Annotated in this window: 55 protein-coding genes and 5 pseudogenes (1 of these 60 cut by a window edge); 33 read left to right on the top strand and 27 right to left on the bottom strand. The window is 59.0% G+C overall.

Going from position 1 to position 57,313, the window contains the following annotated elements:
* The 4 genes from C6558_RS24505 to C6558_RS24490 form a co-directional block, all read right to left on the bottom strand.
* A protein-coding gene (locus C6558_RS24505; protein ID WP_057205944.1) for a PAS domain S-box protein crosses the window boundary here: on the bottom strand, positions 1-2,722 show its 5' portion. Its footprint begins 572 nt before the window's first position; only the first 2,722 of its 3,294 coding nucleotides appear in the window; the start codon lies at positions 2,720-2,722; the stop codon falls past the left edge of the window.
* Positions 2,723-2,840: 118 nt separating this feature from the next.
* The gene (locus C6558_RS24495) at positions 2,841-3,911 is read right to left on the bottom strand and encodes a putative zinc-binding metallopeptidase (RefSeq protein WP_057205946.1); all 1,071 of its coding nucleotides are present in this window, start codon (positions 3,909-3,911) and stop codon (positions 2,841-2,843) included.
* Positions 3,912-3,953: 42 nt separating this feature from the next.
* Positions 3,954-4,121, bottom strand: coding sequence for a hypothetical protein (locus C6558_RS40000; protein ID WP_158268958.1), 168 nt, complete (start codon positions 4,119-4,121; stop codon positions 3,954-3,956).
* Between the two features lie 172 nt (positions 4,122-4,293).
* A complete protein-coding gene (locus C6558_RS24490) occupies positions 4,294-4,494 on the bottom strand; it encodes a CsbD family protein (protein WP_107027860.1) in 201 nt (66 codons plus the stop codon).
* A 204-nt stretch (positions 4,495-4,698) separates the two neighbouring features.
* On the opposite strand from C6558_RS24490, the gene C6558_RS24485 reads away from it, so the two are divergent.
* Positions 4,699-5,406: a DUF421 domain-containing protein gene (locus C6558_RS24485; RefSeq protein ID WP_107027859.1), complete on the top strand. Its 708-nt coding sequence runs from the start codon at positions 4,699-4,701 to the stop codon at positions 5,404-5,406.
* An 86-nt stretch (positions 5,407-5,492) separates the two neighbouring features.
* A complete protein-coding gene (locus C6558_RS24480) occupies positions 5,493-6,185 on the top strand; it encodes an aspartate/glutamate racemase family protein (protein WP_199197054.1) in 693 nt (230 codons plus the stop codon).
* A 90-nt stretch (positions 6,186-6,275) separates the two neighbouring features.
* Here C6558_RS24480 and C6558_RS24475 read toward each other — a convergent pair whose 3' ends face one another.
* Positions 6,276-7,289, bottom strand: a complete 1,014-nt coding sequence (locus tag C6558_RS24475; RefSeq protein ID WP_107027857.1) for a 1-aminocyclopropane-1-carboxylate deaminase — start codon at positions 7,287-7,289, stop codon at positions 6,276-6,278.
* Positions 7,290-7,448: 159 nt separating this feature from the next.
* On the opposite strand from C6558_RS24475, the gene C6558_RS24470 reads away from it, so the two are divergent.
* Entirely contained in the window at positions 7,449-7,913 is a 465-nt protein-coding gene (locus tag C6558_RS24470; protein WP_025429738.1) for an Lrp/AsnC family transcriptional regulator, read from the top strand.
* Between the two features lie 73 nt (positions 7,914-7,986).
* Here C6558_RS24470 and C6558_RS24465 read toward each other — a convergent pair whose 3' ends face one another.
* Positions 7,987-8,373 (bottom strand): type II toxin-antitoxin system VapC family toxin, encoded by a 387-nt coding sequence (locus C6558_RS24465; RefSeq protein ID WP_107027856.1) that lies wholly within the window; start codon positions 8,371-8,373, stop codon positions 7,987-7,989.
* Positions 8,370-8,483, bottom strand: a complete 114-nt coding sequence (locus tag C6558_RS40970) for a type II toxin-antitoxin system VapB family antitoxin (protein WP_245449211.1) — start codon at positions 8,481-8,483, stop codon at positions 8,370-8,372. Before C6558_RS40970 ends, C6558_RS24465 begins: the two co-directional genes overlap by 4 nt.
* Positions 8,484-8,524: 41 nt before the next feature.
* Here C6558_RS40970 and repC point away from each other — a divergent pair.
* The 4 genes and pseudogenes from repC to C6558_RS24440 form a co-directional block, all read left to right on the top strand.
* Positions 8,525-8,689, top strand: a pseudogene (repC, locus tag C6558_RS24455) (replication initiation protein RepC); the annotation flags it as partial.
* 134 nt (positions 8,690-8,823) lie between these two features.
* A complete protein-coding gene (locus C6558_RS24450) occupies positions 8,824-9,213 on the top strand; it encodes an antitoxin Xre/MbcA/ParS toxin-binding domain-containing protein (protein WP_025429740.1) in 390 nt (129 codons plus the stop codon).
* On the top strand, positions 9,210-9,728 hold the full coding sequence (locus C6558_RS24445; RefSeq protein WP_107027854.1) for an RES family NAD+ phosphorylase: 519 nt from the start codon (positions 9,210-9,212) through the stop codon (positions 9,726-9,728). Before C6558_RS24450 ends, C6558_RS24445 begins: the two co-directional genes overlap by 4 nt.
* Positions 9,729-9,996: 268 nt before the next feature.
* Positions 9,997-10,203 (top strand): annotated as a pseudogene (locus tag C6558_RS24440) (cold-shock protein).
* A gap of 124 nt (positions 10,204-10,327) precedes the next feature.
* On the opposite strand, the pseudogene C6558_RS24435 reads toward C6558_RS24440, so the two are convergent.
* Both C6558_RS24435 and C6558_RS24430 read right to left on the bottom strand, forming a co-directional pair.
* Positions 10,328-10,714 (bottom strand): annotated as a pseudogene (locus tag C6558_RS24435) (integrase); the annotation flags it as partial.
* A gap of 11 nt (positions 10,715-10,725) precedes the next feature.
* Positions 10,726-11,151 carry a type II toxin-antitoxin system VapC family toxin gene (locus C6558_RS24430; protein WP_107027853.1) on the bottom strand — a complete coding sequence of 142 codons (426 nt, stop codon included), beginning with the start codon at positions 11,149-11,151 and terminating at the stop codon, positions 10,726-10,728.
* 260 nt (positions 11,152-11,411) lie between these two features.
* Here C6558_RS24430 and C6558_RS24425 point away from each other — a divergent pair, with 260 nt between their 5' ends.
* The 3 genes from C6558_RS24425 (at position 11,412) to C6558_RS24415 (ending at position 13,163) form a co-directional block, all read left to right on the top strand.
* On the top strand, positions 11,412-11,705 hold the full coding sequence (locus C6558_RS24425) for a hypothetical protein (RefSeq protein ID WP_199197052.1): 294 nt from the start codon (positions 11,412-11,414) through the stop codon (positions 11,703-11,705).
* 392 nt (positions 11,706-12,097) lie between these two features.
* Positions 12,098-12,562, top strand: coding sequence for a mobile mystery protein A (locus tag C6558_RS24420; protein WP_025429754.1), 465 nt, complete (start codon positions 12,098-12,100; stop codon positions 12,560-12,562).
* Between the two features lie 4 nt (positions 12,563-12,566).
* Positions 12,567-13,163, top strand: a complete 597-nt coding sequence (locus tag C6558_RS24415) for a mobile mystery protein B (RefSeq protein ID WP_107027851.1) — start codon at positions 12,567-12,569, stop codon at positions 13,161-13,163.
* Between the two features lie 531 nt (positions 13,164-13,694).
* On the opposite strand, the gene C6558_RS24410 is transcribed toward C6558_RS24415, so the two are convergent.
* The 11 genes from C6558_RS24410 to C6558_RS24360 form a co-directional block, all read right to left on the bottom strand.
* Positions 13,695-13,973, bottom strand: coding sequence for a type IV secretory system conjugative DNA transfer family protein (locus tag C6558_RS24410; RefSeq protein ID WP_107027850.1), 279 nt, complete (start codon positions 13,971-13,973; stop codon positions 13,695-13,697).
* 152 nt (positions 13,974-14,125) lie between these two features.
* Positions 14,126-15,283: an iron-containing alcohol dehydrogenase gene (locus C6558_RS24405; protein WP_057223680.1), complete on the bottom strand. Its 1,158-nt coding sequence runs from the start codon at positions 15,281-15,283 to the stop codon at positions 14,126-14,128.
* Positions 15,284-15,321: 38 nt separating this feature from the next.
* Positions 15,322-15,621, bottom strand: a complete 300-nt coding sequence (locus tag C6558_RS24400; RefSeq protein ID WP_057213325.1) for a putative quinol monooxygenase — start codon at positions 15,619-15,621, stop codon at positions 15,322-15,324.
* Positions 15,622-15,624: 3 nt separating this feature from the next.
* Positions 15,625-16,230 carry a glycerol-3-phosphate responsive antiterminator gene (locus tag C6558_RS24395; protein ID WP_198956874.1) on the bottom strand — a complete coding sequence of 202 codons (606 nt, stop codon included), beginning with the start codon at positions 16,228-16,230 and terminating at the stop codon, positions 15,625-15,627.
* 4 nt (positions 16,231-16,234) lie between these two features.
* Positions 16,235-17,785: an FAD-binding oxidoreductase gene (locus tag C6558_RS24390; protein ID WP_107027849.1), complete on the bottom strand. Its 1,551-nt coding sequence runs from the start codon at positions 17,783-17,785 to the stop codon at positions 16,235-16,237.
* Between the two features lie 2 nt (positions 17,786-17,787).
* Positions 17,788-19,467 carry a glycerol-3-phosphate dehydrogenase/oxidase gene (locus C6558_RS24385; protein WP_107027848.1) on the bottom strand — a complete coding sequence of 560 codons (1,680 nt, stop codon included), beginning with the start codon at positions 19,465-19,467 and terminating at the stop codon, positions 17,788-17,790.
* Between the two features lie 67 nt (positions 19,468-19,534).
* Positions 19,535-21,058, bottom strand: coding sequence for an FGGY family carbohydrate kinase (locus C6558_RS24380; protein ID WP_107027847.1), 1,524 nt, complete (start codon positions 21,056-21,058; stop codon positions 19,535-19,537).
* Positions 21,059-21,072: 14 nt separating this feature from the next.
* Positions 21,073-22,488: an MFS transporter gene (locus tag C6558_RS24375; protein ID WP_107027846.1), complete on the bottom strand. Its 1,416-nt coding sequence runs from the start codon at positions 22,486-22,488 to the stop codon at positions 21,073-21,075.
* 326 nt (positions 22,489-22,814) lie between these two features.
* On the bottom strand, positions 22,815-23,372 hold the full coding sequence (locus C6558_RS24370) for a PDDEXK nuclease domain-containing protein (RefSeq protein ID WP_245449210.1): 558 nt from the start codon (positions 23,370-23,372) through the stop codon (positions 22,815-22,817).
* 408 nt (positions 23,373-23,780) lie between these two features.
* A complete protein-coding gene (ribA, locus tag C6558_RS40960) occupies positions 23,781-24,659 on the bottom strand; it encodes a GTP cyclohydrolase II RibA (protein WP_256371981.1) in 879 nt (292 codons plus the stop codon).
* 344 nt (positions 24,660-25,003) lie between these two features.
* Positions 25,004-25,495 (bottom strand): winged helix DNA-binding protein, encoded by a 492-nt coding sequence (locus C6558_RS24360; RefSeq protein ID WP_158268957.1) that lies wholly within the window; start codon positions 25,493-25,495, stop codon positions 25,004-25,006.
* An 84-nt stretch (positions 25,496-25,579) separates the two neighbouring features.
* On the opposite strand from C6558_RS24360, the gene pyrC reads away from it, so the two are divergent.
* The 21 genes and pseudogenes from pyrC to C6558_RS24255 all read left to right on the top strand — a co-directional run bounded on the left by pyrC (position 25,580) and on the right by C6558_RS24255 (position 49,695).
* Positions 25,580-26,629 (top strand): dihydroorotase, encoded by a 1,050-nt coding sequence (gene pyrC / locus C6558_RS24355; protein ID WP_245449209.1) that lies wholly within the window; start codon positions 25,580-25,582, stop codon positions 26,627-26,629.
* Positions 26,630-27,035: 406 nt separating this feature from the next.
* Positions 27,036-27,908 (top strand): branched-chain amino acid ABC transporter permease, encoded by an 873-nt coding sequence (locus C6558_RS24350; RefSeq protein WP_107027845.1) that lies wholly within the window; start codon positions 27,036-27,038, stop codon positions 27,906-27,908.
* Entirely contained in the window at positions 27,905-28,939 is a 1,035-nt protein-coding gene (locus tag C6558_RS24345) for a branched-chain amino acid ABC transporter permease (protein ID WP_107027844.1), read from the top strand. Before C6558_RS24350 ends, C6558_RS24345 begins: the two co-directional genes overlap by 4 nt.
* A gap of 5 nt (positions 28,940-28,944) precedes the next feature.
* Complete coding sequence (locus C6558_RS24340; RefSeq protein WP_107027843.1) at positions 28,945-29,739, top strand: ABC transporter ATP-binding protein; 795 nt, start codon at positions 28,945-28,947, stop codon at positions 29,737-29,739.
* Positions 29,732-30,448, top strand: coding sequence for an ABC transporter ATP-binding protein (locus C6558_RS24335; protein ID WP_107027842.1), 717 nt, complete (start codon positions 29,732-29,734; stop codon positions 30,446-30,448). The genes C6558_RS24340 and C6558_RS24335 overlap by 8 nt, the downstream gene beginning before the upstream one ends.
* Before the next feature lie 154 nt (positions 30,449-30,602).
* Complete coding sequence (gene npdG / locus C6558_RS24330) at positions 30,603-31,268, top strand: NADPH-dependent F420 reductase (RefSeq protein WP_107027841.1); 666 nt, start codon at positions 30,603-30,605, stop codon at positions 31,266-31,268.
* Between the two features lie 5 nt (positions 31,269-31,273).
* Positions 31,274-32,047 carry a coenzyme F420-0:L-glutamate ligase gene (gene cofE, locus C6558_RS24325; protein WP_107027883.1) on the top strand — a complete coding sequence of 258 codons (774 nt, stop codon included), beginning with the start codon at positions 31,274-31,276 and terminating at the stop codon, positions 32,045-32,047.
* Positions 32,044-33,039: a 2-phospho-L-lactate transferase gene (cofD, locus tag C6558_RS24320; RefSeq protein ID WP_107027840.1), complete on the top strand. Its 996-nt coding sequence runs from the start codon at positions 32,044-32,046 to the stop codon at positions 33,037-33,039. Before cofE ends, cofD begins: the two co-directional genes overlap by 4 nt.
* Positions 33,036-33,740, top strand: coding sequence for a 2-phospho-L-lactate guanylyltransferase (gene cofC, locus C6558_RS24315; protein WP_107027839.1), 705 nt, complete (start codon positions 33,036-33,038; stop codon positions 33,738-33,740). Before cofD ends, cofC begins: the two co-directional genes overlap by 4 nt.
* A complete protein-coding gene (cofH, locus tag C6558_RS24310; RefSeq protein ID WP_107027838.1) occupies positions 33,737-36,163 on the top strand; it encodes a 5-amino-6-(D-ribitylamino)uracil--L-tyrosine 4-hydroxyphenyl transferase CofH in 2,427 nt (808 codons plus the stop codon). The genes cofC and cofH overlap by 4 nt, the downstream gene beginning before the upstream one ends.
* A 148-nt stretch (positions 36,164-36,311) precedes the next feature.
* Entirely contained in the window at positions 36,312-37,814 is a 1,503-nt protein-coding gene (locus C6558_RS24305; protein ID WP_107027882.1) for a pyridoxal-phosphate dependent enzyme, read from the top strand.
* An 81-nt stretch (positions 37,815-37,895) separates the two neighbouring features.
* A complete protein-coding gene (locus C6558_RS24300; protein WP_107027837.1) occupies positions 37,896-38,816 on the top strand; it encodes a CoA transferase subunit A in 921 nt (306 codons plus the stop codon).
* Positions 38,809-39,579, top strand: coding sequence for a CoA-transferase subunit beta (locus C6558_RS24295; protein WP_107027836.1), 771 nt, complete (start codon positions 38,809-38,811; stop codon positions 39,577-39,579). The genes C6558_RS24300 and C6558_RS24295 overlap by 8 nt, the downstream gene beginning before the upstream one ends.
* Before the next feature lie 19 nt (positions 39,580-39,598).
* On the top strand, positions 39,599-40,591 hold the full coding sequence (locus tag C6558_RS24290) for an LLM class flavin-dependent oxidoreductase (protein ID WP_107027835.1): 993 nt from the start codon (positions 39,599-39,601) through the stop codon (positions 40,589-40,591).
* A 75-nt stretch (positions 40,592-40,666) separates the two neighbouring features.
* Entirely contained in the window at positions 40,667-41,950 is a 1,284-nt protein-coding gene (locus tag C6558_RS24285; protein WP_107027834.1) for an ArgE/DapE family deacylase, read from the top strand.
* A gap of 213 nt (positions 41,951-42,163) precedes the next feature.
* Positions 42,164-43,302, top strand: a pseudogene (locus C6558_RS24280) (Re/Si-specific NAD(P)(+) transhydrogenase subunit alpha).
* 90 nt (positions 43,303-43,392) lie between these two features.
* Positions 43,393-43,704: an NAD(P) transhydrogenase subunit alpha gene (locus tag C6558_RS24275; RefSeq protein ID WP_107027833.1), complete on the top strand. Its 312-nt coding sequence runs from the start codon at positions 43,393-43,395 to the stop codon at positions 43,702-43,704.
* Positions 43,701-45,092, top strand: a complete 1,392-nt coding sequence (locus C6558_RS24270) for an NAD(P)(+) transhydrogenase (Re/Si-specific) subunit beta (protein ID WP_107027832.1) — start codon at positions 43,701-43,703, stop codon at positions 45,090-45,092. Before C6558_RS24275 ends, C6558_RS24270 begins: the two co-directional genes overlap by 4 nt.
* Before the next feature lie 153 nt (positions 45,093-45,245).
* Entirely contained in the window at positions 45,246-47,645 is a 2,400-nt protein-coding gene (locus C6558_RS24265) for a xanthine dehydrogenase family protein molybdopterin-binding subunit (RefSeq protein ID WP_107027831.1), read from the top strand.
* Entirely contained in the window at positions 47,642-48,472 is an 831-nt protein-coding gene (locus C6558_RS24260) for a xanthine dehydrogenase family protein subunit M (protein ID WP_107027830.1), read from the top strand. Before C6558_RS24265 ends, C6558_RS24260 begins: the two co-directional genes overlap by 4 nt.
* Positions 48,469-49,695, top strand: a complete 1,227-nt coding sequence (locus tag C6558_RS24255) for a 2Fe-2S iron-sulfur cluster-binding protein (RefSeq protein WP_107027829.1) — start codon at positions 48,469-48,471, stop codon at positions 49,693-49,695. Before C6558_RS24260 ends, C6558_RS24255 begins: the two co-directional genes overlap by 4 nt.
* Before the next feature lie 463 nt (positions 49,696-50,158).
* Here the strand turns inward: C6558_RS24255 and C6558_RS24250 are convergent, their stop codons facing one another.
* The 4 genes and pseudogenes from C6558_RS24250 to C6558_RS41700 form a co-directional block, all read right to left on the bottom strand.
* A complete protein-coding gene (locus C6558_RS24250; protein ID WP_158268956.1) occupies positions 50,159-51,085 on the bottom strand; it encodes a molybdopterin-binding protein in 927 nt (308 codons plus the stop codon).
* A gap of 38 nt (positions 51,086-51,123) precedes the next feature.
* Positions 51,124-52,179, bottom strand: a complete 1,056-nt coding sequence (locus C6558_RS24245) for an XdhC family protein (RefSeq protein ID WP_107027827.1) — start codon at positions 52,177-52,179, stop codon at positions 51,124-51,126.
* A 59-nt stretch (positions 52,180-52,238) separates the two neighbouring features.
* Positions 52,239-52,340: pseudogene (locus tag C6558_RS24240) on the bottom strand (aspartate 1-decarboxylase); the annotation flags it as partial.
* Complete coding sequence (locus C6558_RS41700) at positions 52,337-52,528, bottom strand: helix-turn-helix domain-containing protein (RefSeq protein WP_371412297.1); 192 nt, start codon at positions 52,526-52,528, stop codon at positions 52,337-52,339. The pseudogene C6558_RS24240 and the gene C6558_RS41700, both read right to left, overlap by 4 nt.
* A gap of 348 nt (positions 52,529-52,876) precedes the next feature.
* Between C6558_RS41700 and C6558_RS24230 the strand changes: the two genes are divergently transcribed.
* Positions 52,877-53,992, top strand: a complete 1,116-nt coding sequence (locus tag C6558_RS24230) for an ABC transporter substrate-binding protein (RefSeq protein WP_245449208.1) — start codon at positions 52,877-52,879, stop codon at positions 53,990-53,992.
* Between the two features lie 44 nt (positions 53,993-54,036).
* Here C6558_RS24230 and C6558_RS24225 read toward each other — a convergent pair whose 3' ends face one another.
* Positions 54,037-54,630 carry an Lrp/AsnC family transcriptional regulator gene (locus C6558_RS24225; protein ID WP_371412291.1) on the bottom strand — a complete coding sequence of 198 codons (594 nt, stop codon included), beginning with the start codon at positions 54,628-54,630 and terminating at the stop codon, positions 54,037-54,039.
* Between C6558_RS24225 and C6558_RS24220 the strand changes: the two genes are divergently transcribed.
* Entirely contained in the window at positions 54,623-55,816 is a 1,194-nt protein-coding gene (locus C6558_RS24220) for a diaminopropionate ammonia-lyase (protein WP_107027823.1), read from the top strand. The genes C6558_RS24225 and C6558_RS24220 overlap by 8 nt on opposite strands.
* A 54-nt stretch (positions 55,817-55,870) precedes the next feature.
* On the opposite strand, the gene C6558_RS24215 is transcribed toward C6558_RS24220, so the two are convergent.
* Positions 55,871-56,635 (bottom strand): GntR family transcriptional regulator, encoded by a 765-nt coding sequence (locus tag C6558_RS24215; protein ID WP_107027822.1) that lies wholly within the window; start codon positions 56,633-56,635, stop codon positions 55,871-55,873.
* A 545-nt stretch (positions 56,636-57,180) separates the two neighbouring features.
* Positions 57,181-57,313, bottom strand: a 133-nt coding sequence (locus tag C6558_RS24210; protein WP_199197051.1) for an adenylosuccinate synthetase, incomplete at its 5' end; no start/stop codon positions are given.

Here is a 57,313-nt window from a genome sequence, read left to right as displayed (position 1 = left end):
GTTCGGCAACCAGCAGATTGCGCTGCGCCTCGGCGTCCTTGCGTTCGGTAATGTCCATGCAGACGCCGGCGAGGCGCAGCGAGGAGGGTCCTGCGCCTTGCAGAAAACGGCCGAACGCCTCCAGCCAGCGAATGGATCCATCGGGGCGGCGGATGCGATAGGATGTGTGGTAGTCCTCGCGCCTTTCGATGGCGGATTGGATCTCAAGCTCGACCATGGCGAGATCATCAGGGTGGATGTCCGCCTTGAAGTCGTCGAGCGTGCCGCCGAAACTGCCCGGCTCTAGCCCGTGAAGTGCTTCGAGGCCCGGCGACCAGATCACCTTGCCGGTGTCGAAGTTCCATTCCCAAGCCCCCATCCGGCCGGCTTCGAGCGCCATCTGCAGCCGCCGCTCGCCATCGCGCATCGCCTGTTCGGTCTCCTTGCGCTCGGTGATATCGACGAAAGCGGCAACTGCGCCTTGCGGTATGCCCCAGGCGTCGATCAGCGGCGTGGCATTGCCTAGCAGATGCCGGGACGTGCCGTCGTCAAAGCGGATCTCCTGTTCGAAGCTGCGCACCTCTTCGCCGCGTGCCGCCCGCTGGACCGGCAATTCGTCCGGCGAAAGCAACCTGTCTTGCGAATAGACCTTGAAGTGCGCGGGCCGTTCGCCGGGCGGTGCCGAGAGGGAGGGATTGCTCTCAGGCGGCAGCCGCAGCAGCTCGAACGAGCTTCTGTTGCCGCTGATGACCCGACAATCCGGGGTCCTGGCAATCCAGATCGGCGCCGGGACCGCTTCCATGAGCGCGAGCACCTCCGTCGCCCTGGCGCGCTCCTTTGCCTCGTTGTGCCGCAGCAGATCTTCGGCCCGCCGTCTCGCCTCTTCGGTCCGGATGCGCTGCACGCTGAAGCTCAGCTGGCGGGCGATGGTCTGAGCGAGGTCGACCTCGGAAGCGGCGAAGTGATGCGTCGTGTCGTAGTAGGTCATGAACTTGCCGATCAGTCGGCCTGCCGAGACCAGCGGAATGAAGCCGAGAGCGCCGATGCCTTCGGTTCGAACGGCTGCGCGCAACTCATCCGAGATGTCGGCCAGGCCAATATCTTCGATGAAGATTGGGTTGGGATCCTGCGCCTCCGCGCTCCATGGCGTGTGGCCGTCGACGGCGAGGCGATAGCGTTCCGAAAGTCCGCGGGAGGCGACAAAACGCATGGTGCCGGTCTCGTCGATGAGCAGGATCGATGCCCGGCTGCAGCGCAGCGCCGATTGAATGGCGTCGAGCGCAGCCTCATAGACGGCAGCGATCGACCGCGCACGGTGCACTCGCTCGGTAAACTGATAGAGCGAAGCCTGCTCGCGCAGGCGCTCGGAAAGCACCAGCTCGGCTGCCTTGCGTTCGCTGATATCGCGGGCAATCTTCGAAGCGCCGACGACACGCCCCTCGTTATCGAGGATCGGCGATATCGTCAGCGATATGTCGATGAGGGTGCCATCCTTGCGTTGCCGTCTCGTTTCATAGTGATCGACGCGTTCGCCTTTGCGGATCCGGTCTAGGATTTGCATTTCCTCGTCTTCATGGCCCTTCGGAATGAGGCGCATGATCGGGGTTCCCACCATCTCCTGCACGCTGTATCCGAACAGTGCCTCGGCGCCCCTGTTCCAGCTGGTGACGACGCCGTTCAGGTCCTTGCTGACAATGGCATCATCAGAGGATTCGACGATCGATGCGAGATGGCGGGCGGAAAGCTCGGCAATCCGGCGGCTTTCGCTTTGTTTTTGGCTGTCGGCAAGCAGTCGAGCGTTGTCGATGGCGATGGCCGCTTGGGCGGCGATGGCAACGACGATGTCCTCGGAATCGTGGGTGAAGACACCCGGTGCGTCATGGCCGAAGAACAATCCCCCGAGCACGGCCCCGGAGCGGGCGATCACCGGAACGGCGAGGTAGCTGACAACGGGCAGATGCCCCGGCGGCATGCCGAGATGCGGCTCGCTCAACCCGTAGCGCGGGTCTTTGCGGATATCGTCGCTGCGCACGACCCTTTCGCCGTTGAAGGTCGGCGCGAACACTGCCGTCTTGCGCGGCGGGCCGAATTTTTCGAACGCTTCCCGCGGTGCGCCGGACAGGGTGAAGAGTTGAAAATGCTCACCGGTCTCGTCGACGACATTGTAGAAGAACGCACCGAATTTCGCGCCGCTGAGTTCCGTGGCGCTGTCGGTCACGGTCTGGACGATATGCTCGATATCGAGGTCGCTGGCTAAAAGCCTGGAGATGCGATCGAGCGCCTGAATGCGGTCGGTCTTGGCGCGCAGTTCCTCTTCCGCCGCCTTGTGCTTGCCGATGTCGATGAGGACATTGACGGCGCCGATCATCTCGCCTTCGGCATCGAAGATCGGTGTCGGGTAAGGAAGCACCGCCACCGTTGTCCCATCGGGACGCGCGACGGTCAATTCGTCGCCACGAACGGCGCGTTTGCTGAGGAGCGCCTCGGCCATCGGGCATTGATCGGTCGGCAGCACCGTGCCGTCAGGTCGATGCAGGCGCCAACAGACGCACCAACGGTCCGCATTGAGGCGTGGTTCGCGTCCCGCCAACTCCGCCGCAGCGCGATTGAAATAGGTGACGACCCCGGCCGCATCCGTGGTGTAGATCGCGATCGGAAGGCTGTCGAGGACAGCTCTCGATTCGATCGTCTGCGATCCCGCTGCTCCCGCCAGCGCTGCCGCCAATGCTTCTGCGCCGCTCATAATTCCCTCCGCAAGCGCTTGCTAACGCAGGGCAACGCGGCGCGATGCGATTTTGTTCCGCTTGCATCCTGTCCAACGCGGCTCGGTGATCACGCCCCAGCGTCAAATCCGGAGGCCTTTACCGGCTCGAAGTGGCGGCGCCGAGGATCAGCCGGTTGATGAAATCCAGCTTCTGGATAACCGGCTGCGACAGGACGAAGGGATAGCTGTCGGGCTGGCCCATCGACCGCTGGATGGCGTTGAGCGCAACGCTGAGCGGCACCCACGCCTCGACAAGCACGCCTGCGCTCGGCTCCCGATAGGGATCGAAGGGGATTTCGGCCTCGAGCGAATCATGCCCGATCGGATCGAGGACCATGCCGAAGGCGCGCCCGGTCTCCAAGGCGTCGACGATGTGGAAGAGATGGGCCCAGCACTCGGCGAAATCCTCTGACGGATGGGCACTCGCATAGGGGCTGATGAACCGTTCCTGCCAGTCGTCGGGAGGGCCTTGATAGTAGTGGCGTTGCAGTGCTGCCGCATAGTCCTGTGTCTCATCGCCGAACAGTGCGCGCGCCTCGATCCTTGTCGCCTCGTCAGCGACGAGTTTCTGCCAGTAGAAGTGACCGATCTCGTGGCGAAAGTGCCCGAGCAGCGAGCGGTAAGGCTCGTTCATCGATACTCGCACGCTTTCGCGAACGACGTCCTCCGCCTCGGAGGCGCGCAGACTGATCATTCCATTCTTGTGGCCCGTTCGGGCAGGTACGGTGTTGCCGTAGGTATCGACGGTGTCGGCGAGGAATTCGAACGCCAGCCCGTTCTGCGGATCCTGCTCGCGGGTGGGATGCGGCAGCCGCCAGCGCAACAACGAATAGAACAGATGACGCTGTGCCAGGCCTATTCTGCGCCAGCGCTCAAGGCCGACGCCGTCGATTGTCGGCACGATGGTGTTGTGACGACAGGCGACGCAGTAGCGATCGGGCTGATCGGCCGGCACCAGCCAATGGCAGACATCGATGACGGCATTGTCGCAGAAGCGAAAGGTCCGCGATCCGCCGCCGTGGACCTGCCACAGTCCGTCGTCGAGTGGCACCAGCGCGTGCATCGCCACATCGCCTGGATCGAACCCGAGGGTCGATCCACAGCGCATGCAGCTGCGGTTTTCAAAATGGATCGTCTGACCGCAGGCGCTACACTGGAAGAGCCGCATTCTTTCTCCTTGCAGGGGTTCTCCGGTCTTCGAAAGATGCTCTCATGTACAACTTTTGCGTGCTTTCATGGCGGCATCCAGGGCCTGCCGCGACGGGCCATATTTCTCAAACAAGGGCCGGGCTTCGAGCGGCGGCAGATCATAGGCGCGGATGAATTCGGTAAGATCATAGATCTTGCTCCAGCCGTATACCACGTCTCTTTGAGCCACGGGCCGGTTCTCTTGCACGGGTCTTCCCATCGTTGTCGGATTTCTCCCTGGGGTCATGATGCGGCCACTGTTGCGGCCACGCCAACAACCCGGCTGGCCTGACAAAGTTCCATTTCCGTTGTGCTCTCAGAAAAAACCCCGCCGGAGCGGGGTTTCTGAAATCGTTGAACGGTCAGAGCTGACGTCCATACCATTCGTCGATATCGCGGCGAGCGCGGTCCTTTTCGATGCCGTAGCGTTCCTGGATCTTGCCTTCGAGCTGATCCCGCTTGCCGGCGATCTGATCGAGGTCGTCGTCGGTGAGCTCGCCCCACTGTTCCTTGACCTTGCCCTTGAACTGCTTCCAATTGCCTTCAACACGATTCCAATCCATCTGCGGGTCTCCTGACGTTGTGGTTGCACTGAAAGGCAAACGCCTCGTGTCGGCTTTGGTTCAATCGTTGGGGCAAAAAGTTCGGGACGGCGATGACGCCGCACGCGCCCGGGCCGCACTTCGCTCTCGCCTTTCTCATCCAGCGCTACAGATAGAAACGAGCAACCGTCAGCGCCTCCCGGCGCCTTGTGGAGGAGTGTTCCCATGAATGAGCCGTTCGTGGCTTTCGATCTCGGCAGGATGATGATCGGCGACGAGCCGCCGCTTTTCCTGCTCGAGATCGCGCTGAGGACGCTGATCATCTACGCCTACACGCTGTTCCTGATCCGATGGATCGGCAGCCGGTCGATCGGCCAGCTCTCGCTGGTGGAGTTCCTGCTGGTGATCGCGCTTGGCTCTGCGGTTGGCGATGCGATGTTCTATCCCGACGTCCCGCTCGTCCATTGCATGGTCGTCATCACCGTGGTCGTGCTGCTGGACAAGTCGTTGAGCTACATCGTTGCTCGCAACCGAAAGCTCGAGGACGTGATCGAGGGCGTCAGCGTCGAGGTGGTGCGCGATGGCGCAATCCTCTGGAAGGCGCTGAAGCGGCTGAACGTTGGCCACGACGAGCTGTTCGAGCAGCTCCGCCTGAAGCAGGTGCGGCATCTCGGACAGGTGCGGGCCGCCTATTTCGAAACCAACGGGCTGCTGTCGGTTTTCACCTTCGATGAGCCGTCGACCAGGCAGGGGCTGTTGATCGAGCCACCCTGGGACGTCAGCAAGCCGACGCAGTTCCGGTCCGGATCCGCCGTTCGGGAGAAACGCCGTCTTGCCTGCGTGCAGTGCGCAGAAGTCCTCAAGCTTTCTCCGGGCGAAATGGTGCCGCCTTGTCCACGCTGCGGGGCGGAGCTCTGGCACGAGATCCATTAGCGTGTGTTGCTTGTGCGGCGGCGGATGTGGCAGAAATTAGGATCGCCGAGCTTGAGGTTTGCTCGCAATCGGGAAGGACAAGCGCATTGAAGGTCATGGGACTTATCGGCGGCATGAGCTGGGAAAGCTCTGCCCAATACTATCGTATCGTCAATCAGGAAGTCCGGGCGCGCCTGGGCGGCGTGCACTCGGCCAAGAGCCTGATGTGGTCGATGGATTTCGGTGAGATCGAGCGGCTGCAGCATATTGGCGATTGGTCGGCCCTGACGGGCGAAATGACCGATGCTGCCCGCCGCCTTGAAGCCGGAGGCGCGGATTTCCTGGTGATCTGCACCAACACCATGCACCGGATGGCCGATGCTGTATCCGCAGCCGTCTCCATTCCGCTCTTGCATATTGCCGACCCGACGGCGGAGAAGATCAAGGCGCTCGGCCTCAGCCGTGTCGGATTGCTCGGCACGGCCTTCACCATGGAGCAGGATTTCTACAAGGGGCGGCTGATCGAACGGCACGGGCTGGACGTTCTGGTGCCCGGCGACGAGGACCGGCAAACCGTCCACGACATTATCTACAAGGAGCTCGTGGTCGGCCGTGTCGAGGACGCGTCGCGCGACGCTTACCGTCAGGTCATTCAGCGACTGGTGGAACGCGGCGCCCAGGCGATCATCATGGGCTGCACCGAGATCATGCTGTTGATCTCCCAAGCCGACAGCCCCGTTCCGGTTTTCGACACCACCGAACTGCACGCGCTTGCGGCGGTCGATCGCGCTCTCGCCTGAATTGATGTCCTCTTGTCCACGGCCGGACAGTCCTGCCCGGCCGTAGCGTTCGAAGCGCTGGATCGAGATACCCAACGGCCGGCGGAGATATCAGCCGTTGCGAAAGGTGTAGCCGTAGCCGTTGAGCGCTGGGGCGCCGCCGAGATGGGCATAAAGAACCTTTGATCCCTCGGGAAAATAGCCCTTGCGAACGAGATCGATCATGCCCTGCATCGATTTGCCTTCATAGACGGGGTCGGTGATCATGCCCTCGAGGCGGGCGCAAAGCCGGATCGCCGCCTTGGTCTCGTCGGAGGGCACGCCGTAGACCGGATAGGCATAATCCTCGAGCAGCACCACGTCCTCTTCGGTGTGATCGGTGCCGAGTTCGACCAGTTCGGCGGTCCTGCGGGCAATATCGAGAACCTGTGCTTTTGTCTGCACCGGGGTGAATGAAGCGTCGATGCCGATGACCCGGCGCTGGCGGCCGTCCTTGGCAAAGCCCACCAGCATGCCGGCATGGGTCGAGCCGGTGACGGTGCAGACGACGATGTAGTCGAACTTGAAGCCGAGCTCTTCCTCCTGCGCACGCACCTCCTCGGCAAAGCCGACATAGCCGAGTCCGCCATATTTATGCACGGAGGCGCCGGCGGGGATGGCGTAGGGTTTGCCGCCACGCGCTTTCACGTCCTCGATCGCAGCCTCCCAGCTTTGGCGGATGCCAATGTCGAAACCTTCATCGACCATCTGGACCTCGGCGCCCATGATGCGGCTGAGCATGATGTTGCCGACGCGGTCGTAGACGGCGTCTTCGTGCGGCACCCAGCTCTCCTGCACCAGCCGGCATTTGAACCCGATCTTGGCGGCAACGGCGGCGATCATGCGCGTGTGGTTCGATTGAACGCCGCCGATGGACACCAGCGTATCGGCTCCGGAACTGAGCGCATCCGGAATGATATATTCCAGCTTGCGCAGCTTGTTGCCGCCGAAGGCGAGGCCGGAATTGCAGTCGTCTCTCTTGGCGTAGATCTCGACCTTGCCGCCCAGATGGCCCGAGAGCCGGTCGAGTTTCTCAATATGGGTCGGCCCGAAGGTGAGCGGGTAACGTTCGAATTTTTCCAGCATGTTGTTCCCTTCCTTCTGTTTTGAAAGTCAGGAAACGCTACCACCCATCACGTGGAAGGTGCTCTCTAATATCATGAAAGATTTTGCAAGTTGCCCCGGCAAATTGCATAAGATCACGGATTGCATCCGCATATCACGACAAATAAGGAAGATTCTTCCATGCAAGGCGAACTCGATCGTATCGATCTCAAGATGCTGCGCCTGCTGCAGAAGAACGGCCGGCTGACCAATGCGGAGCTGGCGCAAATGGTCGATGTCAGTGCTGCGACATGCCACCGACGGACGCAGAGGCTGTTCGAGGAAGGTTACATCAGCAATGTGCGTGCGCTTGTGGCGCCGCAGAAGGTCGATCGCGGCGCGCTGGTCATGGTCGGCGTGGTGCTCGATCGCTCGACGCCGGAGAGTTTTCGCGAATTTGAAAAGGCGGTCGAGAAGCTGAAGTTCATCCTCGACTGTCATCTCGTTGCCGGCGACTTCGACTACTTCTTGAAAATTCGCGTGGGTGACATGGCCGATTTCAATCGGATCCACGGGACGCAGCTGATCGCGCTGCCGGGCGTCCGCCAGACAAGGACGTTCTTCGTGATGAAGGAAGTGGTCGACAACGCCGCCCTCGATTTTTGAACGGTCGGCGCGATCGACCCCGGGCAAGGGGCTCCGCTCACCGTTTGTGTGCGACGACCCCGCTCGTCGTTTGTCATGCTGCCTCTATGTCTGTGCCCGAGAAATCGTCACCATTGAAGAGCAATGGCTCGTTGCGCGACTTGGCCAGCGCATAGGAAAAACAGTCCCCAAAATCCAGGCTCGCCGGGTGCCGGCCCTTGCCAAAGTTGCGCCAGGCACGTCCTGCAATAGTAATCTGTTCCGCGTCGACAGCGACGACTTCGACACCCGCTTTGTAGAGCCATAGATCGAGCTCGGCAGCGCCCGCCTCGCCGAGGCGAGCCTCGATCACGATGGACAGTTCAAGAATTGTCGCAGCTGAAATGAAACGCCGCGGAGCGTCGACTACTTTTTGATCGTAGGTTTCTGCGTCCGGTTCGTTGAACGCGATCGCAACAATTGCTGATGTGTCGACCATCAGTTGGGAAGGCCGTTTTCGTCATACCCCAAAATCTCATCGGCAGAGCGCTTATTCAGCACCGGGAGCTTCGCCCAGCGTTTACGGCTCGCCGCCAGTTCCTCGAGAAGCACTTCGCGATTTCCGGCATTTGCGAGGCGCCGCAGCCGCTCTTGCGGCCGCGACGATGGCCTGCATTCTCGAGAGGGCAGGGCACATCAACTCGGCCGGCGGTTATCTTCGCAATCTGACGGATAAGGCGCGGCGAGGGGAGTTTTCGCTCGGACCGGTGCTGATGGCTCTATTGCGGGCGAACCCGGTGATTGCTCGAAGCGCCTAGCGAACGGCTCTTTGGAGGGCAGCAACCTGAAGCTTCTCGCTACCCCGGCGAATCTGTCGTAGTCGCTTGCGTTGTCGCCAATAGAGTCATATATTTTGCACAATAAATGAGTTACTCGATATGGCGGAATGATCATGCCTCAGGTTCTGAAATCTCTAGAGCAAAGCGGTCCCCTGGTCCTGTCCTATATGGATCGCTCGGGAAAGATCGCTGTGGAACGGGTCGCAACCGGCTTCGGCATGTCTAAGAGCCAGTTGGCCGAGACGGCGGGCCTAGCCCGCGAAACGCTGTATAGAAGCGAGCGTAGCCTGGGCGCGAAAACGCAGAGTCGCCTTCGGGAAATGCTGGAGATTATCAGTCGCGTCTCAGATTGGGCCGGTGGTAAGGAGCAAGCAATGGCTTGGTACCGGGCTCAACCTCTACCAGCTTTTGGCGGGCGTACGCCCGAGGCTCTCGTAAAAGACGGCAAGGCCGCGGCGGTGCGAGATTACCTCGATCATATGGCCCTAGGGGGCTTCGCTTGAGGTTTGTGGGCAATTGTTACCGTGCGCACGATCCACGCTGGGCTTTCAAACCGGTTTCAGGAGATGGCGCGGCTATAAGGGGCGCGCGGTTCAACCCAAAAGGCGTGCCGGCTCTCTATCTCGGCCTCAGTGTCATGACGGCGATTAAGGAAGCCAATCAAGGATTTGCTCATCGTATCGACCCCTGCGTACTTTGTTCTTACGATGTCGACTGTGATGACATCGCGGACCTTACTTCTGACGTTGGTCGGGCCGCGAATAGTGTTACGGTGGAGGAAATGGCCTGCAGTTGGGCCACCGCGCTTTCCGAAGGAAGGAGGCCCCCATCCTGGTCGATATACGATCGACTGAAGGCGAGGGGTACGGCAGGCATCATAGTACCCAGTTTTGCGCCTGGCTCCGAAGAGGGAGATCGAAACCTGGTGCTTTGGAACTGGGGCCCCAGCCTGCCGCATAAAGTGCAGGCACATGACCCAAGTGGTCGGCTTCCGAAGGATCAGCTGTCCTGGGATTAGGCGCATCGGCGCAATAAGCGCGTCTGTTCTTGCAGCCATAATACGTCGGCTCTACCGTGCTTACAGCAAAGGTAAGCAACCAAGACCCGGAATTTAGGTCCGGTGGGATAGACGCGATATAGCAGGACCGCCGGCTGTTGGTTGCGTTCGGCCAAGACACGGCAGCTCGCATGACTTTCCGTTGACGCCGGAACCGTCTACTAATGTGAGCGCACCAGTGTCATTCGAGCCTATCGGTCCGACAGGACGATGATCAAAAGAGGATACTTTGGCAACCGGTACAGTAAAATGGTTCAACACAGCAAAAGGCTTCGGTTTCATCCAGCCGGATGACGGAACTGCTGATGTGTTCGTCCACATTTCCGCGGTGGAGCGAGCTGGTCTACGCGGACTCAACGACGGCCAGTAGATTACCTATGAGCTGGTGAAAGACCGCAAGTCCGGCAAGATGTCGGCGGACAACCTCCAGACCTGAGCCCATTGCGATTCTGCAGCTTACTGCATGCAGTGTTTGTTCTGCTCCAGCGGTGCCTCTGGCCGGACGTCCAGGACCACACGCCTCCGCCGGCATGACCGGCGCTTTCAGGTGATCAGCCGGGCCGCGCGACCTTGTTTTCGCTCAGCGTCGTTTCCACCTCTGCCGGCATGCCATGGCTTGTATCTTCGGCACGCTTAGCCGGGTCCCAGAGGTGATGGGCGATGAATTTCAACAGCAGGCTTTCGGGCGCCGGCCAGGGGAGAGGAGCGCCGGTGGCGAGCTGGCACCAGGCTTCGAGATAGCCGAGATCCGAAGCAAGCGCCCTCAGCGTATTGGCGCCCATGCCTTCGCCGGCGAGGTGTTTCAGCGTCGCGACATCGGCGTCCGTGAGAAGGGCAGCAAGCTGGTCGCGGCGGTCGAACGGCAGGATGGCGTCGAGCGCGTCCAGCTCCTCGGCACGTTTGAGAACCGGATCCCCGCTGATCAACTTGCCTGCCGCTTCCGCCACCCTGGTCTCCCTTAGCTTCTATAGCCCCACGGATTGATGATTACGACACCGGTAGCTTCGAAGTCGGCGACATTGCGGGTCGCCAGTGCGGCGCCGCGTGAGAGGGTTATGGCGGCAATCTGTGCATCGAATTGGCTGATGGGGCGGCCAGCCTTGCGTCGCGCGATGGCGAGCGTCGCATAGGCGGCAGCTGCGTCGCTGTCGAAGGGTAGAATTCGGCCGGCCAGGTCTTCGCTGAATATCGGCATGATCGCCGCTTCCAGGCTCTGCCGCCTGCGCCCGTCCGGCATCAACCCAATACCATATCGGATTTCAGCTTCGGTAACGGCAGTCGTGAAGACAGAAGTCGGCGGTTGGTCGCCTAACCAAGCTTTAACAGCAGGCGAGGGCACGGGGCCAGGAGCTCCTGGCAAAACATTGGTGTCAAGAGTAATCACGCGCCAAAATCCGGAGCGTCACGAATCGGGTCGCGTGCAGGTACCTTGAGCTCTACGCCCCCGAGGGGTTCGATACGGGCGCGAATGGCACGCGCCAGATTGGTTGGCCGCTGGCCGGCTGTCAATCAGCATCCAAAATTCACCCCTTATTGGACTGCGCCCCTGAGGGTGGAGATATCGGCTTGGTGAATTGACCTGTGGCCCTCGGCATCGTGGATGGACGCCGACGGTTGTGGCATTTGTGACGAGTGCCTGGCGCCATGACGCAGTCGGCGTCCGAGCTGTCGTCTGCGTTTCTGGTTAAGTTCGAGAAGGCGCTTGCGGAGCTTCCCGAGGGCTACGTGCACGGAATTTTCCAGGGCCGCCGATGGAGTGCAACCGTCAGGCGCTCGGCCGATTGGAGGCGAGTGTGGCTGTATGGCGAAGAGCTGGGCGGAGCGGATGTCGTCAGTTTCAACCTCTATGTGCTCTCTGACGCGCGCACCATCCTGAGGCCCTGCGAAATGTCATCGTCGAAGGTTGTCGATTTCGTGCTTGGCTTTGAACGCACCTGAACTGGTGACCTGCTCATCGGCTCCGCGACCTCTCATGACCCGGATGTAGTGATTTCCGACAGGCGTGTCGTTGTAATAGCACCAGTCCTAGAATTGTACCATGCTGCCTCTCCTCAATTCGCGACGAGGTCGCGAACACGTAAAAGTGGCATGCCGGTTTCAGCGGCTCGGCGCAAGGCCTCATCGTTCGCCTCTCTGGCGGCGGTGCTTCTCCAACGACAGCTCGGCCGATTGTCCATCGCTCGAAACTCGCGGCTATCAGGACCTAGCTGCTGAGCTATTGCGCATATATTTGTGATCGCTCTAACTCACGCTGAATACTTTTAAATGCTCAATTCGGATATTCTTGCTCATTTTTATATGCTATTTTGTTCGAAAATGGACATAAATAGATGAACAAAAAACAAGCGGCCCTCGCTCGAAAACAGTTGGAACGACGTCTGGCGCCGGTGCGAGACCTAGAGCTCATTTCGCCGCCACGTGGTTGGATGAAGGCCATCCGCGAGGCCCTCGGCATGACTACGCGCCAGCTCGCCATGCGCATGGGTGCCGCTCCGTCCCGCATACCGGCGATCGAGAAGGCTGAAGTTTCGGGAGCGACAACGATCAGGACGCTACGGGAAGCGGCCGCGGCAATGAATTGCACCTTTGTCTACGCCTTCGTGCCGATCAAGCCGCTTGACGATATCCTTCGCGAGCGCGCGGCCGAAAAGGTCGGTGAGGAGATGACGCGACTCGATCATACGATGCGTCTGGAAAACCAGGCGTTGATCAAGTCGGACCTGGAGGACGAACGTCGCCGGCTTATCGACGCTTTGCTTGCAGACGCTGGGCGACGCCTGTGGGAAGAGGATTGACTCTATGGAGGAGGACGACCCTCTTTTCCAGGACGACGATGAAGCAAATACGCCGCTAACCGTTGAGGAACGGGAGCAGCTCATTCCCTCCTACATCACCTTGCGGCACGAATTGAACGAGGCCGAGCAAGTTAACATCGGCGAAGGCTTGCGATGGGCGACGTCGCGAAAAAGGGACCTGCTCGACCAGGAATTCCTCAGTGAGTTGCACCGCCGCATGTTTGGGGACGTTTGGCATTGGGCTGGCCAGTACCGGACAACACCTAGAAACATCGGCGTCGATGCCTATCGCATTGCAATGGATGTCAGGCAGGTGGCTGACGACGTGCGCTATTGGGTCGAACACGAGACCTTTCCACCCGATGAGATCGCTGTCCGGTTCAGCCACAGGCTGGTGGCAATCCATCCCTTCCCAAACGGAAACGGCCGATTTTCTCGCCTGGCGGGCGATCTGCTCGGGCGCCAGCTTGGACGACCGCCATTTAGCTGGGGCCGGGCAAATCTGGTCGATGCGGGCAAGACCCGAGCCCGTTATGTTGCTGCACTTCGGGCGGCCGATAACCACGATATCGGACCCTTGCTGGAGTTCGCGCGCTCATGAGTGTTTCGAAAATGGTAGGTGAGCTTCTCAAACTGGAGGCGAGAAAGGACTGACATGAAGACATTCACGCAGTCGCAGTTGCAGTTGCAGGCCATTGCGGTGCGGAGCGCTCCATCCCCCGAGTGAGGGATGGCGACGAAATCATGCATATCAAAAGCGGCCCGCAGCTGGGCTGCGGACCGATCTTCGGACAAGTCCTCAGAGCACGCGAACGTTGCGCGCGCTCCATTGCAATGAGGGCCGGACAAGCCCTTGTTCAAATCGTTGGCCACGCCCCAACGATCAAGCGGAGTGACTTGCCGGGCCTAGGCTTGCCGGATCCCGGCCGTTGGCCGCCGCGATGCTGATCCTCCGAAACGAGGATCTTAACCGGTCAAGCCACGCGCGAACTGGCTCTGGCCGCGAGGCTGCCGGCGCCTGGTGCGTTCTTTTTTGCTGGCCTCTCGAGGACAGCATTCCGGCGATGTCACGGCCGATGATATCTCGGACCTACAAGGAACAAAAGTTGGCGACGCCGGTCTGTCCCGTCATTCATGACGGATCATACGGGCCTGTGATTTCCGGGTCGTCGTAATATCGAAGCTTCTTGGCCCAGGCCGGCCGCTGCCCCTGTCTCAGCAGGATCATCCTGCCTTCCGGTACGCGCATGATCTCATCCGCGTTGATGAGGTCACTAGGCGAGATGTGTTCGGACGACGAGTTCTTGCCTTCGCTCCATGGCCGGGTGATGTAATTGACATCCGTCTTGCCGACCCTACGCGCGATCAGCTCGGCCGTCTCGATATCGTTGACGCCGAAAACCTCTAGCACGCCAGGTGGCTGACCGTATTCATCTGGTCCAAAATCTCAGGGCGGCGATCAAGGAGAACTTCGGAAGCTCGCGTCAGGAGCTTTGCGACTGCGCATTTTTTCGATCACTTCGCTTCTCGAGAAAATCGAATTTCTAGGCTTCGAAGTAACTGCTAAAAAGCAGCCTCATAGATCGCTAGCGCGTTAGCTTCGGTAACATCTCGAGGGTTGTTCACGAGCAAACGGGTCTGCTTCATCGCCTCGCGCGCAAGCATAGGTAAGGCATGTCTTGGAATGCCCACCTCCCGCAGTGTCCGTGGAATGTTCAGCTCTCTGCCAAGCTGATCGAGCGCATCGATGAAGGCAGTCGCCCGCGTTTCGAAGGGCAGTTGCGCCAAATCAGGGAAAGCGTAAGCCGCAATTTCAGCGTACGCATTTGCCGCCCGCGGAAGATTGAAACGAAGCACATGCGTTAGTACCAATGCGTTGGAGAGCCCGTGAGGTACGTGAAAATGCCCGCCGATTGGATAGGCTAGCGCATGCACGGCAGCGACCGGCGAGTTAGCAAAGGCTTGTCCTGCAAGCAGCGAACCGAGAAGCATCGCGCCGCGTGCCACAGTATTATGACCATTGAATACAGCTTCGCGAATGTGGGCACCAAGCAATTGCAGTGCCTGTTTGGACAGGCCGCTGGAGATCGGATTGTTCGTGGGGGAAGCAGACGCATAGGATTCGATGGCATGCACCATAGCGTCGATGCCAGACGCCGCGGTCACCGTTGGCGGCAGGCCAAGTGTCAGTTCGGCGTCGAGAATCGCAATGTCCGGAAGCAAGAGTGGGGAGACAACTCCCTTCTTTTCAGCTCCGTTGGTCGTTATGATCGCGATCGGCGTAACTTCGGAACCGGTGCCGGCTGTGGTCGGCACAAGAACCAGCGGCATGCGCGGTCCCTTCGCAACGTTTACCCCGAATACCTCGTTGAGCGACTGGCCGGTCTTGGCGACCAGTGACGCCACCTTGGCCACGTCCATCGGCGAGCCCCCTCCGATAGCAATCACGCCGGTTGCCCCCCACGCCGTGATGAAGGCCGCGAGATCCTGGACGTTGCATTCTGGTGGGTCGACAGCGATGTCATCGAAAATAGCGACCTCAATTCCGGCTTTCGCGAACGATGCCAGCGCGGGATCGATGAGGCCAAGGCGGCGCAGCCCCCTGTCAGTCACGAGCACGACACGTGGACCAAGCGTCAGTCCAACAATCTCGGCGATGCGCGCATTGGCGCCCGCCTCAAAAACAATTGATTTGGCGGTATTGAAGACAAAGTTTTTCATGATGGTCATTCCATTCGTGTAGACTTGGTCACTGACCGTCAGCGCGAACACACAAATCCCTTGACGTTTCGTGTCTCGAGCATTGGCACGATCTTCTCCAATGCAATCGTTTGGAAATGCGCGCTGCAGCGGTGAGCGCCGAAGGCAGCTTCATCGACGTATTCTTCGAGAATCGCGAAATGATCGGTGTTCTCCGGCGACCGATAAAACGCGTAGGCGATGTTCCCACTCTCGGCTCGGCTGGCCATCGCCAATTCGTGAAGTCTGGCCTCCACAGCATCGCCACAACCGGGTTTGGAGTGATAGTACGCGATTACCTGATAAAAAGTTTTGGGCATGTCCTACCTTTGGCGACCATGAGGTGGCATCTTCGAACGCTTGAAATTCCAGATCGCCTTGTTACTTGAAGAGACGGCGACCGCACCGCGCGATAGAGCGGTCTCGACGTCGGCCTCGTTACAGACGAAGCCGGATGCTACGATCGGCGGCAGCTTCCGCTTCTCATCCATCCCTAAGTAGTCGAGCATCGGCGAGGGCATCAGCTGCACCAGGTTGGGGGCGCTTTGCGCAATCGCTTTAACACTACGAGGCCAGGTGGAGCGGTCTGTCACAAAGACCTTTTGCATGGTGAGAAGGCCGCATTGCGCAGCCTTCTGGATTGTTGGGACGCGGGTCGAAAGCAAAATCGAAATGCCTATGTCGGCAAGGAATTCGATGGCTCCTTTGTCCTGTGACAGGCCCTCGCAACTGTCGATGTTCAGAACGATCAGCTTGTTGCTTTTCTTAAGCGCACTCAGCACCTCCGCAACATGTCGCAAAGCGATGTTGGCGACGATGCCTACCTCCGCCTTGCTGTCCAGAAAAGCCTGAACATTATCGACACCATATAGCGTTGCCATGACTGGCGCCCGCAAAAGCCGCTCGCCGATCGTCCTGTCCAATGTCATTCCGTTAATTCCAGTCTCTTGGCATGTCGAGCGAAAGTCCGAGCTTGCCGGGGTTGAGCAGATTGTCCGGATCGAGTGCCTGCTTCACGGTCTCCAGTAGCGGAAATGCTGATCCCAATGCGTCCTTCATATAGGGCGCGCGCAGCATCCCAACGCCGTGATGATGGCTCAATGCCGCACCATATTTGATGAGTACAGCGTTGGCAGCATCCCATGCAGCTCGATACCACTCGGCTCGTTTTTCCACGTCCACGTCGCCGCGCAGCGAAAAGTAGAGGCAGGCACCATCGACATAGGCATGCGACTGGTGCGCCGAACCAGCAAGTGTGCCCGGGACTGCGTTAATGGCGGCAACAACCTCGTCGTAGATTGCGGGAAGATCACGCCAGCAGCCGGTCATTTCCAGCGTATCTGCAACAAAGCCTCGGCTGCGCTTGAAGCCCTCGGCGCTCTTGCCGGTGAGATAACGCGTATCGAGCCACTTCTCGAAGATAGTATCGCCATCGAGCTTGTCACCGAGTTCGGCGCACACTTTTTCGCTGATCGCCATCACGGCATCGACCATTTCCTTCGCGCCTTCATCGGCAATCAGCAGCACGTTGCTTTCCGGCAAACCGAACTGCACACCGCTTTCCAGCTCGTCATAAAGACGCAACGCTGCCGGATTGGCGCCGCCCTGCATGATACGGCGGCAGGCTTCCAGACCGATGGCAAAGCTCTTGAAGCCAAATGCGATGGCGCGGGCATAGTCCGGCAGGCGATGCAGTTTCAGGCGCGCCCTTACGATGATGCCGAGCGTGCCTTCCGAACCGATGAAGAGCTGCTGCAGATCCGGCCCGACGGCCGCGCGGGCATAGTTTCCGACGGTCACCAGCGAACCGTCGGCCAGCACGACTTCCATGCCGTAGACCATGTCTTCAATCTTGCCGTAGCGAGTGGAAAGCTGGCCCGCGCCGCGGCAGGCGATCCAGCCTCCGACAGTGCTGATACCGAACGAGGACGGCCAATGTCCCATGGTCATGCCGTAGTCGCGCTGGATGGTTTCCTCAAAAATATCGCCGAACATGCCAGCTTCAACTTCAACGATCTGGCTATCGGGATCGAAGCTTACAAGGCGATTGAGCGCGCAGACATCGAGCACGATGCCGCCGCGCAGAGGCAGGGCCGCGCCCGTGACGTTGGAGCGCCCGGCAGAAACCGTGACCGGCACCTTGGCTTCATGCGCAAGGTGCATGACAGCCTGCACCTGCTCAACCGTCGAAACACGGACGAACACGCCATCAACCGTCGCGGGCTTTCCACTCGTTTCCGCGATCATCGTACGGGCCCACCAGTCCCGAGTGTTCACGACGAGATCATCCCGCTCGGTCATAACCTCGTCTGCAATCTCGCGCAGTTTCTTCACGAGAGCAGCTTCGACTGAAACGGCATTCTGAGCCAGATCGGCCTTGGTGCCAATTTCGGTGATGCTACCGGCATAGTGCGGTTGGGTCGGGGCACCGACGACATAATTTCCGCGATTGTAACCGCGCTTGATGGCTTCCTTGCTGATCATGTTCAGTTCGCTCCTGTGAGAATGGACTTTTCTTTTTCGGTCGCGGCAATATAGGCGGCGACCTGTTGGTCGATTTCGGCCTGGGGAAGACCAAGTTCCTCCCCCAGCAAGGCGCCCACCTTCGCGGCCGCGCGGGCCGAGGCATCGCGCGCCATCAGACGGGCACGCATACGGCGCGAAAGCACGTCGTCGATTGTCCGGGCAAGCTCGTGCCGCGCGGCGTAGACGACTTCGCCGCCGGTATAGGGCAAGCCATTCACAACCGGCTTGGCCAGTTCCGGGCGCGCGGCGATCAGATCGCTCACAAAGCGCGCTTCCGTGCCGTAACGCTCGCCCAGATGCGCCTCCATACCGCCAGACGCCACGATTGCTTGCGCGTCATAGCCGGCAGCGCCCAACAGAAATGCCTTCTTCGTGGTACAGCGGCGGCGGTCGCCGAGAACTCTCGCGGCGGCGTCCACCGTCTGTTCGGCCATATGGCGAGAGGTCGTCAGCTTGCCGCCCACGATCGTGACGAGGCCGTCAGGCGCAACATGCACGGAATGGTCGCGTTTGACGTCCATGGTGCTGCCACCTGATGAAGCGGCCACCAGCGGACGGCACCCGGCAATGCTGCCGACGACATCGTCCGGCGTCAGGTCAATATTGAGCGCGCTGCAGGCGCCTTCGATCAGGAAATCGAGCTCGCGACGCGTGCAATGCACGTCGTCAAGATCTCCCTGGTAATCCTCGTCGGTCGTTCCGAGATAGGAGACATTGCCCCAGCGCGTGATTGTCGCACGGCGGCTGCGACCCGGCACCGGCACCGTTACAGTGCAGTCATTGCGAATCTTCAACCAAGGGATCGCCACGTGAACGCCTTTGGCTGGGCGCACATGCAACGGCTTTTCGCCGTCCTTGCCAAGCCCCATCCAGTCTCGTAGCCACACCCCCGTTGCCATGATGACGGTCTTGGCGTGCACCCTAATTTCCTTGCCCTCAACGGTGTGAACGATTGCACCGTCGACCCGCCCCGAACTGCGGGTAATCTCGGCGACCTTCGAGTGGTTGAGAACCGTAGCTCCATGGAAGCCGGCAGAGCGGGCAAGCGCCAGCGTCAAGCGTGCATCATCAACGCGGGCATCGAAGTACAGGAGCCCACCGCGCAGATATTCGTCCTTGAAAGTCGGGCAATGCGCCAGCACTTCGGCGGCGGTCAGCTTTTGGTGCAGAATGCCTTCGCGCCAGCCGCCAGCCAGGTCATATGTCCAGAGTAACCCTTCAAACGCCTTGGCGAAGCGCGCATCGAACACGCCATCCCGTTCAAGAATAGGGAACAGAAAAGGCAAGCGCTGAACCAGATGGCCTGCATTACGCCTGAGGCGCTGGCGTTCAAGCAGAGAATGGCGCACGAGCCCAAGATTACCCTGTTCGATATAGCGCAAGCCGCCATGCACCATCTTGGATGATTTTGACGATGTACCTGATGCAAAATCATCTTTCTCGATCAACGCGACACGAAAGCCGCGCAGACTTGCATCGAAGGCACAGTAGGCACCGGTCACGCCGCCGCCTACGATCAGAATATCGTAGGTTTCAGCGGCAAGACGGTCTTCCTGTTCCGACCGGTTCAACCTTAGTGGTTCGGTGCGGATCATCCGGGCGCGTTCCTTGTCCGCGCGCCGGGAGCGCAGATTCAGCATTTCAACTCCTGTTAGAGCGCATTCCGAAAAGTGTGATCGTTCCTCGGAAAAATGCGCGTTAAAAAAACTAGCGGTAGTGACCGGATTGAACGCGTGCGACTTCCTCATCCGTAAGGGAATGCCATCGGGCTCGACGGTCCTGTCTTTCCGCTTCGCTGGCCTTGGGGATGAAAAGATTGCCTTCGGGTAGCGTGGCGCGAGCCTCCGCAAGGTCGCTCCAGAGCAATCCGTCGCTGCCAGCCAGAAACGCCGTGCCACGTAGGCTGGCACGATCCTGATCCGCCATGCGCCGCACCGGAACCCCGCTCAGATCAGCCTGTAGCTGCAGCAGCGCATCACTCGAGGAAAGCCCTCCGCCAGCCACTACTTCCCGAACCGGAACGCCTGCTACCTCCGAGCTCGCCTCAGCACAGGAAACAACCGAATGTGCAATGCCCTCCAGAATGGCATGCGCGAGATGCGCTCGGCTGTGGGCCAAAGAAAGCCCGGTCAGCGATGCTCTGCCATCCGGCACGATGTTCGGCTGGCGCAATCCCGTCAGCGTCGGCATAAAGAAGAGACCATCGGAAGACGAAACCGTCGAAGCCAGTTCGCTAACCTCTTTGGCATTCTCGAACCAGCGCATTTCATTGCAAAGCCAGTTGAGCGCCGATCCGGTCGTGGCGGCATAGGTCTCGACCGCGAAATGCGAGAGATTGTCGCTCCGCCAGGCCGTCATGGTGAACGTCGCCTCATAGAGGCCGGGATTTTTGGGCGTCTGCTTTCCGATCACAAGATCGACGAAACTGCCCGTACCGTGCACGCACATGGCCAGACCGGCATCGTGGCAGCCAAGACCGACAAGTCCGCCCAACTGGTCGCCGCACGACGCCTTGATCGGCACGCGAATACCCAGGACTTCCTTTCTCGTGTAGCCGAAATCATCAGCGTCCTGCTTCAGTTCAGGCAACAGTTCCACCGGAAAGCCCTGCGCCTCTATCCAGTCGGTGAAATAGCGATGCTCACCGAGGACATAGGCGCCGGCGGATGTGGCGTTGGTCGGTGTTGTGAAGGCTTTCCGTTCTTCAGACAGGTTCCAAAGCAGCCAGCTGTCGACAGTGCCGAAGGCAAGCCTTCTTGCCTTCCATGCCTCACGCACGGCGGGCGTCTTTTGCATATGGCGCGCAGCCCATAGATAGATCGCCCGTCCACCAACCGGGCGCCCTGCGAGCGCCACGAGTTTCGCATCCCAGACAGCTCCAAGCGGCTTCAGCTCGTCGGCATAGCGGGAATCCTGCCAGACCATGGCTGGAACCAGCGCCCGGCCGGACTCGGTATCCCACAAAACACCGGTTGCGCGTTGCGTGGCGATTGCTATTGCTGCAATTTCTAGGCCCGTATCTCGAGCCGCGGCAATCGTTTTGCCGCAGACGTCGATGGTCTTTTGCAAAAGAACATCAGCGTCCTGCTCCACTACGTTGTGACGCGGCGAAGATACGGCAAGCGTAGTGTAGTTGACGGCGGAGACCGAACCGTTGGCCGCGACAAGCGCGGCCCGGGTTCCGGACGTTCCTTCGTCAATGGCCAGAATGACCTGTCTGCGTCCGTTCACATTCCCCTCCCTTGTTACTTGTCGCCTTCGAACTGTGGTGCATCCGGTTCGGCGTCCGGGCTGACCGTGGTGCGGGTCGGATCCCATTGAATGACCGAGCAGATGATGCAGGCAATCAGCGGAACCACCGAAAGGATCAGGAAGGTCGTGCCGAGACCATAGGTCTCACGGAAGATCGGGAAGACCAGCAAGCCGAGGGCCGCCCCCATGGCGCCAAGCGCACCGATAACGCCGTTGGCACCTGCGCGCAGCTCGCTGCGGAACGACAGCGACGACAGGCTCTTGCCATTTGCGCCTGGACCACCGGAGTGGAAAAGGATGAACAGCGAAGGCACGATGATCGCGAGCCAGATCGGCATAGTGTCGTGGAACAGGCCCATGATGACCAGCATGACGAAAACCGCACCAAAGCCGATGGCCGAAGCCTTGCGAAGGCCGAGTACGCGGCCGATGACCGGCGAAGAGAAGCCGCCGATGATGCCGAATACGTTGAACACCAGCGTACCCGTCATGGCATAGAGGAAATCCTTGCCGAAGAGCGCTGCACTGATGAGCGGCAAGTACCAGCCCACGGCAAAATACTGAATCGACTGTCCGATCTGGACGGTCGCGGCAAGAATGGTGCGCGGCAGATAGATGCCACGGAAAATCAGGGCGACATTGGCAATGCCGCGACGGGCCTGATTCAGAACCGGCAAACGGTCTTCGGGCACGGCAGCAATGAAATCACGATGATAGATGCGGGTCATCGCGCGGGCAGCCTCTTCCAGCCGCTCCTTGCGGGCAAGCCAGATCGGGCTTTCAACCATGAACACCAGTTGCAGCATCATGATCGCAAAAGCAAAGACGCCGGTTGCAGCGACGGAATAGCGCCAGATCGAGTCGCCCACGTCCCAGCTGTAAAACAGCATGGCGAGAAGCACATTTGTGCACACGGCGGTGTACCAGATGCCCTGCCAGGTATTGAGGCGACTGCGCAGGCGCGCCGGCGTGAATTCGGCAAGCACAGCCATGGCGATAGCAAAATCGATACCGTAGGCGGCGCCAACAAAGAACCGTCCCAGAAGGATGACTTCATAGGAGTGGGCCGTCATCACCAGTACCGCCCCAATGAGCGCGATCAATTTCGCGAGGATCAGCGGGCGCATGCGGCCCCAGCGGTCGGCCATCCAGCCACCGATCGGATTGAACGCAATCGACACCCACGAGGCGAAGGACGTCATCAGAGCGACCTGCGCCGCATCCAATCCTAGATCGCGTGTCATTGGTCCAAGACCGGCACTCAGGGCAGAATTGGCAAAGGCATCAAGGAACAGGCCACCGAGGGCGAGCCACCAGATAACACCGGCGCGGCCTCGAATACCGTCATTCGCATCAATGTGGGAAATAATATCTGGTACGCCCCTAAGGGCTATCTTGCTTCCGTGCATTACGGCGTCCTCCCAACGTCGCTATGACATCTGCAAGAGGACACTTTGCCAGGAACCAGACACAGTAAGACCATCTTGCAGATAGTCTTACATCTTTAGTCTGCAAGCGGAATAGAACGCGTCTCGATTGCTTTGTCAAGCGACTACAGATTCAGCCAAACAAATTCATGCGTCGACGGATGCTTTCGCCAGTGTGAACGATATGGCGACGATGTTGCCGCAACAAAATCGCATAATGTATCGACCGGAACGGGTCATCGGCTAATAGACTGCGCCGAGCAATTGACGAGATAATCTTCGAAGTGACCAGCCGCGGGCGTTGCCAATCACGAGGGCTGGCGGTTGCGGATAGCTTGAAGCTCGGCGAGGAAGGCGGATGCAACCTCGGCCGCCTCAAATGCGTCGGTGGGAGCGACGTCCAGGCCATGCGCCGCTCTGTTCATCGCGTGAAGGGCGTCTTGCAATTGATCTGCGGATTGGGGCGCTAGCCCGAGGCGCTGGAGTTCGGTTAGCATCGGGCCGTTAGCGGCCGGTCGCTCACTTTCGGTATGCTCGGCCATCAACAATCGGATTTCATGCTCAATTTCTATACGGAGCTTCACCAGCGACATTAACGGGAACTCGCGCGCAAGCTCGGCTTCGGTTGGTAGCTCTGTTTGCAAAAGTTGGGGGAGGGCGGCGGATAGCCTATACTCCGCAACGCCCATCGGCTTTGTCGAATCTCGAAGAGCATATTCCACGATTACCTCATTCTTGCCCTTGCATAGAATGATGCCGATGCTCGGAGCATCCGATTCGTGTCGAAGCTGATCGTCTACCGCAGACCAAGCCGCTGATTTCCGCCAATTCACAAGACGACGCAGTTGATTGCAGAAACCAATCAACAGAAATTGCGCTGTTGGCGCGACGTCACCTGAACCACCTCTGATCCGAATGAACGATCGAGAAGACGATCGATCGGAGACTCTTCTTCATCGCACACCGCACGCACGACGTCCGCCAATGGATGGTGGATATAGGACGGGATGGCGAAACCGATCGCTCTAATCCTGCATAGAACACGCCGGCTCCATTCCGTATCTTCTGTCAGTCTCAAGGCTGTTTCGTCCAACGAGCAAGGCGGTGCGTTAAGTCGCTGTTCATGTGTGATCATGTTTTGGAATGGGCGCCAGACCTGCTCGAGGCTAAACCGGTCTAGGTCCGTTACCCTGTTTTTCATCCTTACTTGGTTCATTCGCCTGGAACCCTTCGATCCTGCGACTTACCAGTCGCACGTTTTGATAACGACCCGATCAACCTTTGCGATAATATTTTACTCTCGGTCCCGCATGAAATTCACCCGACGAAAGATATTCAGATGGAAAGGTATGACCGGCTCGTATTGCCTTCGTCGTTAGATACTTGGCGTTCTGGGCTTGAAACTTGCCAGTTATAGAAGTTGTCATTACGACTTGGATTCCGTAATTGGTGAGATATTCGACTTTTGCGGGATTATTCGTCAGGAGATTCACGCGTCGAATTCCCAGTGAACTCAACATTGCGACTGCCGCACCATAGCTACGTTCGTCTGGACCGAAGCCAAGCTCGGCATCGGCATCAATTGTGTCGAGACCTTCGCCTTGGCTGGCATAAGCGCGAAGCTTGGCTGCGATGCCTGTGCCGCGACCCTCCTGGTCAAGATAAAGCAGAACGCCTCCGCCAAGTTGGGCAAGTGTACGTAAGCTCTCATGGAGTTGATCGCCGCAATCGCATTTTAGTGATCCCAAGAGATCTCCAGTGATACACGACGAGTGAATTCGAACGGGCACTGTGCCTCCCATTCGCGGGGCGCCAACAATGATTGCGATTTGGTCACGTTGTGCCATGCCCCCCCGAAATACGATGAACTCGCATGCTCCCACCTCGCTTAGAGGAACGCTCGTACGAGCGATCTGGCTAAAACAGAGCGTAGCGGTGCTCCTGGCTTTCTCGAGATCATTGGCGCACAACGTTGCGCAGTCGCGGAATTCGAGAGCGTTTGCTTCGATGCTTGCAAAAATAATAGCCGGAAGGAGGAGGGATAGGTGGGCCAGGTCGGCGGCTATCGCCAAGTCAGGCGAAGCCGGGCGCCAATTTTCCGGGGGGCTGAACCGTGCAGCGTATGCAAGGCTCGAAATTCGATCGAGATCCATGTCGTCCAAGGGAATGGCTATACCGTGGCATTGATTTTTGAGCCCGAGAGAATCCGATCGAAATCTCGACAAGTACAACGCGGGTCGATCGGAGGCGGTGGCTCGAAAGCGTTCCAGTTCTAACGGCCCAATGGCATCGAGCGCGATAAATGCGATCGTGTGACTGTCGCTGTTCAACACAACAGGCCGTCCGAAACGTAGTTCTGATGCCGCTCGCTCGCACTGTGCAACAGGCGATCCCCAGACCGGCGTTCGTCGCGTGTCAGAGGATAATCCTCGCATTGAAATCGTCATCATTCACTCCATCATTCTATGATCCCTATGATAGAATGAATTACGAGTGTTTACAACAGCGCAGCGCTTCGAGCCGCTTGGGCGTAGAGACCCGAAAGAAGCCTAATAGCGTCCGCGGTCGCCGACAGGGGGGCGTCCGCCGGTAATACGCGATTCATCGAATTGGCCACGAGATCTCTCCAAAGCGCCAGGTAGTTCGAACAAACTTTTGCGCCCATGTCGGAAATCTGCAGCAATTTCCCGTGGGAGGTGCCCTCGGCCGACATCAATCCGGCGGAACAGAGCTTGCGAACTGCGTATGAGACCGAGTGCGTGTGCTCAAAGGAAAGAACCAGTCGTACATCCGCCAAGGCGGTACGTTTGGCGCGGCAAACCGCCAGCAAGATCAAGACCTCCGCCCCAGATAAGCTACCGCCGCCGGCTGCTCTGATGGCGGCGGTGACCCATCGATCGTGAGCCCACCGTGCTTTGGCGATCGCCAGTTCGACATCGGCCAACCCTACCGACAGCCGATCCACGTCGCATCTCGCTTCTCCGTCCATCGAGTGATTCCGTCGGTTGCCGCTAAACATTCTAAGATATATATGATGGAACAATCTAATCATAGTCTGAATTTGGAGGGGAAAGTGCCGACCACCATCTCGATCAAACGGCCCTTCGATGGGCATCTCCATTTGCGCGACGGTGACGTGCTTCGCGCGGTAATCGGCGAGACAAGCGCCGTCTTTGGCGGAGCGATCATCATGCCGAACTTGGTGCCGCCGGTCGTCACGAAGCTCGACGCGGAAAGCTATCGCGCCCGCATCGCCGCCGCCTTGCCGGGTGGCCACCGCTTTGAACCGTGCATGACCCTTTACCTGACGGAGATGACTGAGCCGGATGACGTCGAGAGAGCATATGCGAGCGGTCTGGTCCGGGCCGTAAAGCTCTATCCGGCGGGGGCGACGACAAATTCCCAGTCTGGGGTCCAGAGCATCGCCAATGTCATGCCGGTCCTCGAACGCATGGCGAAAATTGGCCTGCCGCTATGCGTCCATGGAGAAGTTAATTCGCCGGACGTGGATATATTTGATCGCGAGCTGGTCTTCGTGGAGACGGTCCTTGACCCCCTGCATCGGCGTCTTCCTGAGCTCAGGGTAACCATGGAGCATGTGACAACCGCCGAATGTGTCGACTATATCAGGGCCTCGGGCGCCAATCTTTCCGGATCGATCACGCCGCATCACCTCATCATCAATCGCAACGCTATTCTCGCCGGGGGCATCAAACCCCACTACTATTGTCTCCCTGTCCCCAAACGGGAGCGTCATCGACTCGCCTTGCGCGCCGCTGCGGTCTCGGGCGACCCAAGGTTCTTTCTGGGCACCGACTCGGCACCGCATACGGATTCGTCCAAGGAGTGCGCTTGCGGCTGTGCGGGGGTGTTTAACGCGACCAATGCGCTCAGCTGCCTAGCACAGGTTTTTGAGCAGGAGGGCGCACTCGATCGCCTCGAAGCCTTCGCTTCAATTTACGGCCCCGCCTGGTACGGCGTGCCGATCACTGCCGAAATGGTCACTCTCGTGCGCCAATCCGATCCAGTTTCATTTCCCTGCGAGATCCATACCGCGGCGGGTCCAATCAAGGTCTTTGATCCGCTGTTCCCATTGTATTGGGTGGTGGCTAGAAGGCCCTGACAACTCCCAACGCACACGACGGAGTTTGCCGTCCTCGGGTTGACGAGAGGTTGGCAACATCAGGGTTGCGCTATCTCAGTCAATATCGTATTATGTTTCTAACAATAGTATGATATTACCTATCTGAGCCGCCGAATGCTGTACGCTATCCAGACATGCCGCCGGCGCAAGCAAGAATGCCGGTCAGAGGACACCCCTTTGACGTGTGGGCATGGATTTCCGTCACGTTACCCGGAGGAACGCTATGAGTGATTGCGAATAGGCGTCGAGCTCCGGCCAGGTGGAGCACGACTACGCTAATCTGACGATTTAGGTCCTGTGGGAGACGTTTCCGATTCAGCGGCAGCGTTGCTTCGGCGTGTCTCAGCATTGGCCTGAGTCGGTACAAACAGGTGAGGAGACTGTCTTGGACCAACTACTACAACATCTCGTCAATACATTGATAATGGGCGGCACATATGCGCTGCTCGGTATCGGCCTTACGTTGATCTTCGGGATCATGAGGATCGTAAATTTCACGCACGGCGAGCTTTATACGTTCGGTGCGTATATGATGTATTTCTTCGCTACAGTCATAGGGATGAATTTCTTCGTTTCGATCGCCTTCGCGATCGCTGCGGGGATGGTCCTAGGCGCAATCATCGAATATACGCTCCTGCGTTCGAAACGCGGGGCCGACATCGACACAACGATGTTGATAATGATCGGCGCCTGGATCGTATTCCAGAACCTCGAGCAACTGACTTGGGGCGGAATTGCCAAGTCGATTCCGTCGCCGCTGCCTGAGACGCCACTGGTTCTCGGTCCGGTTTCGCTGTCATGGCTGCGCGCCATGGTGCTCATCGTCGCATTAGCTTTGATCGTCGCGACCTATGTGATCATCAACCGTACCAAACTCGGCAAGGCGATGCGGGCGACGTTCCAGGACAGCAGCACCGCCTCTCTGATGGGTGTCAACACCAGTGCGATCTATACGATGACCTTCGGTCTCGGCTCAGCCCTAGCTGCCGCCGCTGGAGCGCTGCTCGGGCCTGTCTTCGTGGTGACGCCAACCATGGGCGATCTGGCCTCGCTGAAGGCATTCGCAATTGTCATCCTCGGCGGCCTCGGTAACATCACGGGCGCCGCCATCGGCGGGTTCATCCTGGCGTTCGCAGAGGAGATCGGTGCCGGATACATTTCGTCGGGCTACCGCGACGCCATGGGCTTCGTAATCATCATGATTGTTCTTATTTTCAAACCTACGGGTCTTTTCGCCCGCACGGAGCGCGTCGGATGAACCGTTATCTTCCCTATCTCACCCTTGTTTTCTTCGCGTCGGTGCCGCTTTGGCTCCACAACCAGTACTACCTCCACACGCTTGTCGTGGCCGGGATATTCATGCTTGCGGCCATGAGCTTAAATCTGTTGCTCGGATATACAGGGCAGCTGAGCCTTGGCCACGTCGCGTTCTTCGGAATAGGCGCCTATGTCAGCGCGCTGACTTCACTTGGTTTCAGCGTATCGATCTTCGGATACCAAATCACCCACGACCCGTGGCCACCGGTGCTAGGGCTCGCTCTTGGTACAGTAATTGCGGGCCTGTGTGGTTACCTGATCGGCAAGCTCGCCTTTCGCGTGCGCGGCGCCTACTTCGTCATTGTTACCGTCAGCTTCGCTGAGGTCGTGCGGCTGGTGGCCCTGAACTGGGTCGAGCTTACCAACGGACCTCTAGCCTTGCCCGGTATCCCGCCGCTGACCTTGGGCTTCGAATGGACGGGTTATCTCACTCTCTGGAGCAAGTCGCAGAACTATTACGTTGTGCTCGCATTCCTCGCCATAGCCTATCTGATCATCAAGCGCCTGGTTCAATCACCCTTCGGCCGAGCAATGATCGCGCTGCGAGAAAACGAGACGTTGGCGGTCTCTGTGGGCATCAGCGTCACCAAGTATCTCGTACTTGGAGCCATCTTCTCCGGTGCCTTGGCGGGTTTGGCCGGCGGCCTCTATGCACACTACATCCAGATCATCGATCCTATGGTGTTCATGTTCCTCAACACGGTCACGATGGTGATCATGGTGATTACCGGCGGCAAGGGCACGCTCGCAGGCCCAGTCGTCGGGGGACTCATTTTCGGCATCGCGCCCGTAGTTCTGCGAGGTTACGTCGGCCCTGAGGTTCAGTGGATCCTCTACGGCCTGCTGATGATCCTTATTGTTTTCGTTCTTCCAGACGGCATCGTCCCGGCGATCGAGCGGTGGTTCAGCCGCGGCTCGAAAGCCGCAGAAAAGAACGGTTCCACCTTGGCCCTCCAGACCGAGAAAGGCTGACAGTGATGAGCGCCCAGACAACAACATCCGCCCCGATCCTCACCATCGAGCACGTGGCCGTGCATTTTGGTGGCCTTGTTGCCATCTCGGACATGAACTTCGAGGTTCACGAAGGGGAACTCGTGAGCCTTATAGGGCCGAACGGCGCGGGCAAGACCACGGCATTCAACGTGATCACCGGATTCCAGAAGCCAACCAAAGGCCACGTGACATTCCGTGGCACATCACTCAACGGTCTGAAACCGCATGAAGTCACCGGCCTGGGTCTGGTCAGGACGTTCCAGCGCACCAGCGTCTTCGATAAGATCTCGGTCTTCGACAATGTCCTGATCGGCTTGCACCGACGCACCGCAGCCAGTCTGTTCGGCACGCTCCTCTCACTACCGAAGGAGCGTCGCGCCGAAGAAGCGCTGCGCGAAGAAGCATGGGAAATCCTGCGGCTTGTCGGAATCGAGCATGAGGCGGACGAGCCCGGCGGAAGCTTGCCCTATGGCGATCAACGGCTCTTGGGGGTCGCCTTGGCCCTTGCTGCAGGTCCGTGTGCCCTGCTGCTCGACGAACCGGTTTCCGGCATGAACGCATCGGAAACGGCGCGCTTCATTGCGCTGCTCAATAAGCTGCGCGCTAGGGGAACGACAATTCTGCTGGTGGAGCATGACATGCCCATGGTCATGGGCATTTCGGATCGGATCGTCGTGCTGAACTACGGCCGCATTATTGCAAATGGTCCGCCATCGGCAATCCAGAGCGACCCCGACGTCATTAAGGCCTATCTCGGGGGAGGGGTAAAGCATGCTTGAGATCAAAAACCTCGTTTGCCGCTACGGTAAGGTTACAGCCCTAAAGGGCATTTCTTTAAAAGTGCCCGCAAACAAGCTTGTCGTGTTGGTCGGCGCCAATGGTGCGGGCAAGAGCACGACGCTTCGTGCCATCTCCGGGATCGTTCCTGCTGCAGGGGGCGAGATCTTCTTCGATGGTGAGAACATCACAGGAATGCCGGCGAGCCGTATTCTTGCGAGGGGGATCGCCCATTGTCCGGAAGGCCGCAAGGTATTCTCGGATATGACGGTTCTCGAGAATCTCGAGATGGGGTGTTATCTGCGTTCGGACTCCAAAGGTATTTCCAGCGACATTGACCACATTCTCGGCCTGTTCCCCCGGCTCGCGGAGCGGCGCAAACAGGTCGCTGGGACGCTTTCGGGTGGCGAGCAGCAGATGCTCGCGATTGGTCGGGCAATGATGTCGCGGCCAAGGTTGATCATGTTCGACGAACCCTCACTTGGCCTCGCGCCAAACATCGTCGAGCAAACGTTTTCGATCATTCAGGGCATCCGTGAAGCCGGAACGACCGTGCTGATGGTGGAGCAGAATGCGTTCGCCGCGCTCGATATGTGTGACTACGCCTACCTCCTTGAGGCGGGCACGATGGCCCTCGAGGGGCCTGGCGAGAAACTGATCAACGATCCGCATGTACGCGAGGCTTATCTCGGAGCGGGTATGCACGCTTGACGAGACGGGCGGTTTCCGCCCGTTTCTCACTTGATCTATCTTACTAATGATAGTACCTTTCGAGTATGGCGAGTCCGGCGGGGCTCTTCTCCGGAAACCCGGGCCAACATTCCCGCCGGTCATCGCCCCCACAACAAGGTGAGGCAGGAAAGACATGGCACAGACGTCGCAGCCGGTAATCGGTATTATTGGTGGAACTGGAGATCTTGGCTCGGGCCTGGCGCGAGCATGGGCGGCAGCCGGTTACAACGTCGTGATCGGATCACGCTCCCGTGAAAAGGCAGTCGCCGCAGCAGTCGAATTGGGGGCTAACGTCATCGGCGAGGACAACGTCGGAGCCGCCCGGATCTCCGATATCGTTATCCTGGCCGTCCCATTCGCCAATCACGACGCATCTCTGGAAGAGATCAAGCACGTGGTTCAGGGCAAGATCGTCGTCGATGCGGCTGTGCCTCTCGTGCCGCCGAAAGTCTCGGTCGTCCAACTTCCCGGCGAAGGCTCCGCAGCTCAGATCGCTCAGCGCATCCTCGGTGATGGCGTGCGGGTCGTTTCGGCCTTCCACAATGTAGGAGCTGCAAAGCTTCACAAGGGCGGGCGCGCAGACTGCGATGTTCTGGTGTTCAGTGACGACAAGGAGGCCCGAAATCAAGTGATCGAACTAGCGGCCGCCGTGGCCAATCGTGGGGTCGCGGGCGGCTCGCTCGCCAACTCCGCGGCGGGGGAGGCCCTCACTTCTGTGCTGATCTGGATCAATCGCCAGTACAAGGTTCTCGGCGCCGGCATCAGCATCACCGGCCTTGAGGAAGCCGTGCAGGCCTGATGCAAATGCAGTTGGTCTCGCCCGTCTCCTTCTACGCCCTGTCTGGGCTTCCGCTCATCGAGCCGGGCGACGACCTTGCCGCCCTGATCAGCCACAGTTTGCGTGACAACGAGCTAGAGTTGGCGGATGGCGACGTTCTCGTGTTGGCGCAGAAGATTGTCTCAAAGGCGGAGGGCCGCTACGTCAACCTGGACGATGTCAATCCTTCAGAGCAAGCCCATGCGCTTGGCGCAAAGGTTCGCAAGGATCCTCGCCACGTGGAGGTCGTGCTCTCCGAATCCGACGAAATCGTGAAGGTCGGTCCGAATGTCATTGTTGCCGCGCACAGGCTCGGCTTCGTGATGGCCAATGCCGGTATCGATGAATCCAACATCAGCCACGGTGACGGCGGCGGACGCGTATTGCTGCTGCCGCTCGACCCGGACGGTTCTGCAGCCGAGCTGAAGGGCCGCCTTGAAGCGAAGTTCGGTGTTTCCATTGGGGTCATCATCAACGACAGCTTCGGCAGACCGTGGCGGAATGGTGTCGTGGGAGTCGCCCTCGGGGCCGCCGGCGTCCCGGCAATTGTAGACAGGGTCGGCGCAAGCGATCTCTTCGGCCGCACGTTGAAAGTGACGGAGATCGCTGTCGCAGACGAGCTGGCTGCTGCCGCATCCCTGATCATGGGACAGGCCGCGGAAGGCGTCCCCGCTGTTCTAGTGCGCGGCTTCAGATCGTGTGCGCCAGACCGTCCAGCAGCAGCGCTGATCCGCGATCGAGAGAGAGACATGTTCCGATGACCGCTACTGAGAAAGCCGATCGCAAAAAGACCCGCATCGTCGCCCTGTGCGGCGGTGTTGGAGGGGCGAAGCTTGCACTTGGCCTTTCGCGCTTGCTTGGCAGCGATCTGACAGTGATCGTCAACACCGGCGATGATTTCGAGCATCTGGGGTTGCAGATCTCGCCGGACCTCGACACTGTCCTTTACACCTTGTCCGGACTAGCCAACAGGGAGCTTGGCTGGGGGCGCGCCGACGAAAGCTGGAACTTCATGGAAGTTCTGCGGGATCTCGGTTCGGAGACGTGGTTCCAGTTGGGCGACCGCGACCTCGCCCTACATGTTCAGCGGACGCATCAGTTGAAGTCCGGCAGGTCGTTAACGAGCTTCATGGCCGAGGTCGCCAACAGCTTCGGGATTGCCGCCCAGATCCTGCCAATGACCGACGATACGATGCGCACGACAGTGGTCACCACAGATGGTGTCATGCCGTTCCAGCGCTATTTCGTCGAACGTCGCTGCGCTCCAGTCGTTGAAAAGATCGTCTTCGACGGAGCATCAGGAACCAAGCCTACGGCGCAAGTCACGGCGGCACTGAACGATCCACGCCTCCGGGCGGTCGTCATCTGTCCGTCCAACCCGTTTCTCAGCATAGATCCGATCCTTTCCGTGCCAGGACTTCGACGCCTGATCGAGGTGGCCGGTGTCCCGGTGGTGGCGGTATCGCCCATCATCGGCGGGAAGGCGGTCAAGGGGCCGACCGACAAGATCATGGCAGAGCTCGGGGTGCCAACCACCTCGCGAGCAATCGTCGAGCGCTATGGCGGACTTCTGGACGGATTGGTGGTCGACGTCGCTGATGGCGACGAGGTCGCAAATCTCTCAATCGAGACACACATTGTCCCGACGTTGATGAAAACCGAAGCCGACCGGGACGGCTTGGCTCGCTCAGTGCTCGACTTTGTGGATCGCCTATCTATGGCCACCGGATCGAGAGAGGTGGGGTGTCGATGAGAGACACGGCGAACCTATCGGGCGTGTGGGCTGTTGTGCCGGTCAAGCGCTTCGATCGCGCAAAGTCACGGCTGGCGAACCTCCTGGATTCGGCGGAGCGGGAGGAACTGGCTTGGGCCATGTTCCGCGATGTGCTTGATACGCTTGGCAATGTGCCAGGACTGAGTGGGATTCTTGTTGTAACGAACGATCCTAGAGCCGCGAATTTTGCCCGCGCGCACGGGGCCATCACGCTACCAGACCCCCGAGATGAGGGAACAAGCCCGGCAGTCACATGTGCTCTTACCTGGCTGAGGAAGCACAGCGCTCATGGAGCCGTAGTGGTGCCTGGTGACGTTCCCTTTACCGAACCCGTCGAGATCGTTTCCGTCCTCGATAAGCTTCGGACAGGTTCAGTCGTCCTCGTGCCGGCAGTCCGCGATGGTGGCACGAACATCCTTGCGATGGCTCCGCCGGGGGTAATTCAGGTCGCCTATGGACAAAACAGCTTCGTCCGCCACCTGGCGGTGGCCCGTGAAGCCGGCGTAGAGGCGCATGTGCTTCATCTCGACGGGGCCGGCCATGACATCGACGTCTCATCCGACCTGTTCGTCGACGGGGGGCAAAGCCCGGCTGTGCGAACGCGCGCCCACCTAAGGCAAATGGCTCGGATAAATTCAACACCGACAACGCGGTTATGCAAGGAGATATCGCAACCATGAGCCAGAAAGCGCTACTTGGAACGCTCAGACTTGACCATAGGTTGAGCCGGGAGGAGGCCGTGGGCCTCGCTGGTCTTGCGGATATCACGCCGCTATTGGATGCAGCCGCGCGCAGGCGCGACGCTGCTCACGGCGCCATCGTCTCCTATTCGCGCAAGGTCTTCATTCCGCTGACGCAGCTTTGCCGGGACGTCTGCCACTACTGCACCTTCGCACATCCGCCGCGTAAGGGTGAAAAGGCATTCCTCACGCGTGAGGAGGTGCTGGCGATCGCCGAGGCGGGAAGAAAAGCGGGCTGCAAGGAGGCACTCTTCACTCTCGGTGACAAACCGGAACTCCGCTATCGCATCGCCCGCGACGAGTTGCGAGCGCTAGGCCACGAAACCACGCTATCCTACCTCGCGGAAGTAGCGGATCTCGTGCTGCGAGAAACGGGATTGTTGCCGCACGTCAATCCGGGACTTCTGACGGACGAGGACTTTCGAGCATTGCGGCCCGTCTCTATCTCGCAAGGCATTATGCTGGAAAGCATTTCCGAGCGCCTCTGCGCCAGGGGCGGCGCGCATCATGGCTCTCCTGATAAGGTGCCGTCCGCGCGCCTCAATACGATCCGCCGGGCAGGGGAACACGCCGTTCCATTCACCTCCGGTATCCTAATCGGCATCGGTGAAACACGCGAGGAGCGTATCGACTCCCTGCTTGCGTTGCGCGAGCTCAACGACGCCCATGGGCACATTCAGGAGATCATAGTTCAGAACTTTCGCCCCAAGCCTGGCACGCGGATGGCGAATGTGGCCGCCCCGTCGATTGACGACCATCTCTGGACCATCGCGATCGCGCGGCTAATATTCGATCCCGAAATGAATATTCAGGCGCCGCCGAACCTCAGCCCGGATGCGCTCAAGCAACTGGTTGACGCGGGTATTAACGACTGGGGTGGCGTCTCGCCGGTCACGCCGGACCATGTCAATCCGGAAGCTCCCTGGCCGCACCTGAAGGAGCTCGCTGCAGCGACCAAAGCTGCGGGAAAAGACCTGACGGAGCGGCTGGCTGTTTATCCGGCATATGCCCGCCACCCGCTTCGCTGGATAGACGAGAAAGCACGCACCCCGCTATACGATCTTGTCGATGCTGACGGTTGGCCACGCACTGATCGTTGGTGTCCGGGTCGTGCGGATCCGCTGCCAGCCTCTGACGTTGATTTGGTGAAAGGTCACTCCCCCGCTCCCGGCACCACCCAGGTGCGGCCGATCCTGGAAAATGCGCTCGGCGGAAAACTGCTGACCGAGCTGGATATTGTTAGGCTCTTTCGAGCGCGCGGGGATGAATTCACCGCAGTATGCCGCGCAGCAGACGAACTTCGTCGAAGCGTGAACGGCGACGTCGTGAGCTACGTAGTCACACGCAACATCAACTATACGAACATCTGCTACTTCAAATGTCAGTTCTGCGCCTTTTCCAAAGGTAAACTCAGCGAAAATTTGCGCGGCAAACCCTACGATATCAGCATGGATGAGGTGGCACGGCGGGTTCGAGAAGCCTGGGACCGCGGCGCTTCCGAGGTCTGCATGCAGGGGGGCATCCATCCCTCCTACACCGGGCAGAAATATCTCGAAATCTGTGCAGCCGTGAAAGCGGCCGTGCCAGACATGCATCTGCATGCCTTCTCTCCTCTCGAGGTTTGGCAGGGCGCGCGGACGCTCGGCATCTCCGTTGAAGAGTTTCTAGCGGATCTGAAGTCAGCGGGTCTTAAAACCTTGCCTGGAACGGCGGCGGAGATTCTGGACGATGAGGTGCGGGCGTTACTGTGCGCTGACAAAATCAACACCGACGAATGGCTGGAGGTTATGCGCACCGCTCATGGCTTGGGCTTTCGCTCGACCGCGACCATCATGTTCGGTCATATCGACCGCTATGAGCATTGGGCGCGGCACCTGATCCGTGTTCGTAATCTGCAGATGGAAACGGGCGGCTTCACCGAATTCGTTCCGCTACCATTCGTGCATATGGAGGCGCCTATTTACTTGAAGGGCAGATCGCGACCAGGTCCGACGTTTCGGGAGTCGATTTTGATGCATGCGGTTTCGCGTCTGGCATTGCATCCTCACATCACCAATATCCAGGCTTCTTGGGTGAAATTGGGTCCGGACGGGGTACGGCGGTGCCTAGATGCGGGTGTCAACGACCTCGGTGGAACCCTGATGGATGAGAGCATTTCGCGTTCGGCTGGTGCGAGCCATGGGCAGGAAATGACGCCGCAGAGAATGGAGGAGATCATACGGTCCTCCGGCAGACTGCCGCGCCAGCGCAATACACTCTACGGCAACGCATGCGCCGAGCTACGCGAACGGTCCTTTGCCGCTGTCCCAAAACCCCAGCCGGGAAATCTTGCCGTAACGCTGCAGTCTGCGAGCGCCGACTGACCAATCCCGTCTGAGCACAGCCATGCAGGGAAAAAGTCTTTCTATCATGTAGACATCCTATAAATAGAATGATAGGTTCTATTTATAGGAAGATAGATTGACTTTCCGCCCGGCGGGTTAGCGGAACAGAAAGATGGAGTGCTCGGAAATGGCTCACGCTGCAGCGGATTTGGTCGCGAAGGGCGAGGTATTGGATGGTCGCACGCGCTCCGCCGCAATCGACCGAGCGCGCCAGGTCGGCGTCATCCTTCCGACATTTGCCGAGTTGGCGGGCGAAAGCTGGACGCCTGCTGCCGTCGCGCAGAAGGTTGCTTCGGTCGACCCAGACCAGAAGGACGCATCCAATCTGTGGCGGGTGAATTGGTTCAATGCTCCGAACCGCCGCACGCGGATCGAGGTTCCGGACCACCTTATCATTCCACCGGCGCTGAGCGGAGTAGAAGCACCGATCGTGGTTCTGCTTGGGTCTCGGTTCCCGATGATCGGCGCTCATAAAGTCTTACCTGCCTATGCCGGACTGGTGAGCCTGTTGGTGACGGGTCAGTTCGATCCGGGACGCCATCGCGCCATCTGGCCTTCGACCGGCAATTACTGCCGTGGCGGGGTCGCAATCTCGCGCATTCTCGGTTGCGACGGCGTTGCGGTGCTACCGAAAGGCATGAGCCGCGAACGGTACCAATGGCTCGAGAACTGGGTCGCCGATCCCTCCCACATCGTGCGCACCGTGGGAACGGAAAGCAACGTGAAGGAAATCTACGACAAGTGCCACGAACTTGCGGCGAGTGACGACAACGTCATTCTCAACCAGTTTTCCGCGTTCTCGAACTATATGGTTCACCACGCCTGCACGGGCTCCGCTTGTGACCGAGTCTTCTCCGAACTTAGGGGTGCCCGTGGCAACGCACGCCTCGCCGCGTTCGTTTCGGCAACCGGATCGGCCGGCACGATCGCAGCTGGTGACTACCTGAAGACACTTCACGGTACTCGCATTGTTGCGGTCGAGGCGCTGGAATGCCCCACCATGCTCGAGAATGGCTATGGCGAGCACAACATCCAGGGGATCGGCGACAAGCACATTCCACTCATTCACAACGTGATGAACACAGACGTCGTCGTCGCAGTCTCGGACCACGTCACCGATCGGTTGAACTTGCTCTTCAACTCGAAGGTCGGCCGAGAGTCCATCTCGCGCCAGGGCGGCCTCCCGCCCGAAGCCGTCGATGCCTTTTCGGAAGTCGGCCTTTCGGGGTTCGCCAACATCGTAGCGGCCATCAAGCTCGCACGTCACATGAAGTATGGCCCGGATGATGTCATCGTGACGATCGCGACCGACAGTGCGCGCATGTACGCGACAGAGGCAGTTGGCGCGCAGCAGAGGTTTTTCCCTGAGGGCTTCACTGCTACCGACGCCGATCGTGTGTTTTCGTCGTGTCTCTCCGAACTCGTCGGCACCCAGCTTCTTGAACTCGGCGACGCCGAGCGGCGTCGCATTTTCAACCTCGGCTACTACACCTGGGTCGAGCAACAAGGCGTCTCGATCGACGATTTTGACGCCCGCAGAGAGCAAGCGTTCTGGCGAGACATAGCCCACTCGGTCCCGGTCTGGGACCGGTTAATCACCGAATTCAACGGGGAAGTCGGTCTGAACTAACAGCAGTCGGTATGCCGCCGACGAAAGGAGGAACTTGTGCTTGAAGCCCAGTTAGAGCCGTACACCCGGCTCAGGGAGAACATGTCGAAGCGCGACAGAAGCTTGCGTGAAAAAGTGGTGTCGCTCGAGGAGGCGGCGTCGTTTGTGCAGGATGGCATGAAGGTTGGCATCGGGGGCTCTACGATGTCGCGCACGCCGATGGCGTTGATTTGGGAAGTGATCCGTCAACGCCGCAAAAACCTGTCCTGCTCGCGCTGTATAGTTTCAACCGACGGCGACCTCTTGTTCGGGTCGGGTGTATCCGATCACATCATCACAAGCTGGTTCGCACAGGGCATCCTCTGGGGACTCTCCAAGGTCATGCGTCATCACGTTGAGACGCAGGGGAAGAACTACGAGGAATGGAGCCACATGGGCGTAGGAATGCGCTTCCGCGCGGGTGGCATGGGTGTGCCATTCCTGCCGATGCGCGCCATGCTCGGCTCCGATGTCATGAAGCAGCGGCCCGAGGCAAAACCTGTTAACTGCCCCTTCACCGGCGAAAAGCTCCTCCTCGTGCCAGCTCTCAATCCCGATGTCACGCTTATCCACGTTCAGCGCTGCGACGCCTATGGCAATGCTCAGATCGATGGTCTGCAGTTCATGGATATCGATCTGGCATTGGCCGCCAATCGCGTGATTTTGACGACAGAGCGCATCGTCTCGAACGATCAAATCCGGCGGGCTCCCGACCACACGAAGATTCCTTTCTTCTGTGTCGATGCCGTTGTCGAAGTGCCCTACGGCTCAGCGCCGCACGAGTGTTTTGGCCTCTACGAACCGATGATCAAGCACATGGAGGCCTATGTGGCGCAGGTCAATGCCGACCCCGTCAACGGCATGCGCGAGTACCTCGAACGCTACTTCTACGAGCCGAAATCCTGGAACGAATACCTCGCCTTGATCGGTATGGAAGAGCTTCTCGATGCAAGCCAGAGAGGTCGGAGTATCTACAATGACTGACGCGCAACGCTATACCGCAACAGAAATTCTCGCGATTTTGAGCTCGCGCGAGCTGCGCGATGGGCAGGTTGTCTTCGCAGGCGTGGGGATCCCTCTTCTCGCCGCGACGCTGGCCCAACGGCTTCGCTGCCCCGGCTTGACGATCCTGTTCGAAGGAGGCGTCGTCGGCGCGTTTGTTGAACCAGGCAAGCTGCCCCCGTCCACCAACGACCAGCGGTGCACCAAACGGGCGAACATGGTTCTCGGCAGCGCTGACGTGCTGCTGCTTCTCCAACGCGGCTACGTCGACGTCGGCTTCATGGGCGGAGCCCAGATCGACAAATTCGGCAATCTCAACTCGTCATTCATTGGCGATCCGGCGGCGCCCAAGACCCGCTTGCCGGGCACAGGTGGCGGCAACGACATTTCTAGCCTCACCAACATGATCGTTGCGATGAAGCACGAAAAACGCAGGTTCGTCGAAAAGGTAGATTTCATTACAAGCCCGGGCTTCATTCGCGGCGACAGCAGCCGCGCCGAAAGCGGACTGCCGGCGGGCGGAATGTTCAGAGTAATCACCGAGCTTGCGGTGTTCGGCTTCGACGACAAGACCCGCCACATGAAGGTCCTCGCGCTCAACCCGGGCGTGACCCGCGAAGAAGTGCAGGACAACACCGGCTTCAAGCTCGACTTCGATGAGAAGATCGCGCTGACCGAACCCCCAACCGACAACGAACTCCAAACCCTGCGGTTGCTCGATCCCGAGCGGCTGTTCACTGCCTAAACCATCTCGGAGGAGACGAATGACAACTGCAATTTCCAACACGTTCGGCGTTGCCGCGCGCAATTTCACCGCCTATCCGGAAATGCCGAATGCCCGCGCGCTCGTAGATTATGGCGTCCGCATCGAAGAGCTCGGCTTCGATTCTCTCTGGGTTTGGGATCATATGTTGCTCGGCGTCGAGCCGAATTTCCCGATCATCGATTCGTTGACTGTGCTGACGGGCGTCGCCGCTCGAACGAAACGCATCAAACTCGGTACCGGGATCCTGGTTCTTCCGCTGCGCAACCCAGTCGCTCTCGCCAAGCAACTGTCGAGCATGGATCAGCTGTCAGAAGGGCGTCTGCTCATGGGCATGGCCGGCGGCTGGTATAAGCGCGAGTTCGACGCCATGGGGCTGCCGTTCAACAAGCGCGGCAAGATCATGGACCAGAACCTTGACGTCATGCGTCGCCTTTGGACGGAGGATCTGGTCACCGGGCAATATACGGTGGCCGACAAGGAGTCAGGCGATTTCCAGATTGAGTACAATCTTTCAAAGGCAGTGATGTACCCGAAGCCCGCCCAGACGCGGCTGCCAATCCTGATTGGCGGATACGCCGATGCCGCATTGAAGCGCGCCGGGGTCGGCGGTGATGGCTGGCTGACATATTTCTATCGTGCGCAGGACTTCAAGAAGTCTTGGGATAAAGTTCTCGGTTTTGCCAAGGAGGCCGGAAAGGATCCGGGCACGATGATGAACGCCTCGCAGCTACCCATAATGATTGGCCCGTCTAAAGCCGCCGTTCACGACGACATGATGGACTGGTTGAACAAAGAGTGGGACTTCCCGGAACACAGCGACTGTACCCGCGAAAGCGCAATCATGGGTTCCGTCGACGAATGTGTCGAGCAACTACGTGAACACCTCGACGCGGGCGTCCAGAAGATCATTTTCGTGCCTTACAAGTACCAAACGGAGCAGATCGAGACGATTGCGCGCGAGATCGTGCCGCGCCTCAGGGCTGGCCGGTAAACAAACCTCCGAGACAAGCAGACGCTACCCGACAGCGGGTAGCGGAACCGTCCAATCAACGCGGAATTAAAGTCAATGACCGATCCGAACCGTCAGAGAATTCTCGAAAAGATCGACGCCTCGCGCGACCACGCCATCCAGTTCTTGCAGGACATGGTAGCAATCCCAAGCGTCACAGGCGACGAAGTCGCCATTCAGAACTTCATGAACAACTACCTGACCGGTATCGGTCTCGACGTCGATATGTGGGAGACCGACTGGGACGACCTCAAGAAGCATCCTGGCTATCGCCCTGTTTCGCGCGGCTACGAGGGCAGGCCGAATATCGTTGCGACCCTCAAGGGAACCGGCGGCGGGCGCTCTCTGCTTTTGAACGGCCACACCGATGTCATCCCGGTTGGTAATGGCGAAGGCTGGAGCGACAATCCTTGGTCGGCCAAGATCGAGAACGGCCGGATCTATGGCCGCGGCTCTTGCGACATGAAGAGCGGCGTCGCGAGCCACGTTCTCGCCGTCCAATATCTTAAAGACCTCGGACTGACGCCGAAAGGCGATGTCTTAATCAACATCGTCATCGATGAAGAAGTCAGCGGTCACGGCACGCTCGATACGGTTATCCGCGGCTATAAGGCGGACGCCGGCATTTCGGGGGAAACCAGCGACCTGCACGTTCAGCCGGCCTGCATCGGACGTATCTGGTTCGAAATTGAAATTCAGGGCAAGCCAGCCGGCATTCAGCAGCGCTATCTCGGCGTCAGCGGCATTGCGCTCGGCCAGAAGATCGTACAAGCCGTTCAGGAGCTTGAAGATCACCGCGTTGCGACCGTCAAGCATCCTCTCTATCCAAGCGCGATCGACTCGCTGCCGTGCATCATTGGTAGCTTCCAGGCAGGCAACTACCCAAGCGCATTCCCCGCCTCGGCGTTGCTCAAGGGGTCGATCGGTACTTTGCCCGGCGAAGACCATGAGGGCGTCAAGCAGAGCCTGGTCAAGAAAATCGCTGAATGCGCCGCCGAGGACCCGTGGATGAGAGATCACCCACCGATCGTCCGCTTCGTCGGCTATGACGCAGAAGCGGCCGAGATTCCACGCGACCATGCGATCGTCAACACCGTCGGGAATGTCTACACGGAGCTCACCGGCAAGGAGCCGACCATCAGCGGTCGTCAAGGAGCTGCCGATACCCGCTTCCTCAATAGTTATGGCGAGACACCGACGGTCATCTTCGGCCCCGGCTCGACAGCGATCATGCACGCCAATGACGAATACGTGTCGATCGACGATTACATCACGTCCATCAAGGTCATGGCGCTCAGTATCTACGACTGGTGCAACGGAGCTCCTCTGCAGCGGGCCTAGGGTGCGCACCGCAACAGCTTCTTTCGCAGAAGGGCGTCGGCTTTCCGGCGCCTTTTTTGTTGCGCTGACTAGCTTCGAAGCAATTCGATAATTGATTCTATCTTACTATAAATAGATTGACTTAAAGATAGGCTCACGCCAGAGTGAGTTGACGATGAGGAGCACCAGGCGTCCGCCGCTCCCACCGCAGGTTCAACCAAGGAGATGAGAGTCATGCACATTGCGGTTTTGTCCGAAACAATGACCGACACGCGGGTGGCGATCACACCTGAAACCGTTCGAAAATACGAGGCGCTCGGGGGCAAGGTTCACATTCAAGGGGGGCGGGGAATCGTGCCGGCATCTCCGACCAGGAGTTCGAACAGGCCGGTGCCCGCGTGGTTTCCGATGCATTCTCGGCCGTCAGAGATGCCGACATCGTACTTGCCGTCGGCAGACCCAACGAGGCGGTGATCCGCGCGTGCAAGCCGGGAGCCTCGATTTTTGCAACGATGGATCCGCATCGGGCGAACGGAGCCCTTGACGTGCTGGCGAACGCCGGTGTCAACGCCTTTGCCATGGAACTCATGCCGCGCATCACGCGCGCGCAATCCATGGATGTGCTGTCGAGCCAGGCCAACCTGGCTGGCTATCGCGCGGTTATCGACGCGACTGCCGAATTTCCCCGACTGCTGCCAATGATGATGACGGCCGCGGGCACGGTCCCAGCCGCGCAAGTCTTCGTCATGGGTGCCGGCGTCGCCGGACTGCAGGCGATCGCAACTGCCCGCCGCCTGGGTGCCGTAGTTTCGGCGACCGATGTTCGTCCCGCGACAAAAGAGCAGGTCGCCTCGCTCGGCGCGAAATTCATCGCGGTCGAAGACGAAGAGTTTAAGGCCGCGGAGTCCGCCGGCGGCTACGCCAAGGAAATGTCGAAGGAATATCAGACCAAGCAGGTCGAACTCGTCGCCGCCCATATCGTCAAGCAGGACATCGTTATAACGACAGCTTTGATCCCGGGACGACCCGCGCCACGGCTTGTCACCAGGGCGATGCTGGACGCGATGCGAGCAGGTTCCGTGCTGGTCGATCTTGCTGTTGAGAATGGCGGCAATATCGAAGGCTCGCAGGCCGGCGAGGTTGTGACGACCAGCCGTGGCGTCAAGATCCTCGGCAACTCCAACATCTCGAAGGTGGGCACGACGGCGTCCAGCCTCTACGCCCGAAATCTCTTTAGCTTCGTGTCCACCATGATCGACCGCGACAAATCGGCGCTCGCGATCAACTGGGAGGACGAACTCGTCGTGAGCACCAACCTGACGCGGGATGGCGTCATCGTCCATCCTGCTTTCAAGGGTGCCAATGCCAACTGATCCGGTGTCTGGCCGATGCCGCCGGACTGTGACTCACATTCTCGCGCCGCAAAGCGTCAACAGCGGTGCTCAACAATTTGGAGACTGGTCATGACGTCGACTGCCGTCATTCAACTTTTCGTTTTTCTTCTCGCGGGGTTTGTCGGCTTTCAGACCATCAGCCGTATTCCGCCATTGCTGCACACCCCCCTGATGGCGGCAACGAATGCCATTTCGGGCATCTCGCTGGTAGCGTCCCTGGTTCTTGCGGGAGCCGATCAGAGCCTGCTCAGCACTGTGCTTGGCACTGTCGCGGCCGGCTGCGCCACCGCCAATATCGTTGGTGGCTTCCTGATCACAGACCGCATGCTCGCCATGTTCAAGCCGGCCAAGGTCGAAAGCAAGGGAACGCAAAATCAATGATCCCGACCCTCATCCAACTGGCCTATTTGTTCGCCTCTGCCCTGTTCCTTCTCGCGCTTCGTTCGCTTGGGCAGCCGTCAACTGCGCGCCGCGGCATGCAAATGGCTGCCTTTGGCATGCTCATCGCGGTCTGCGCGACGCTACTGGATCAGCGTATCGTTAGCTATGAGTGGCTGGCGGTGGGCGTTATCGTTGGCGGCGTTGTCGGCTATCCAATGGGCATGTGGGTTCCGATGACCGCCATGCCGCAACGTATTGCCTTCAGCCACGCATTCGGCGCCCTTGCTGCGACACTTGTCGGTGTTGGCGAATATCTGCACGGACTGCACGAGCACACTCTGACTCATGGCCAGACGGTCGCGCTTGGTTTCGAGGTCTTCCTCGGCTCGCTGACCGTGACCGGCAGCCTGATGGCTTTCGGCAAGTTGCAAGAGCTATTGCCAGGGGGCCCGATAACCTTCGGTGGGCAGAACGTCTTCAACCTCTCGCTCTTTGCGGGCGGCGTCGTCTGCCTTCTCTGGCTGGTTGTCGATCCTTACAGCGCGCCCTTTTTCATTGCTATTGGGGTCATTGGCCTGCTCTTGGGCGTCCTGTTGGTTGTCCCGATTGGCGGTGCCGATATGCCGGTGGTCGTATCGCTGCTCAACTCCTATGCCGGTCTGGCGGCCGTCGCCACTGGCTTTGCGCTCGACAACAACATCCTGATCGTGGTTGGTGCGCTTGACGGGGCCAGCGGCTTTATCCTGTCTGTCGCCATGAGCAAGGCGATGAACCGCTCCTTCTCCAACGTCCTCTTCGGCGCTTTTGGCGCGGAGAAGGGAGACAACGGAGGCCCCGCCGCTGGCGGCGCCGTGGGCGAAATGGTGGCGATCAACGCCGATGACGCGGCGCTCAGGCTTGCATTCGCGCAGCGTGTGATCATCGTTCCCGGCTACGGACTCGCCGTTGCGCAAGCGCAGCACCAGGTCCGCGAACTCGTTGACCTGATGGAAAAGCGAGGTGTTGACGTCAGGTTTGCAATCCATCCGGTCGCAGGCCGCATGCCTGGGCATATGAACGTGCTTCTCGCCGAGGCCGGCATTTCCTACGACAAGCTGGTTGACATGGAAGACATCAACGAGCGCTTCTCCGACGCTGACGTTGCTCTGGTAGTTGGCGCGAACGACGTCGTGAACCCGGCAGCACGCACCAACAAGAGCTCTCCGATCTACGGCATGCCCATACTCAACGTCCAGGACGCCAAGAGCATCATCGTGCTGAAACGAGGCCGTGGAAAAGGCTTCTCGGGCGTTGAGAACGATCTCTTCGTCTCGCCGAAGACCAACATGCTCTTCGGCGACGCAAAACAATCGATCATGCAACTTGGTGCCGAGGTCAAGCTGGCCTGATGGTCTTGAGTGCAGCATACGGTCCCATTCATACGTTTTTGAAATAAGGTGTTGCTGTCGTCCTATAAATAAGATGATATGCCTCCGCCGGGGGGAGGCAGTCGTTGTAGCGAGCTACCGGTACTGGCTTCCTGGGAGCATTAAGGAGTGAAAATGGCTGCACAAAAAGTGAAAGCACAAGGGGTCGGCGCTTCGATCCTTCGAAGGGAGGACGACAGGCTTCTACGCGGTCGCGGCCAGTTTGTTGCCGACCTCCGCATGGCGGGCATGAAGGATGTCGCTTTCGTCCGATCGCCGCTTGCCCATGCGAAAATCAAGGGTGTGTTTTTGCCGGACGAAATCCGTGAGCACGTTGTAACGGCCGCGGATCTGGAAGGCGTCAAGCCGATCCGCGCCGTATCCGGACTGGCTGGTTTCAAGCCGTCTGACCAGCCCATTCTCGCTTACGAAAAAGTCCGTCAGGTTGGTGAGCTTGTCGCCATGTGCGTGGCCGAAACTCGGGCCCAGGCAGAAGACTTCGCGGCCATGGTCGAGCTCGACCTTGAGGAACTTCCAGCGGTTCACGACATGCTGGAAGCGCACAAGCCCGGCTCGGCGCTCCTGCACGAACACTGGGGTGACAATGTTTTCCTGGAGACATTCGTCGACATCAACATCGACGCCGCGTTGGATGCGCCAATCAAGCTTCAGCGAAAAATCTCCACCGCGCGCCAGAGCATGGCACCGATGGAGGGGCGTGGCACCGTCGCCTACTGGGACAATCGCATGGAGCAACTCGTGCTCTATACGGGGAGCCAACTACCGCACATCGTGCGCACTGGCCTTGCGGAATGCCTAGGCCTTCAGCAGCGTCAGGTTCGCATTATTTCTCCGGACGTTGGTGGCGGCTTCGGTTACAAAGGCATCCTCCTGCCTGAGGACATCTGCCTTGGCTGGTACGCGATGAAGTGCGGCCATCCCGTCCGTTGGATCGAGGATCGCCGCGAGCATCTGACTGCCGGCGCCAATTGTCGCGAGCACCATTACGACATCACCGTATATGCAGATCGGGATGGCACGTTGCGTGGTGTAGATTGTGTGGCGCACGTCGACTCCGGCGCGTACTCCTCGTATCCATTCTCCGCCTGCCTGGAAGCCGCACAAGTTGCCAGCATTCTGCCCGGCCCCTACGACTTCCCGTCCTATCGGTGTCGCACATACTCGATGGCGACCAACAAATGTCCGATCCTGCCGTACCGTGGCGTCGCCCGGACCGGTGTGTGCTATGCCATTGAACTGATGATGGATGCGATTGCTCGTGAATGCGGCATGGAACCCCATGAGGTCCGCCTCAAGAACCTCGTCCGGCCCGAGCAGATGCCTTTTGATAACATCACCAAAAAGCATTTCGACAGCGGAGACTATCCGGAAGCCTTGCGGCGGGCGATAGCGGCTGCGGATCTGCCCGCCCTGCGCGAGCGGCAGCGACGCGGAGAACCGGACGGCCGTTTGATCGGTATCGGTCATTCGATCTATTGCGAGCAGGGCGCACACGGCACCTCGGTCTACGCCGGCTGGGGCATTCCAATGGTGCCGGGTCATGAGCAGGCGACGATACGTATGACGCCGGATGGTGGGCTGGAGCTGCGCATCGGTGCTCACTCGCACGGCCAGAGCATGGAGACGACCATGCCGCAGGTGGCCCACGAAGTTCTCGGCATTGACATCGGCAAGATAAAGCTCGTTCACGGGGATACCGAGTATACGCCGTACTCGACGGGCAGCTGGGGCTCGCGCTGTGCAGTAATGTCCGGGGGGGCGGTCGCCACTGCCTCGCGGGAGCTGGCCAAGCTCGCCAAGGGCATAGGGGCGCATTTGCTGCAGGCTAAAATCGAGGACGTTGACTTGGTCGACGGCTCAGTCGTCGCGTCTTCGGGTAGCGTGACGCTCGAGGAGATCGCCCACACTTGGTACCGCAAGCCGCAAAACCTGCCTCCCTCCGTAGATCCGCGCGGGCTGGAGGTGACGATTGGGCACAAGCCGCTCCGCGATTCCGGTACATTCAGCTATGCGGCGCACGTGGCTGTCGTGGCCGTGGATCCGGAAATGGGTGACATCGAAATTCTTGACTACGTTATCGTCGAGGACGGTGGGAAGCTCATCAACCCGATGGTTGTCGATGGCCAGATCTATGGCGGTCTCGCCCAAGGCATAGGGACGGCTCTTTACGAGGAAATGAATTTCGATGCCTCCGGCCAGCCGCTTGCGTCGACGTTCGCGGACTATTTGCTTCCTGGTCCAACCGAGGTGCCGGCCCCGAGACTCGAACACATGGAGACCTTGGCGCCTTATACGGAATTCGGTGTCAAAGGGATTGGCGAGGGAGGTGCGATCGCTCCACCGGCCGCGATAGGTAACGCGGTCAACGATGCGCTGCGAAGTTATGGTGTCGAACTGTTGCACTCTCCGATGACGCCGCATCGTGTTCTCAAAGCCATTCACCAGGCCCGTGGTAGGTCGTCGGGTGCCGGCGAGGCGACCCAGATGGAAAGTGTGCAGGGAGAACTGGCGTGAAACCGGTTAATTTCGACTACGCGCGTCCAGGGGACGTTGCCGCCGCGCTGACGCTGATCGGCGATGAAAGTCGCAGCGTAAAGATCATGGCCGGTAGCCAATCGCTCGGGCCCATGCTCAATATGCGGCTTGTGCAGCCCGACCTCGTCGTTGACATCACAGGTATCGCCGAACTGCGCAAGATCGAAGAACGATCCGACGAGATTGTTGTGGGGGCTTGCGTCACACACGCGGATTTCGAGGACTTGCGTGTACCGGATGTCACCCGCGGCGCGCTTCCGAGCGTCGCGCGTGGCATCGCCTACCGCGCCGTGCGAAACAGGGGCACCATCGGTGGAAGCATCACACACGCGGATCCGTCGGCGGACTGGATTTCCATTCTAGCGGCGGTGGGCGGAAAGGTGACGCTGCGCGGGCCCGCTGGCAGCCGTACGCTGGCTGTCGAGGACTATATGCTGGGCGCATTGGAAGCAGACCTTCAACCGGGCGAGATGCTGATTTCGGTGACTGTGCCCAAACTCAGCCCGTCCGCGCGATGGGGCTACTACAAAAGCTGCCGCAAGACCGGCGAGTTCGCCCATGCGATCGGTACTTTCATGGTGGATCCTGAGCGCGGCGTGAGCCGTGCCGTTATCGGCGCCACCGAAAGCCGCCCCTTTGTTTTCAAGGATGCAAAACAGCTGATTGGAGATGGGAAATCCGAACTGCGTTTCGATAGCCAATTGGCAGCGGATCTGGTTGATGCGGAAGGGATGACTGATCCGCTCAATCGCCAAACTCACGTCGCCGCTCTGCGGCGCGCCATCGAGCGAGCGTACACGGCATGAATACGGTCAATCTCACCATAAATGGCAAAGCAACGAGTGCGAACTGCGAGCCTCGCACCCATCTCGCCGATTTTCTGCGCGACAATCACAACCTCACCGGTACACACATCGGCTGTGAACACGGCGTTTGCGGCGCCTGCACGCTTCTGGTGGACGGCGTCCCAGCACGTTCCTGTATCACCTTTGCGACAGCGTGCGACGGCGCTGAGGTGACGACAGTGGAGGGGCTCGACACCGACGAGATCGCTGCCGAGCTGCGCACCGCCTTCATGAAAGAGCATGGACTCCAGTGTGGATATTGCACACCCGGCATGCTCGTTTCCGCGCGTGACGTTATCCTGCGTATGCAGGACCCTACCGAGCACGACATCCGCTTCATCATGAGTGGCAATCTGTGTCGCTGCACCGGCTACGTCGGGATTACCCGGGCCATACAGAGCGTCATTTCTGACCGCCGTGCCCGCGGGATTGCGGCCATACCCGACGGTGGACGGGTTCGCTTGGGACCAGCAGGTTCCGGCAATGCCGGGGCGGTCAGCGCCAGCCAGGTCGCTCGTGGCACTGCGGCCGTATCGTCGCTACCGAAAACAACGGTTCCGGGCACCGCGCCGGCGGCATCCCGTAAAGATGATGGTTGGAAACCACAAACCACGTTTGAGCAGAACTTCACGGTCGCGCATCCGATCGACGTCGTCTGGGATTTCTTCGGCCGGGTTGGAGAAGTTGCCTCCTGCTTGCCAGGCGCCTCACTGGTTGGCGAGCCAGTCGACGGCCACGTCGAAGGCCAGATAAAGGTCAAGGTCGGTCCAATCAGCGCCGAGTTCCACGGCGTGGCGGACATCGCCCGCAACGACGCCACGCGGACCGGAACCATTGACGGCACTGGCAAAGATAAGCGGAGTAATTCGGCGACACGGGGCCGCATCGGCTACGCGGTCAAGGAAGGCGCGAGACCGGGCGAGACCCGTGTCGATGTCTCAATCGGCTTTACACTGACAGGTATGCTTGCGCAGTTCAGCCGATCAGGTCTTGTGCAGGACGTCGCCAATCGTCTCATCGCCGTTTTCGTACAGAATCTTGAGGCCCGCTTGACTCATCAAGCCGAGGGCAAGCCTGCGGAAGCCGCCCCCGTCATAACCGAGTTTGATGCCGGTTCACTGATGTCCTCGGTGCTTGTTGGCCAAATCAAACGCCTTTTTGCCAAGCTCGTTCGGCGTCGTTGAGCACGATACGAGCAGCGACGAGGCTCCGCCAGGTTGGCTATTCGATGTGTGGGGACGCGCGCATGTGAACGTTCAAAATGCGCCCTGTAGCGTCCGTCTTCACCGATGCTGTACGGAGCAACGGTCCGGGGCTGCCGAAAGTCGGCAGGACACCTTGTTCCGCTCAGGCGGACGATGGCGGGTTTCTGCAGCTGGCGCACAGGCGTCTGGTGCCTCGAAGGCGCGACGTCGGCGTGCCGAAGATCATTCCGCCGTGCGGACCGCGTGATGCGTATTCTTCTGCTGCCGGTCGGCTCCCCCGAAGTGGCTCTCGAAGTCGTAAGAGGATTGAAACTCTCCCAGCTCGAGCTGCAGGCTCGACCGCCGAACCCTTCGGCGTGAAACGCTGGAGAAAATCAAATCCGAACAGCTATTGTTGATGGCGCAGGGCTCCTAGTTGGGCGGGAGCGAACTGATCCACCTCTCACGTTGCCAGTAGGCCGCCAACACCTAACCCCATAACATCCCAAGATGTCGGGTATTCGCCAGCCAGAACTCGATGAAGGATCAGATCCAGACCGTTGTGGCGCGGACTGCGCGCACAACCTGGAGCGCCGATCACTCGAATTTCGTTCACCCGTCCAAGAACGAGAAGGTTCCCGGGATCGACGGGCATGCCGACATGTTCCACCACACCACCGGCGCGGCGTATGGCAGTTGGGAGGACATCGTGAGGATCCGCCACCGCCGAGGCTCCAAAGATAATGACTAGGTCGTGGTCGGGGAGGGCGGCTTCAATCGCGGCCGCTATCTCGCTTTCGTCGTGTCCCACTCTCCATTCGCGGTCGAGACTGCTGCCATGTCGTGTCAGACGTTCGGCAAGCACCGTTCGCGTTTTCACTAACGTCTGTTGTTTCAAGGAAGGTAAGGTGGTCGCGATCAAAGCGACGCGGTGTGGCAGAAAAGGCTTCACTTCGAAGGGAATGATCAATGACGCCAGCCTTCGCGCCTGCTCGATCTGCTGGCGGGATACTGCAAACGGGACTATCTTCACCGACGCAACGATGTCATTTGCGCGAACAGGGCTATGATCGGCGAGGCAAGCGATCGTGATGGCCGCATCCAGGCGGTTTAGTCGATTGATGATATCGCAGTCGGCAGTGAAAAGACCCGACACGGCGGAGTGGATGTTGACCCGCCCAGTAGTAGCAGACGTGTTGCGCAGATGTCCTTGGGTGAGGAGGTCGGCTATCTGCCCAGCCGCGTCGTTTTCCTCGACGTCATCTTTCTCGAGGCGTGCGACGACGAGAGATTCAACGCCGGCGGCCGACAGCGTCATTACGTCGAGGCTGGTGATGCGGTGACCCTTCTGGTAGCGGCCGCTCTCAACCGTGAAGGAGTGGGCCAGCATCGCTCCTTCCGCATCCCGAAGATTGACGCGGCCAAACCTCATCGCGGCACCCCTCTGTCAATGGGCGCATCCCTTCGATGCAGGGCGGCAATGACCTCGGCCAAAATAGCTACGGCAATTTCCTGAGGCGTCTCGGCGCCAATATCGATGCCGATCGGCGCTCGGATCTTTTCAAGATCCGTGCGCTGCACACCAGCGGCCATGAGCCTTTCCACGCGGCTAGCGTGCGTTTTCCGGCTTCCGAGCGCCCCGACATAGAAGCAGTCAGTTTCGAGTGCGGCACGAATTGCCTCTTCGTCAACCTTCGCATCATGTGTAACAGCCACCAAAGCCGTAGTCCGATCCAAGCGCCGTTGGAGCAGAACATCTTCAGGCCAGGCGCAAATCATCTCGATGCCCTCGAAGCGGTCGTGGGCAGCAAATGCGGCTCGGGGGTCGATAACCGTAACCTCGAATCCGGCGATCTCCGCCATCCTCGCCAGCGCTTGTGAAATATGGACAGCACCGATGATCATAATGCGCGGCGGCGGGATATATGGATTTACGAAGTATGCTTCGCCAACGGCCTCGAAAGTTGCCGCTTTGCCCGTATGTAGCGACTTTGAGATGGCATCCTGCCACGCAGGGGGGCGCGGGTCCCCAAGATGGACGATTTGCGATTCACCCGTCGCAAGCGCCGTGACCGTTAAAGCAATCTCGCGTTTCATTCGCGCTTGGTTGAGTTGGCGCAACGTGGCAATGCTTAATCTCTGTAAATAGATCTCGATGCGACCGCCGCACGACAAGCCGACCCGCCAGGCGGTCTCGTCTTCGACGCCGAATTCCAACAACCGTGCTTTCCCTGTTGCGATGACTTCGGGAGCTTCCGCGATCACGGCGCCTTCGACGCAGCCGCCCGAAACAGATCCTTCGAAGTTCCCCCGTTCGTCGATCACCAGATGACTGCCAACGGGTCTCGGCGCGGAGCCCCAGGTTTTGAACACCGTGGCGACGGCTACATGTCGACCGGTTTGATACCAAGTTTCGGCAATTCTCAAAGGATCTGTTTCGAGGTCGGAGGACCAGGTGGTTGAGTTGTCATCGGTAGGCTGCATGCCGGTTCTCCGTTTTCTCACGTCGGCCATTGCAAACCGAAGGACTTGCGTTCGCGCACCGCTTCGCAATGATCGGGGTTGAGCGTTATCGAGCCGTGGTACTCCAGGTCTGCGTCGGTGACCCGGATGTCGCGACGTTTTCCAGCGACGATCTTTCTCATCTGGATGTCGGTCTGTTCGAGTATTGCTTCTTTGTCCTGATGATCGTCTGTCTGGTGGTGTTGAGCGTCCTGGCGATTGATCCTACCGAATGTCCCTGGACTACGAGCGTTCGGACACAGGCGATCTGCTCCGGAGACAAGCTTGGCGGGCGACCTATGCGTCGCGGGATGCGCGTATCTTGCCGCACCTCCGAAACGCCGGAGGACGCTACCTTGGGTTTCTTGTCGAGAGCGGCTGCAGGTTCCGCCAGACTTGGTTCGTTCACTTCTCTCCTCCTTCGCCAAGGCGCATCGCGAAAAACGGGCTAGCGGCAGTCGCAGCGCCGCGTCACGCGAGCTGCAAAATTGATACTATTGACAGATAGTCCTAAAGATAGAACAATACTTTTGCCAAAGCAATCGGTCTGCCGCGCTCTGTGAGCTTCGGCTCGATATCCAAGGGGGAGCGCCGCTGCCGGCTAGGTTTTATCTGCCTATTCTGACGGGAGGAGAGTTCATTGAATAAGCGCACACATCTCGCCGGCGTGACCCTCGCATTGTTGGTCGCATCGACGGCAATCTCATATGCAGAACCGATCAAGATCGGGGTAAATGAGCCATTGACCGGGCCCTTTGCGGCGTCGGGGACTTATATCGTTGATGGGGCAAAACTCGCCGTCGAAGAGATCAACGCCAATGGCGGTGTGCTCGGCGAGAAGATTGAGCTGGTCATCGAGGACAATAAGAGCAATCCGACCGAGGCGGCATCAGTCGCTGAAAAGCTAATCGAAAGTGACAAGGTTCCCGTCATGATGGGCGCGTGGGGATCGAGCCTTACGTTGGCAGTCATGCCGAAGCTGATGCAGTATGGTGTACCCATGCTGGTCGAAACGTCGTCATCGTCCAAGATCACGAAACAGGGTAACTCCTATATCTTTCGGATCTCCCCGCCGTCGTGGGTGGAGGCCGAACTGTTCAAGAAACACCTTCCCGAACTTCAGATAAAGAAGGTCGATTTTCTCGCAATTAACAACGATTGGGGGCGCGGCACCGTCGGCGACTTCTCCAAATCATTCACCGAGGAAGGTATCGAGGTCGGTCTGACGGAAATGATGGACCAAGGCTCTCAGGATCTGAGCGCGCAGCTTTCGAAAATCAAGGCCTCGGATTCGGACACGATCATTGTCACGACAGCGGTTGAGCAACTGACGCTGGTCCTCAAGCAGGCCGCTGCTCTCGGCATCACAAAGAAGATCATCACAACGGGCGGCTCTCAGAACCCGGATCAACTCATCGAACAGGCCGGCACCGCCGCCAACAACACGACCCACATGGTCTTCTTCGCTCCTTGGGCACCTGAGAAATCTGCACATCCGGAAAAGGCGAAGACTTTCATCGACGCGTGGGAAAAGGCCGGGCACACAAAGGCAGGGCTCACCGAGAGCTACCGTGGTTATGATGGCATTTACGTCATTAAGGCAGCTATTGAAAAGGCAGGCGTCGCTGAACCGAAGGCCATTAGGGACGCGTTCTGGAACGTCGAAGTGCCGACATTGAACGGAACGGTGACGTTCGTCAAAGACGGTCCCGAGGGGCAGGAAAGTGGCCAGTACATGACGAACGGCACGCTCATAAGGATCGTCGACGGCAAGATCATTCTCGCCGGTTCCTGATCGGAGTTCCCCAAGCCTGGCCCCGGCAGCGATGCCGGGGACTTTTAATCGCTGCACAAAGGCATGGCGAGGCTGGCCTTGACACGATCCATTACCACCAAGGTTCGGAACTGCGTGACATTGTGATTAGAGAGGAACAGACGACGCGTGAGCGCTTCATAAGCGCTCATCGACGCCACATTAACGATGAGCACGAAATCGGCGCCGCCGGTCACGCGGTAGCATTGCTGTACGCCGGGATCGTCGATGAAGCTCTGGCATGTGGTATCAAGCGCCGCCACCTGCGTCCGCCGTACGTGCAGTTCAACCACCATGGTGAGCGCGCATCCCATCAGAACCGGATCGACAACCGCGACATTGCCAACGACCACACCCTCGTCTTGCAGTCGGCGAATCCGTCGATGCACAGCAGCTGCCGAGAGGTTGACCTTCTCAGCGATGAGGCGCTGCGGAGTCATGTTGTCCGACTGGAGAATATCGAGGATCGCCCGGTCGTGGCGATCAAGTTTCGCGCTGCCAAAACCGTGCCGCATACAGCCTCCGTGCAAGAAAATTTCATTAGAGCTCTGCATATGAGCCAAATCACGAACCAGAATGCAACAAAATTTCGCAACAAAGGAGAACTTCTGAATGCTCATTCAAAACTCGCATCCGCTTTACAATCTTCCGCTCCACGAAGCCGATGCTGAAACTCTGAGTCTGGCGGCCGCTGAAGAAGTCGAGCGCTTTCTTTCCTATCGGCCCAACCATGTTCCCACGCCGCTGAGGTCGCTCGGTAGTCTCGCCCGGGAAATCGGAGTGGGTTCCATCCACGTCAAGGATGAAAGTTCTCGCCTCGGCTTGGGCAGCTTCAAGGCGCTCGGCGGTTCCTACGCCGTGATCAGGCTTGTGCTCGAGGAGGCGGCTCGACGGCTGGGACGAGCGGTCGAGGTAAGCGAACTGGGTACGCCCGAAGTGCGCAGTGTAGCCGAAACCATGACCGTTGGCTGCGCAACGGACGGAAACCACGGCAAGTCCGTGGCAGCGGGTGCCCAGTTGGTTGGTGCCAAGGCCGCAATCTTCGTCCATTCCGGCGTAACAGACGAGCGTGTCGCGGCGATCGCTCAGTACGGCGCCGAGATGATCCGGATCGAAGGCACCTACGATGACTCGGTTATCGCGGCCGAGCGGATTTGCAACGAGAATGGATGGGTCGTCGTCTCCGATACTTCGTGGCCGGGATATGAGCGAATTCCTGCTCTCGTGATGCAGGGGTACACGGCGATGCTGCGCGAAGCGATCAGTGCACTTCCCGAAGCTCCTACCCATGTCTTCATACAGGCGGGGGTCGGCGGCCTGGCGGCGGCAGTAGCGGGCTATTTCGATATCGTGTTTGGCAGTAGCCGCCCGCGATTTATCGTTGTCGAGCCTGACCGTGCCGCCTGCGTTTTCGAAAGCGCGCGCGCTGGCCACCTGGTCAAGGTAGACCACGCTGAGCCGACAATCATGGCCATGCTTGAGTGCTACGAGCCCTCGCTTGTTGCGTGGCGCGTTTTGGCGAGGAAAGCCGATGCATTCATGACTGTGGGCGAGGAGGACGCCGCCGAGACGATGCGGCGTCTTGCTCAGCCCTTGGCCGGTGATCCTGCCATCGTTGCAGGGGAAAGCGGTGCCGCAGGACTGGCGGGCCTTCTGCGCGTGTTACAGCACCCCCGGGAGCGCGCCGCACTTCAACTCGATGCGTCTTCGCGAATCTTTGTGATCAATACTGAAGGCGCGACGGATAAGGCGCGGTACGAGGCGATCGTCGGATTTGCTCCGAAACGAGTACTTGAGGCGGTCTAGTTACCGATGTTGGCCGCGCGCCTGGTTATGCGCGGCCAACGTTCACGCTGGGGTTCAGGCGAGGGCTCTGCTTCGCGTTCTTGATTTGTCAAGCAGGTCGACTCGTAGCGCAAAACAATCTTTCCGGTAGTGAATGTCGGCGACGTAGAGCGCGACTCCGTTTTTGTCCAGAAGAACAAGCCTGCAATCAGCCGTGGGTTCGCCAAGGCCAATTTTCAGTTGTTCAGCGGTTTCCGGATCCGCCACACCGATAGTCAGCGTTTGATAGGCATGCGCGATCTCTACGTCCTGCATCTCGACAATCATTGGCAGAGCGGCCGCATTGGTAAAGCGCTTCGGATCCCGATCGAAGATGTGCTGTGCAAGATAGAGACTGACTGCGGAAAAAGGTTCTCCCTGGTTGTACTGAATGCTGCGCAAAAATGTGTAGGCAGCCGCAGGGACACCTTCGCCCTCGGCCAAGTCCGGAATGGCAACATTCTCCTCGATGTGGACCCGTTTGATAACGTTGTCCTTGATTGAGGCGACAACCTTATCGAAGTCGTTGGCAAGGTTGAGCCAACGATTGTGCTTCGGCCTCCCAGATACGAAAGTACCGCGACCCTGTTGGGCGTCGAGCAGGCCTTCGTCCCTCAACAATTCGATGGCTTGCCGAATGGTGACGCGGGCCACGCCGAACTCGGCCTCGAGTTCCTCGAGTGTCGATATTTTGTCGCCTTCCAACCAATGCCCTGTTTCAATTCGCTGCCGCATAACGGAAGCGACCTGGACGTAGAGGGGAACACGACTGCGATCATGAATAGCGGAAGTTTTTTTCATGTACTCAATGTACGACAGATAGAATCAATTTACTAGTGCTTGCGTAGTGGTCATGGGTGACTGCCAGATTCGCGTGTGCAGACGCCATCGAAAGATCTGCGCGGCGGCTTTCTTGACGTCACGTGTGTCTTTCTCTTTTTCGAGGTCAAGTGGCAGTCTGTTGCATGTATTGCCGGATGATCATTTCATATCCACTGGCTGCATCGACTGCGGTACTGCTGCGGACGCCAACACGGGTCTTCGGAATTCCGCCCAGTGCGCGCTTATTCTTCCAAATAAAGTCAGGGTGATCTGCGCAATTTTCCTACCACCCTACTTGATGTTTGAGTAGGGGGCATCAGGCCTGCCCATTGCCTGTTAGAGGCTAGGGAGGGGAGGTGGCGACTGGCGGCCACCTCCCCCTTCCGAGCGCTCGGAGTTGCAGGGACGGTTGCTCGGAATTTTGCTGTGTCGATGAATGCACTCGATTCTGGAAAGCTGCAGCCAGTTGCACTCGACTTTTTGTCAGGATGCGCATTGCCTGGGCAACTGGGAAGCGATTCCTCCTAGTTCTCAAAGGGGTCCGTCACAAGTATTGTGTCGTCCCGCTCCGGGCTGGTCGAAAGAAGAGCCACCGGTGCACCGATGAGTTCCTCGACCTGGCGAACATACTTGATCGCCTGTGCCGGAAGATCTGCC

Origin of the sequence: Ensifer sp. NM-2 (genome assembly GCF_003024455.1) — a bacterium.
Classification (GTDB): domain Bacteria; phylum Pseudomonadota; class Alphaproteobacteria; order Rhizobiales; family Rhizobiaceae; genus Ensifer; species Ensifer canadensis.
This window is presented reverse-complemented; position numbering and strand designations above follow the sequence as displayed.

Excerpts from the sequence above, each read along its gene's own strand:
- C6558_RS24495 (WP_057205946.1), bottom strand. The coding sequence starts at position 3,911 with ATGCGGCTCTTCCAGTGTAGCGCCTGCGGTCAGACGATCCATTTTGAA.
- C6558_RS24490 (WP_107027860.1), bottom strand. The coding sequence starts at position 4,494 with ATGGATTGGAATCGTGTTGAAGGCAATTGGAAGCAGTTCAAGGGCAAG.
- C6558_RS24485 (WP_107027859.1), top strand. The coding sequence starts at position 4,699 with ATGAATGAGCCGTTCGTGGCTTTCGATCTCGGCAGGATGATGATCGGC.
- C6558_RS24475 (WP_107027857.1), bottom strand. The coding sequence starts at position 7,289 with ATGCTGGAAAAATTCGAACGTTACCCGCTCACCTTCGGGCCGACCCAT.
- C6558_RS24470 (WP_025429738.1), top strand. The coding sequence starts at position 7,449 with ATGCAAGGCGAACTCGATCGTATCGATCTCAAGATGCTGCGCCTGCTG.
- C6558_RS24450 (WP_025429740.1), top strand. The coding sequence starts at position 8,824 with ATGCCTCAGGTTCTGAAATCTCTAGAGCAAAGCGGTCCCCTGGTCCTG.
- C6558_RS24425 (WP_199197052.1), top strand. The coding sequence starts at position 11,412 with ATGACGCAGTCGGCGTCCGAGCTGTCGTCTGCGTTTCTGGTTAAGTTC.
- C6558_RS24420 (WP_025429754.1), top strand. The coding sequence starts at position 12,098 with ATGAACAAAAAACAAGCGGCCCTCGCTCGAAAACAGTTGGAACGACGT.
- C6558_RS24415 (WP_107027851.1), top strand. The coding sequence starts at position 12,567 with ATGGAGGAGGACGACCCTCTTTTCCAGGACGACGATGAAGCAAATACG.
- C6558_RS24405 (WP_057223680.1), bottom strand. The coding sequence starts at position 15,283 with ATGAAAAACTTTGTCTTCAATACCGCCAAATCAATTGTTTTTGAGGCG.
- C6558_RS24400 (WP_057213325.1), bottom strand. The coding sequence starts at position 15,621 with ATGCCCAAAACTTTTTATCAGGTAATCGCGTACTATCACTCCAAACCC.
- C6558_RS24395 (WP_198956874.1), bottom strand. The coding sequence starts at position 16,230 with ATGACATTGGACAGGACGATCGGCGAGCGGCTTTTGCGGGCGCCAGTC.
- C6558_RS24390 (WP_107027849.1), bottom strand. The coding sequence starts at position 17,785 with ATGATCAGCAAGGAAGCCATCAAGCGCGGTTACAATCGCGGAAATTAT.
- C6558_RS24385 (WP_107027848.1), bottom strand. The coding sequence starts at position 19,467 with ATGCTGAATCTGCGCTCCCGGCGCGCGGACAAGGAACGCGCCCGGATG.
- C6558_RS24375 (WP_107027846.1), bottom strand. The coding sequence starts at position 22,488 with ATGCACGGAAGCAAGATAGCCCTTAGGGGCGTACCAGATATTATTTCC.
- ribA (WP_256371981.1), bottom strand. The coding sequence starts at position 24,659 with ATGGATCTCGATCGAATTTCGAGCCTTGCATACGCTGCACGGTTCAGC.
- C6558_RS24360 (WP_158268957.1), bottom strand. The coding sequence starts at position 25,495 with ATGGACGGAGAAGCGAGATGCGACGTGGATCGGCTGTCGGTAGGGTTG.
- C6558_RS24345 (WP_107027844.1), top strand. The coding sequence starts at position 27,905 with ATGAACCGTTATCTTCCCTATCTCACCCTTGTTTTCTTCGCGTCGGTG.
- C6558_RS24340 (WP_107027843.1), top strand. The coding sequence starts at position 28,945 with ATGAGCGCCCAGACAACAACATCCGCCCCGATCCTCACCATCGAGCAC.
- C6558_RS24335 (WP_107027842.1), top strand. The coding sequence starts at position 29,732 with ATGCTTGAGATCAAAAACCTCGTTTGCCGCTACGGTAAGGTTACAGCC.
- npdG (WP_107027841.1), top strand. The coding sequence starts at position 30,603 with ATGGCACAGACGTCGCAGCCGGTAATCGGTATTATTGGTGGAACTGGA.
- cofE (WP_107027883.1), top strand. The coding sequence starts at position 31,274 with ATGCAGTTGGTCTCGCCCGTCTCCTTCTACGCCCTGTCTGGGCTTCCG.
- cofD (WP_107027840.1), top strand. The coding sequence starts at position 32,044 with ATGACCGCTACTGAGAAAGCCGATCGCAAAAAGACCCGCATCGTCGCC.
- cofC (WP_107027839.1), top strand. The coding sequence starts at position 33,036 with ATGAGAGACACGGCGAACCTATCGGGCGTGTGGGCTGTTGTGCCGGTC.
- cofH (WP_107027838.1), top strand. The coding sequence starts at position 33,737 with ATGAGCCAGAAAGCGCTACTTGGAACGCTCAGACTTGACCATAGGTTG.
- C6558_RS24305 (WP_107027882.1), top strand. The coding sequence starts at position 36,312 with ATGGCTCACGCTGCAGCGGATTTGGTCGCGAAGGGCGAGGTATTGGAT.
- C6558_RS24300 (WP_107027837.1), top strand. The coding sequence starts at position 37,896 with ATGTCGAAGCGCGACAGAAGCTTGCGTGAAAAAGTGGTGTCGCTCGAG.
- C6558_RS24295 (WP_107027836.1), top strand. The coding sequence starts at position 38,809 with ATGACTGACGCGCAACGCTATACCGCAACAGAAATTCTCGCGATTTTG.
- C6558_RS24290 (WP_107027835.1), top strand. The coding sequence starts at position 39,599 with ATGACAACTGCAATTTCCAACACGTTCGGCGTTGCCGCGCGCAATTTC.
- C6558_RS24285 (WP_107027834.1), top strand. The coding sequence starts at position 40,667 with ATGACCGATCCGAACCGTCAGAGAATTCTCGAAAAGATCGACGCCTCG.
- C6558_RS24275 (WP_107027833.1), top strand. The coding sequence starts at position 43,393 with ATGACGTCGACTGCCGTCATTCAACTTTTCGTTTTTCTTCTCGCGGGG.
- C6558_RS24270 (WP_107027832.1), top strand. The coding sequence starts at position 43,701 with ATGATCCCGACCCTCATCCAACTGGCCTATTTGTTCGCCTCTGCCCTG.
- C6558_RS24265 (WP_107027831.1), top strand. The coding sequence starts at position 45,246 with ATGGCTGCACAAAAAGTGAAAGCACAAGGGGTCGGCGCTTCGATCCTT.
- C6558_RS24255 (WP_107027829.1), top strand. The coding sequence starts at position 48,469 with ATGAATACGGTCAATCTCACCATAAATGGCAAAGCAACGAGTGCGAAC.
- C6558_RS24250 (WP_158268956.1), bottom strand. The coding sequence starts at position 51,085 with ATGCTGGCCCACTCCTTCACGGTTGAGAGCGGCCGCTACCAGAAGGGT.
- C6558_RS24245 (WP_107027827.1), bottom strand. The coding sequence starts at position 52,179 with ATGCAGCCTACCGATGACAACTCAACCACCTGGTCCTCCGACCTCGAA.
- C6558_RS24220 (WP_107027823.1), top strand. The coding sequence starts at position 54,623 with ATGCTCATTCAAAACTCGCATCCGCTTTACAATCTTCCGCTCCACGAA.
- C6558_RS24225 (WP_371412291.1), bottom strand. The coding sequence starts at position 54,630 with ATGAGCATTCAGAAGTTCTCCTTTGTTGCGAAATTTTGTTGCATTCTG.
- C6558_RS24215 (WP_107027822.1), bottom strand. The coding sequence starts at position 56,635 with ATGAAAAAAACTTCCGCTATTCATGATCGCAGTCGTGTTCCCCTCTAC.